Below are 57,671 nucleotides of genomic sequence, written 5' to 3'. Positions count from 1 at the left end.
GTTCCGGCGACCTTGAGCCAGTTTTCCTCGACCATGCCCGCGGCAATGAACACCGCCCCGCAAACCGGCGGCGTAATCGTCGATAAAAGCGCAAACCAGAACACAAACAAATGCGCCTGAAGCGGCTCAAGCCCGAGCTCTATCAAAGCGGGCCCGGCGACCGAAACACAAATCACATAGGCCGCCGTGGTCGGGACTTCCATCCCAAGGATCAGACAGGCAAGTGCCGTCAGCAAAAGAGCCGGCCACAACATGCCGCCCGATCCGGAAATCAGAAGCGAGGTGATCTTCACACCAAGTCCGGTCAGACCGAGAACGCCGATCACGATTGATGCGCACAAGATAATCGAACCGATCATCGCCACCTGACGCCCGGCATTAAGGCAGACATCGGCAAATCGTTGTCTGCTGCGCGGCAAATCAACCGTCAGGTCCGCATCAAGCAACAGCAAAGCTGCCCCGGCCAGAAGCGCCAGACAGGCGGCATATTGTGGTGTGTAACCACCGCCAAACATGCCCCAAAGCAAGATGGTAAATGGTACCAGGAAGAAGGCCGATGTGATCACGACCGACTGCAGGTTCGGGCGATCTTCCTTTGGCACACCGGGAAGGTCATAGCGCATGGCAAAGGCATTGATGCCAACCCAGACGGCCAAGAAATAAAGGACGGCCGGCAAGATGGCGGCGACCATGATATCGACATAAGGCTTGCCGGTAAGTTCTACCATGACAAACGCCCCTGCCCCCATCAGTGGTGGCATGATCTGCCCGCCACTGGATGCCACGGCCTCAACCGCCGCGGCCAAACGTTTGGGGTAACCAAGCTTGGTCATGGCAGGCAGGGTGATTGCACCGGTCGAGGCCACGTTTGCCGATGCAGACCCCGATATCGAGCCAAACAGCGCGGATGACACGACGGAAACCTTCGCCGCCCCGCCCTTAAGCCGACCGGCGGCGGCACCTGCGACATTCATGAAGCCCTGACCGGCTTCGCCGCCATTCAAAACCGCCCCGAAAATAACGAAGATCGCGACGATATTGACCGACACGCCGGTCAGGCTGCCCCAAAGGCCGCCCTCGGCGATGGTCAGGGTGCCCAGCATGCTTTCAACTGGCAACCCGCCATGCCCGAATTCGCCCGGAATATGTTGCCCAAACAGCGCATAAAGCAATGCAATTGCCGCCACCGTCGGCAACGGCCAGCCAATTGCCCGACGCGCCATTTCAAGCACAATCAGCAATAACGCTGCTGCCAGCACGATCTGGCTATTTCCCATCAGGAAGCCGTATTGATCGCCAAGCGTCTGATGATTGGCAACGATCCAACCACACCCAAGCAGACCAATCAGCGTCAGGATGATGCCAGAGATTTTCTGTGCACGGGTTTTGGCAACAAAGATCAGCGCCCAAGGCAGGGCAAGCGCCATGTGGATTGGGCGGCTTACAAGATTGGGAACCAATCCTGAAAAAATCAGCCACAGGTGAAAGGCAATTGAAACGGCGCCAAGGGCGATCCAGAAGGGACGAGTGGTGGCTGACATAATGTAAATGGCTTGTTTGACAAGAAACGGCCCGGCAAAACTGCCGGGCCTTGAACATGTTATCTGATCAGCACTTAGCGCTGATCGTCGCGGATGGAGAACCCGACTTCGTCATAGTAACGCAGTGCACCGGGATGCATTTTGCCCGTGATGTTGGCAAGCATTTCCGGGCTGACGCCGTTCCACCAAGAAGAGCTTTCACCCATTTTCGCTTTCTGCTCCCAGAAGGTTTTGGTCAGCGCATAGGCCGTATCGGCATCCATCTGGGTGGTGGCAAAGGCAACAACCGAAAGCGATGCGGTGGTGATGTCTTCTTCCTGACCGTTATAGGTCCCGGCCGGGATGACGGTTTTGTCACGCTTGGTCTCGGAAAGCTGATCTTCGGACAGCGACAGAACAGTGACGTCGGTTCCTGCCGCGGCCTCGATCACGTTCGGCGCTGGCCAGGAACCGGCCGTCACGAAACCATCAATCTGACCGTTTTTAAGGGCGGCAACCGCATTGGACAGTTCGGCATCCGCCAGATCGACCTTGCCTTCAAGACCAAACAGCTGAAGGTATTTTTCACCTTCGCGCGCACCAAAGGATCCCTTGCCAAGCAGGATGGTCTTGCCTTCGAGATCGGCAAAGCTGGTTGCACCGGAATCAGCACGCATCACGAAATGCATGGTCAGCGACGGGATCGGGAACAGGGCGCGGACTTCGGCAAACTTTTCGGTCGGACGTCCGTCGAACGGGCCTTTGCCGTTCTGTGCCAGGCTTACGAGACCGGGCGGGGAGGTAAAGACATAATTGCCCGGACGCACCATGGCTTCCATAACGTTCTGAACCGAACCCTGGCTTTCCTCGACGGTGACGATGATATCGCCATCGGTACCGGTTTTCATCGCCTCGGCAAACTGGGCGGCCATCTGGTAATAGGATGACGCGGCCTTGGCCGATTTCAGGGTGACGCGGGTTTCAGCCTGCGCGGCATTCGCCACGGACAAAGCCATCATTCCGGCGGCAATCACGCCGAGTGTGCGCAAAATTTTCAAGGTTTCCTCCCCTTGTATGGTCAGTTCATCTGTTGGCTTGAATGCCGATTATCATCAATGAACCTGAAGTCTGGTGGCGAAACGCAAAATCCAACCCCGGATCGCGGGAATTTTGGCAGATTGCGTCTGATTTCGGTCCATAGAAAGCATCAACACCCCCAAGGTCAAGCTGCTTGTGCGATTTTCACCGAACAAAGCCTACTTCGGCGCCAAGTAAAGCCGCTTTACACATATCAGTTGCGCGAAACCGGCACTATGCGCGTGGGCCAAGCGGGATTAAAGAAGGTTCATAATTTTTGCGGAACTTCTTGTGCGCCGTGGTGTTAAACACAAAATGCACTATTCCCCTTGTGTGCCAAGGGCTTGTAAGGATTGACACGGTCGATCCCCTTGCCGCAGGGTGCCTGCCTGATTGAAACTCAAACGAGGATGCCATGCCGCGTTCGCCGGTCGCCCTTATTATTGCACTGTCTGCAACGCTGTTCGCCGCGTTTGCGCTAAATAGTGGGGCATCTCTGCAATCATCGCTGCTTGCACTGCGTGCATCCGCCGAGGGATTTGCGCCGGTCTATACCGGTATCATCATGGCATCCTATTATATCGGGTTCGTTGCCGGCATCATCTGGGGGGCGAGCCTTGTCAACCGGGTCGGCCACATCCGGACATTTGCCGCACTGGCATCGGCCGCATCGGCCATCACACTTTTACATGCCGTTCTGGTTGATCCGATTACCTGGTCGCTGTTTCGCATCATGACCGGCCTGTGTGTTTCGGGCCTGTATCTGGTGATTGAAAGCTGGCTGAACGCACAGGCGGACAATACATCGCGCGGAGGGACGATTGCGATTTACATGACGGTTTCGCTTGGCGGGCTGGCGATTGGTCAGCTGTTGCTGAACGGTGCCCCGGTCAGCAGTTTCGAGCTGTTTACGGTGGCGTCTGTCCTGCTGTCGCTGTCGCTTGTTCCACTTGCCCTGACCCGACAGCCACCGCCGTCTGCGGTCAGCGGTGAACGCATGACATTCCGCCGTCTTTACAAGATTTCGCCGCTGGGCTTTGTTGCCGCATCGGGTGCAGGCGTGCTTTCGGGTGCGGTTTATGGTGTCGGGCCGGTTTTCGCCGCTGACCTCGGACTTGCGACCAATGAGATCGCCTATTTCATGTTCTTCGTCATTCTGGGCGGCATGATCATGCAATTTCCGATCGGCAAGATTTCGGACATGGTGCCGCGCCAATATGTGATGATTTTCGTTCTGACCGGGCTTGCGATCTGTGGATTTTTCCCGCTGGTTGCGCCGGATCTTGTCCGCGACAATCTGACGGTCTGGGGCGGGATCACGGGCGTGTTCATCATGCCGGTTTATGGCCTGGCTGTGGCCTATGTGAATGACTACCTTGAGCCGGAGGACATCGTTCCTGCGTCGGGTGGTCTTCTGATCATTTATGGCGGGTCTGCTGCGTTTGGTCCAATTCTAGGGTCCAGTGCAATCGGTTATTTCGGCCCGTGGGCCTTGCCGGTCCTGTTTTCAATCGTTGGCATTTGCGTTGCGAGCTTTGCAACGTACCGCGCTGGCTTTGGCCGTCGTATCTCGATCGAGGAACAGGGTCAGTTCGTTGCCGTGCCCCGCACGACGCCAATGGCGTTTGAGCTGTCACCGATTACCGACGACATCAGTCTCAATGACGAGGACGACAGCAAAGAGCCAGATAGTGAGACAAAACCAATGGATCCGCATGATCTGCAAGATGTGCTGACCCCGGATGGCACGGCACATCCCGACGACATCGGACAGGTGCCGCCGGCAGACAGCGACGGCACGACGGATCCGAATGCAGACAAGAAGATGTGAATGTCTGTCGATTGGGGCAGAATGATCAGGCTTCCATAATGCGGAAAACATCCCGCAATTTTGAAACCTGCTGTGGACCCGGGCCTGCTTCAACCCATATGTTGTGAACCAACGATAGGCGAGTTGCCTTTGCCGCGCTCTATGTGTTCGTCGGCAAAGCCATATTAATCGCCCGAAACAGTTCCAAGTCTGGTGAGAGAAAACATGACCCAACGCATCCAAGAAGGTGGACTTCAGATTGCAAAAGTGCTGCACGATCTGGTGGCCAACGAAGTCATTCCGGGAACCGGGATCAGTTCCGATCAGTTCTGGGCATCCTTTGAAAAGCTCGTCACTGAACTTGGACCACGCAACAAGGCGCTGCTGGCAAAGCGCGACGAATTGCAGGCCAAAATCGATCAATGGCATCTGTCGCGTCAGGATCAGCCACGCGACCCAGCTGCCTACAAGGAATTCCTGACCGAGATTGGTTATCTGCTGCCAGAAGGCGATGATTTCTATATCACCACCACCCATGTCGATCCGGAGATCGGCCGGGTCGCAGGTCCGCAGCTTGTCGTGCCGGTGATGAATGCGCGCTATGCGCTTAATGCTGCCAATGCGCGCTGGGGCAGCCTTTATGATGCGCTGTATGGCACCGATGTGATCGACGAAGCCGACGGCAAGGAAAAGACCAAGTCATTCAATCCGAAACGCGGTGCTGCGGTTGTGGCTTATGCCGCGAACTTCCTTGATGAAGCCGCCCCGCTTGCAACCGGCAAACATGCCGACGCCACGAAATACGAAGTGCGCGAAGACGCGTCAGGCTGGTGGACGCTGGTTGTCACCCTGTCTGATGGCAGCGAAACCGCACTTGAGCTGCCCTCTCAGTTCATCGGTTACAACGAAAAGGACGGCAAGCTGACCGATGTCTTACTGCGTCGTCACAGCCTGCATATCGAAATCCACATTGATCCGACGCATCCGATTGGCAAGGAACATGCCGCTGGCGTGTGCGATGTCATTTTGGAATCCGCCGTCAGCACCATTCAGGATTGCGAAGATTCGATTGCCGCCGTTGATGCCGAAGACAAGACCGTTGCCTATCGCAACTGGCTTGGCCTGATGAAAGGCACGCTTGAAGAAAAGTTCGAAAAAGGTGGCAAAACGATCACCCGTCGCCTGAACCCGGACCGGACCTATCAGGGCTTTGACGGGACTGAAGTTGTCCTGCCGGGCCGCAGCCTGATGCTGATCCGTAATGTCGGTCACCTGATGACCACGGATGCGGTGCTTGATGCCAATGGCGACGAAGTCCCGGAAGGCTTCCTTGATGCCATGGTCACCAGCCTGATCGCCAAGCATGACGTGATCGGCAATAACGAACTTTCGAACTCCCGCCATGGTAGCGTCTATATCGTGAAGCCGAAAATGCACGGCCCCGAAGAAGTCACGCTGACCAACGATCTGTTTGCCTTTGTCGAAAAGGCGATTGATCTGCCGGAACATACCCTTAAGGTCGGCATCATGGATGAGGAACGCCGCACGACGGTCAACCTCAAGGAATGCATCCGTGCCGCCAAGGACCGTGTGGTCTTTATCAATACCGGCTTCCTTGACCGTACCGGTGATGAAATCCACACCAGCATGGAAGCTGGCCCGATGGTCCGCAAGGAAGCGATGAAAGACCAGTACTGGATCGCGGCCTATGAAAACTGGAACGTTGATATCGGTCTTGAATGCGGCATGAAGGGCGTTGCCCAGATCGGCAAAGGCATGTGGGCCAAACCGGACCGCATGGCCGAAATGATGGAAGCCAAGATCGGCCATCCCAAGGCCGGTGCGAAATGTGCCTGGGTTCCATCACCGACCGCAGCAACCCTGCATGCCATCCACTATCATCAGGTCGATGTCCGTGCGGTTCAGGACGAGATTGGCAAACGCGAACGCGCAAGCCTTGATGATATTCTGGCGATCCCGCGTCTAGGTGACATCAAACCGATGCCAAGCGAAATCCAGGAAGAGCTTGATAACAATGCCCAGGGCATTTTGGGTTATGTTGTGCGCTGGATCGATAGCGGGATCGGCTGTTCGAAGGTGCCAGACATCAATGATGTCGGGCTGATGGAAGACCGTGCGACGCTGCGTATTTCAAGTCAGCATATCGCCAACTGGCTCCATCATGGCCTGTGCAGCGAAGAACAAGTGATGGAAACCATGAAGCGGATGGCAGCGGTCGTCGACAAACAGAATGCCGGGGACCCGACCTATCGCAACATGGCGCCGAACTTTGATGACAGCATCGCCTTTGCGGCCGCCTGTGATCTGGTCTTCAAGGGTCGCGAACAGCCGAACGGTTACACCGAACCGGTTCTGCATGCGCGCCGTCGCGAAGCCAAGGCAAAATACGGTTCGTAACCGCGACACCGCGCATCAAACACGCTTAAAACAAAAGCCGCCCGACGCGTTCGGGCGGCTTTTATGTTGCAAGAAATGCTGCAGCATAAACTGCAACATTCTTAACCGGGATCAATTCCCCAATGTCATGATCTCATAACCCTTTTCGGTGACAACAAGGGTGTGCTCGTATTGCACAGTCGCGTCACCGGTATCGGCATACAGCGTCCAGCCATCTTCGCTATCAAGCGCCCATTTCGCGCCACGCGACAGAAACGGTTCGATGGTAATCACCTGCCCCTTTTTAAGGGCACGGCGTTCCTTGGGATCATCCCAGGTCGGGATGGTGTGGGGATGTTCATGCAGCGATTTGCCAATGCCGTGACTGGCAAGATTGCGGATCAGGGTATAGCCACCCTTGCGGGCAAACATTTCGATCTTAAGACCGATCTCGCGAATAGGCGCCTTGTCACGCACCACCTTGATGCCCGCCCACATGGCTTTCTTGCCATCTTCGCACAGTTTGGCGATTTCGGGTCTTGCTGTCCCGCAAATAAAGCTGGCACCGGTATCGGAAAAATAGCCATCAAGCGATGCCGAAACATCGATATTGACCAGATCGCCATCGGCCAGAACCAGATCACCGGGAATACCGTGCGCAACCGCGTCATTGACACTGATGCAGGTCGCACCGGGGAACTTGTATTCGCTTTCCGGGGCGGACACCGCACCGGCATCCTCAAGAACCTTGCGGCCGATATCATCAAGCTCGGCGGTTGTGATACCCGGCACAATGGCCGCCCCCATGACATCACGCGCACGGGCACAGATCCGCCCGATCTTGCGCAATTGTTCGAGTTCTTTTTCGGATGAAATTGTCATGAAATGCTTATTGCGATGCCCTGAGACAAAGTCAAGAAAACCCGCATCTCATGCCAGCGACGACTTGCTGCCGGACGGCTCACCATCATCAGACGCAAGCACATAACAGTTCTTGCCACGCGCCTTGGCGGCATAAAGGGCATCATCTGCCTGATCAAGAAGCACATCGATGGTCTTGCCATGCACCGGACAAAGGGCGATGCCGATGCTCATATGAATGGAAACGCGATTGCCGCCGGTAATGAAGGGCATCTGGATGTCGTTCAATATCCGTTCGGCCAACATTGTAGCTTCGCCCTCGCCACTCGTTCCGACATGACACACCACCACCATCTCATCACCACCCAGACGCACAACCAGATCGCCACCGCGCACACAACGGCGCAACCGTTTTGCGACCTCGCGCAGGACATCATCGCCGGCTGAATGACCGAACTTGTCATTGATCGGTTTAAAGTCATCAAGATCAAGCATCATGACCGCAAGCTGGGTCTTGTGGCGATCAGCATGGGCAAGGGCATGTTCGAAATAGACATCAAGTGCCAGACGGTTGCCAAGTCCGGTCAGGTTATCGTGATGGGCAATGTGTTCCATCTGGCCAAGGGCCGCGTCCTTTTCCGTCAGTTTGGCCAGCAAGGCATTGAGGCTGTTTGACAAGATTTTGATTTCTCTTGCGCCATCAAAATCCGGAAGACGTTCAATCTCGCCACGTTTCATTGCCTCGATCGAAAGGGCCATCTTGCCGATCGGTCCGACAAAGAAACCAGCCCCCCACCATGCAATCACGCTGGAGATGATACTTAACGCCAACCCCCACGCCATGATGTCGCGGCGCAGGACATAAACCGGCTCAAGCGCCTCTTCGACGGGCTGACGCACCAGGATTGACCAGTTCAGACCGGCATAATCAAGGTGACCATCGGCCGGGGCATAGCCCGTCAGATACTCTGCGCCATCTGGCCAAGTGCTGATCTTCCATCCGATATTGCTGCGCTGTGCCTGCTGCAGAGCATCAAGTTCAAGCGATGATCCGACCATCGCCCCATCCGCACCCAAAAGAACTGTGCCATCGGCTGATACGACAAATATATCGACATCCCGATGGATCCCCTGCCCGGCAAAAAGGGTTTTGCGGACATTATCGGCCCATTCCCAGCTCAGGTGAGTGGCAAGTACACCGGTAAACTGATCGTTGTTGTTAAATAGCGGAACGGCAATATCGACAAACTGGATCGGCTCCCCGTTATAAAGCGGGAATTTTTCCGCCAGTAATTTCGCATCGTGAACATCACCGATGAACTGTCCATTCTTGCCATACTGAAACACCGGTCGCTGCGAAACATTGGCCCCGAGCAACAAGTCATTCGTCGACGCAACCACCGTCCCGTCGCGATCAAGCACACCTATCCAGGTAAAGATCGGAATTTCACGGCTTAGGCGATTGACGATACTCGAAATCTGTTGGGTATCTTCGAGCTCTTGCAGGACAGAGAGCGTGCTTAGGACCGAAACCTCGCCACGGTGGGTCCACATGATACGGTCAAGCTCATCAGCCATCTGACGGGCAATATCAGAAACACCCAGACCAATCTGCTTTTGCAGATCAGCACCGGATCGCTTTCCGATCACAAAGCTCATCAGTACCGTCAGGCCAACCAGCAGCAGCGCTGTTGCCAGAGCTACTTGCACGCGGATTCCGACCTGTAACAACTTGTTCAAGGCTGATCCTCTCACTCTCTATCACCGGGGTCTTCTTTTTGTTTTTGAAACCCTCGGCAGCGGTGGTTTTACCACACCGCTTTTATGAACGTGAATATAAGAATCAGCAGGCGGCTTTTTAAGTAGTTGATTGAACAAAAATACGGCAACCGCAAAAGGCGGTCGCCGCATTACCCCTAAAGTTTTACGCGCTGTTAGATGTCAAAAAACACGGTTTCGCCATCGCCCTGCAAGATGATATCAAACCGGTAGACTGGGATCGGTCCACTGTCATCACGGTCAGCAATCAGTGTCTTGCGACGGGTTTTCTGTTCAATCAGGTTCAGAACAGGATCAGCCGCATTCGCATCTTGTTCGTCGGCGAAATACATCCGGGTATTCAGCCCGATATTGATACCACGTGCCACGATCCAGAAGTTGATATGCGGCGCCATGTCTTTGCCATTGCGACCGGAAACCACGCCTGGCTTGATGGTTTCAAAGCGATAGACGGCGGTATCGAAATCCGTTCCCGTCCGGCCCCAGCCGCGGAAATCCTCATCGATCTTGCCAGAATTCTGACGATCAAGTTCATGGTTGTAGCGCCCGTCCGCATTGGCCTGCCAGATTTCCAGTAGCGCATCACGCAGTGGCGTTCCGGTACCGTCAATCACCCGCCCTTCGATGATGATCCGCTCCCCACGGGTGTTTTCATTGGCCAGAGCGTTGGTGAAGTTGTTTTCAAAAATGTCAAAACCGGCCTGATTGGGAATGAGCCCAATATGAACATACGGGCCCGCCGTCTGGGAGGCAGTTTCTTTGAGATAATCAAGGCTTTGCACCATGGATCAGTTTCCTTCCAGACGGTTTTCAAACAGGGTCGAACGGCGCCCGCGCAGGACGATGTTAAACTTGTAGGCAATGGTATCGAGCGGCACCGAGCCCTTGAGATCAATCGGCGCAATCAGGCGGTTGATCGCATCTTCGTCCGGGATGACATGCACAATCGGACATTCCTTGATCAGTGGATCGCCTTCGAAGTACATCTGGGTGATCAGGCGCTGGGCAAAGCCGGAACCGAATACCGAAAAATGGATATGGGCCGGACGCCAGCTGTTGACGTAGTTGCGCCATGGATACGGACCCGGCTTAATGGTGCGGAAAAAGTAGTAACCGTTTTCATCGGTCAGCGCACGGCCACAGCCGCCAAAGTTCGGATCTATCGGCGCAAGATAGGTATCTTTCTTGTGGCGATACCGTCCGCCGGCATTGGCCTGCCAGAATTCGACCAGCGTATTGGGCACCGGACGGTTGTTTTCATCCAGAACCCGCCCATGCACGATGATACGTTCGCCAATCGGATCGCCATCCTTGGCATAGTTGCGGATCAAATCGTTATCAAGCGGCCCCAGTTCGTTCTGACCGAAGACCGGACCGGTAATTTCCGACAAGGATCCTTGCAGTGACAACAGCGACTGGCGCGGGGAACGCGCAACCGATGTCTTGTAAATCGGGGTGTAGCCTGCTGGCTGCAGCGTTCTGTCACGCTGATAGAATTCCATGATTTTTCCTCCGCAGATGATGCTCCGGACTGTTGAATGTCCGCGTTAAAGGCATCCTGCGCGGCCAATTGCATAAAATAAATGCATCATTTATCATCTTATTCATGAGCAATTTTGATCATTTGGAACTGGACGGCCATGCGCTGCGTCTGTTTCTGGCCGTTCTTGAAGAAGGGTCGGTCACAGCTGCCGCCGAACGGCTTGGCGTGACGCAATCGGCGGTTAGCCATAACCTGACAAAATTACGACGGATCATGCGCGATCCGCTTTTCACCAAATCCGGGCGCGGGATCGTAGCGACCGCGCATGCACAAAACCTGGCCGAGCAAGCTCGGTTTCTTCTTGATCAAATGCAGGCCTTTGCCAGTGGTGCGCATTTCGAACCCGATGGCGCATCCATGAGCCTGACAATTGCCGCCAACGATCTGCAGCGTGATCTGTTGTTGCCAACGCTGTTTCGCAATCTGGAAGGCGCGCTTGCCAATATCCGGATGACGGTGGTGCCGTCCCTTCTGCCCGGACCGGCCTTGCTGCGCGAAAATCATTGCGACCTTCTGATTTCGCCGCGGCCACCCGAAGGTGTGGATATCGTGCAAAAGCGTCTTCTGACCGATCATTACATGGTGTTTTATGATCCGGACATACGCGACGCCCCGCAAAGCGATGACGATTATCTATCCGCGCGCCATATCACGGTGCGTTATGGCAATAATCGCACGCTTGAGTTTGACGACATGCTTGAAAATCAGGGTGTTGAACGCAACATCGTTTTGCGGGTACCGAATTTTACCGCCATTGCCGAATTCCTGCGCGGAAGCAATATGATCGCAACCTTGCCAAGCCTTCTCCAAAAACATGCGCTGCGTGATTTTGCCCGTGCGCCGATGCCGCTCGCAGGTCTAAAAAAGGGTACGCTTGATCTTCCTATTTTCATGTGTTGGCACCAACGCTATCAACATGATCCATCGCATCTCTGGTTACGTGAACAGCTTGAAGATGTTGCCGCAACCAGATTGCGCATGCCGATAGAACACCCCGTTTCGCAACCCACAGATCACGGGCAGGCCCCGCAAAGGACATCATGACGATTACTGAAATCATCTATTGGCTTGAACTGGCAGGGGTCGCCGTTTTTGCGATTACCGGCGCGCTTGAGGCATCCCGTCGTCAGATGGACATGGTCGGATTTGTCCTGATTGCGACCTTTACCGGCATCGGCGGCGGCACTGTGCGCGATGTCATTACCGGGGCAACACCGGTTTTCTGGATACGCGATACCACTTGGCTTGTGACCTGCATCGGGGCTGCCGTCATCACCTACTTCACCGCCCATATGGTTGAACGACGCTATGTTGCCTTGCTGTGGCTGGATGCGCTGGGACTGGCAATGTTCGGGGTCACCGGGGCGGCCATCGGCCTTAATCTGGGCGTGTCCCCGTTGGTGGCAATCGTTCTGGGCATGATCACGGCCACCTTTGGCGGGATGGTACGTGATGTTGTCTGTAACGAAATCCCGCTGATTCTGCGCCCGGAGATTTATATCACCTGTGCGCTGGTCGGTGCGGGGATCTATGTGATTGGTACAGCAATCCTTGATTTGCCACGCGGGCCGATTGCCGTGATTGCATTCTTTGCCGCATTCCTGATGCGGGCATGTGCGATCAAGTTTAAGCTAAGCTTCCCGGTCTACAGGGCCCGTCCGGGTCGGGAGTACTAAGACTGCACACCGGCTTTGCCCGTGCACCTACTCGACGATCAGTTGAACACGGTCGCTTGAAAAGGCGGTCACACCGTATTCAATTGGCGCACCAGCGGAATCGACATCGACACTTTCGGTCGAAATCACCGGTCGATTGCGTGCCTGCTTAAGCAGGTTGGCAACACGTGATGACGGAAGCGTTGCCGAAATGCGCGTGGTCTTTCGTGTGTAATCATCAATCCCGAACCGTTTGAAGGCCTCTGTAAGCGATTTGGTTCCGACAAATATCTCGACAATGCCGTCAAAGCGCGCGGCGGGAAGATAACTTGTCGCAACCGCAAGCGGGACACCGTCGGCCTCGGAGACTGAAAACAACTCGATCACCCGCGTGCCCGGTTTGACATCCAGGAACTGCGCGATGGTCGAATTTGCTTTAAGGACCTCGGACGAAATCAGGCGTTTGTCGGGCAAGCGATGGCGACCCGATACGATCTGCGAAAACCGGGTTTTCGAACCAAGTGGGTAGTCAAGGATCTGTTCCTGAACAAAAGCCCCGCGCCCCTGTTCGACACGGACAACATTGGAATCGACAAGTGCGGCCATGGCGCGGCGCACTGTATGGCGATTCACCCCAAAACGCCGGACCAATTCCATCTCGGTCGGCATCTTTTCGCCGGGCGTAAAAACGCCGTCAGAGATATCAGCCAGAAGCTGCTTTTCGATTTGCTTCCAAATAGATAGGCCCGGTTCCCAATCCATTGCATTCCCCGTTCACAAAACTTTCACCGCAAGACCTTTGCCTTTGGCTCCGGATCCGCTTATAACGTCAATAGGTATAGACGTCTAGACAAATTTTGAAGTTGTCGACATAAGTTGAAAAGGGATCAGTTTGATGACGGCGCACCCCGCCCCGAATGCCGGGACAGATCAAAACCGGAATGCAGACACCCCCAGCGATCCGCACATTGCCGCGCGCCAGAAATGGATGTCGGTTCTGGCCCGCACATCCCGCGCCCGCCTTGAAACCGAATGGTCGGAAAATCACAGCAGCGAAAGCTGGACACACCTGCGCGAACCGCAAATCGGCATGGTGATGGTACGCGGCCGCGCTGGTGGTGCCGGGCAGCGGTTTAACCTTGGTGAAATGACCGTGACGCGTTGTGCCGTCACGCTGTCAGACGGCACGGTCGGACATTCCTACGTCAAGGGACGCGATCGCATTCAGGCGCAATATGCCGCCCTGTTTGATGCGGTGATGCTGCGCGACGGATCGGCAAGCGATTTCATCGACACCCTGGCCGCCGAACAGGCCGCCGCAAAACGCGATCATGCGCGCAAGGTTGCCGCCACCAAAGTTGATTTCTTCACCCTTGTCCGCGGAGAAGACGAATGACGCCCCAACCCCAATCAACCCCCGCCCAGACAAGTGAATTGCTGCCCGGTTTTGACCATGAAGCATTTGATTCAAACGCTGTTTTCCGCGCCCTGTTGGATGCGATGTCGCGTCCGGGTCGCATTTATAATTTGCCGGTCAATATTTCCGCTCCCGATGGCCTGAACAAAGCAGCCACCGCAACGCTTCTTGCGATGGCAGATATGGATACCACAGTCTGGCTGTCACCAAACTGCGCGACCCAGACCGCAGGCGATCATTTGAAATTCCATTGCGGTTGCCCACTCAGCACGGATGTCAAACAGGCCGATTTTGCGATTGCGCGCATTTCCGATGATCTGTCCTTTGTTACCGATCTTGCCGTTGGAAATGCGGAATATCCGGATCAATCGGCAACCCTGATACTGATGGTCGATGAGATTTCAGATCGTCCGTCCATGACCCTTAAGGGCCCGGGCATCAAGGACACGCACAGCCTTGCGATCAAGGGGCTACCCGAAAGCTTCCACGCATGGCGGGCAGAGAACCATCACCTGTTTCCGTGCGGTGTTGATGTGATTTTCGCAAGCGAAACCCAGATCGCCGCCCTGTCACGCACCACCCGGATCGAGGTCAATTAATCATGTATGTTGCAGTAAAAGGTGGCGAACGCGCCATCAACAATGCGCACAAGCTTCTGGCCGAGCAGCGCCGGGGCGATACGGACATTGCCGAAATCGAAACTGATCAGATCGAACAGCAACTCTCGCTATCCGTCACCCGCGTCATGGCCGAAGGATCGCTTTATGATCGCGATCTGGCCGCCCTTGCCATCAAGCAGGCCCGTGGTGATCTGATCGAGGCGATCTTTTTGATGCGGGCCTATCGCACGACGCTGCCACGTTTTGCCTTTTCCAAGCCAATCAAAACCGCCGAAATGGACGTATCGCGCCGCATTTCGGCAACCTTCAAGGACCTGCCCGGCGGACAGATCCTGGGCCCGACCTTTGACTACACGCATCGCCTTCTGGATTTCACCCTGATGGCCAATGGCGAAGCACCGACCGAGGCGCCAAGCGGTGAAAATCCGATTGATGAGAACATGCCGCGCGTTTTGGATGACATCCTGAACTATGAAGGCCTTATTCAGGATGAACCGGTTCCGGTCGATGAAAACGCCCCGGTCGCCGACCTGACCCGAGAGCCGGTCAAGTTCCCGGCCGGAAGGGATCTGCGTTTGCAGAACCTGTCGCGCGGGGATGAGGGATTTGTCCTCGCACTCGGCTATTCCACCCAGCGCGGCTATGCCAATAGCCACGCCTTTGTCGGTGAAATCCGCTATGGCACCGTCTCGGTCGAGATCGAGCCCGAAGAACTCGGCTTTGCGATTGATATCGGTGACATCGAACTCACCGAGTGCGAGACGGTCAACAAGTTCAAGGGATCAAAAACCAAGCTGCCGCAATTCACACGTGGCTATGGGCTTGTGTTTGGTCAGAACGAGCGCAAGGCCATTTCGATGGCCCTGGTGGATCGCGCCATGCGCGCCAATGAAATGGGCGAACAGATCATGGGTCCGGCACAGGACAGCGAGTTTGTTATGGAACATAGCGACAATGTCCAGTCCACAGGCTTTGTCGAACATATCAAGCTGCCACACTATGTCGATTTCCAGGGCGAACTTGAACTGGTCCGCCGCATGCGCGCCGAGGTCGAAGAACGTCTGGCGAAAGCCGAAGCTGAGAATGGCACATCCCAACCCGAGGCCGCGGAGTAATCCCATGGAACAGACTGTCAAGAATCCCGCCGACGGGGCACCGGACTATAACTTTGCCTATCTTGATGAACAGACCAAACGCATGATCCGGCGCGCCCTGCTTAAGGCCGTTGCGATACCGGGGTATCAGGTGCCGTTTGCCGGGCGCGAAATGCCGATGCCTTATGGCTGGGGTACGGGCGGAGTTCAGGTAACAGCCGCCGTAATCGGGCCGAATGATACGCTGAAAGTCATTGACCAGGGGGCGGATGACACCACCAACGCGGTTTCCATCCGGCAATTCTTTGCCAAGACCGCACGGGTCGCCACCACGGAAAAAACCGCCGAGGCGTCGATCATTCAGACCCGCCACCGCATTCCGGAAAAGGAACTGCGCGAAGATCAGGTTCTTGTCTATCAGGTGCCGATCCCGGAACCGCTTCGCTTCCTTGAACCGCGTGAAACCGAAACGCGCAAAATGCATGCGCTTGAAGAATACGGTCTGATGCATGTGAAGCTTTATGAAGATATCTCACGCCATGGCCATATCGCGACCACCTATGCCTATCCAGTGATGGTCGATGATCGCTATGTGATGGATCCGTCGCCGACACCAAAGTTCGACAATCCCAAAATGAACAATATGGCGGCCCTTCAGCTTTTCGGGGCTGGTCGCGAAAAACGCATCTATGCCCTGCCGCCCTACACCAAGGTCAAAAGCCTCGATTTCGAAGATCATCCGTTCGAAGTTCAGACTTGGGAAGATGAATGCGGCATGTGCGGTGCCCGCGACAGTTACCTTGATGAAGTCATCCTCGATGATCAGGGCAACCGGATGTTCGTCTGTTCGGACACCGATTACTGCGCGGAACGACAGGAAGCCGGCCATCGCGGCCCGCAACATCATGACCAACCCCTAGGTAGCGCAGATCGCGGAAAGGCAGCAGAATAATGACCCAGATGAACGAACCGCTTCTGCGCGTGGATAACCTGACCATGATGTATGGCGACCGGGTTGGCTGCAAGGATGTCAGCTTTGACCTCCGCCCCGGTGAAGTCCTTGGCATCGTAGGTGAATCCGGATCTGGAAAGTCCACTTTGCTGCGCAGCATTTCCGCCCAACAGGAACCGACCAAGGGGACGGTTGAATATCAAACCCGGATTGATGGCGTGCGCGATGTCTATCAGATGTCCGAAGCACAGCGTCGCCTTTTGATGCGCACCGACTGGGCGTTTGTGCATCAGAACCCGCGTGATGGTCTGCGCATGAATGTCAGTGCCGGGGCCAATATTGGCGAACGGCTGATGGCGATCGGGGATCGTCATTATGGCAACATCCGCAGCAATGCGGACAACTGGCTTGGCAAGGTTGAAATCGCATCCGAGCGCCTTGATGATCTGCCATCAACGTTTTCGGGCGGCATGCAGCAACGCTTGCAGATTGCCCGCAACCTCGTAACCAGCCCGCGCCTCGTCTTTATGGACGAACCCACGGGTGGGCTTGATGTTTCTGTTCAGGCCAGATTGCTCGATCTGCTGCGCGGGCTGGTTCACGATCTTAATCTTGCGGTGATCATCGTCACCCACGATCTGGCAGTCGCCCGACTTCTTTCGCACCGGCTGATGGTGATGCAACAGGGCAAGGTCATTGAACATGGCCTGACCGATCAGGTTCTTGATGACCCGCAGCATCCCTATACGCAGCTGCTTGTTTCTTCCATTCTGCAAAACTGACCGGGGCGAAGAAAATGTCTGAAATGCTTCATGCTCAAAACGTCGCCAAAAGCTTTACCCTGCATACTCAGGGCAGCGTGACCATCCCGGTTTTCGAAGGCGTTGAATTCATGCTTTCGGCTGGTGAATGCATCGCGCTGACCGGTGAATCCGGATCGGGGAAAAGTACATTCATGCGCATGCTTTATGCCAATTACACATGCTCTCAAGGGTCCATCAAGGTGCTCCATGATGGCGACTGGCTTGATATCACCACCGCCAGCCCGCATTCGATACTGGAAATCCGCAAGCGTACGCTGGGCTATGTTTCGCAGTTCCTACGCGTGATACCGCGTGTGCCAACCCTTGATATCGTTGCCGAACCGCTGGTGGCCCTCGGCACGGACCGGGAAACTGCAACCGAAAAAGCACGCGACCTTTTAACCCGTCTGCGCATCCCTGAACGTCTTTGGCAGCTTTCGCCGCTGACCTTTTCGGGCGGGGAACAGCAACGCGTAAATATTGCGCGTGGCTTTATTGCCGATTATCCGATCATGCTGCTGGATGAACCGACCGCATCGCTTGACGTCCAAAATCGCGCCACAGTTCTGGCGCTGATTGAAGAAGCCAAAAGCCGTGGGGCCGCGATTGCCGGTATTTTCCACGACCATGAAACCCGTGATGCCGTCTGCACCGGGTCGTTTGATGTGACTTCGTTTAAAGTTGGGGCCAATGACTGAACAGATTTTTACCAATGCCAAACTCGTTCTGGCCAACGAAGTCATTGATGGCGCCGTACAGGTCAAAGACGGCAAGATCAGCGATATTTCCGATCGCCCATCGAACCTGCCAGGGGCAGAGGACATGGGCGGCGATTATCTGATGCCGGGCTTGGTTGAGCTGCATACCGACAACCTCGACAAACATCTTACCCCGCGCCCCAAAACGCGTTGGCCGGCAACAGCCGCCGTTGTCGCGCACGACAATCAGGTTGCCAGTGCCGGGATCACCACCGTGTTTGATGCGGTATCCATCGGCGATGTCAATGAAGGGTCGGAACGCATTGTCAGACTGATTGAATCGGTCAATGCCCTTGAACACGCGCTGGAAAATGCATTGCTGCGCGCGGACCATAAACTACATCTGCGCTGCGAGACATCCTTCCCAGGCATGGTCGAGGCCCTTGGTCAATTGATCGACCTGCCACTGGTCAGCATGCTTTCGGTGATGGATCACACACCGGGTCAGCGCCAGTTCGTCAGCCTTGATGCCTATTACACCTACTATCAGGGCAAATACGGCCTGAACGACGAGGAAATGCGCAAATTCATCGCCACCCGCCGTCGCGATGCCGAGCTTTATTCCGAAAAGCACCGTCGTCATGTGGTCGAACAGGCCCATGCGAAGGGCCTTGCACTCGCCAGCCACGATGACGCCACAGCCGAGCACGTCGCCGAGGCGGTTGCAGACAAAATGACAGTCGCCGAATTCCCCACCACGCTTGAGGCTGCCAAGGCATCCCATGAAGGCGGACTTGGTGTGATGATGGGGGGCCCGAACCTTGTGCGCGGCGGATCGCATAGCGGCAATGTTGCCGCAGGCGAGCTGGCAAAGCATGGCTATCTCGACATCATATCAAGCGACTATGTCCCGCACAGCCTTTTGCACGGCGCGATGAAGCTGTTTGACGAGTTAGAAGGTTACGATCTGCCACGTGCCATTCGCACCGTGTCGCTTAATCCGGCGACCCAGGTCGGGCTTGATGATCGCGGCGAGATTGCGGTTGGCAAACGTGGTGATCTGATCCGTGTACATCATTCCCCGCACCATCCGATTGTACGCGGCGTCTGGCGCGAAGGTGTTCGGGTGTCATGACCGGCGCGCCTGCACATAATTGCAGATCAGGATATGGACTTTTGGTCCTTGTCGTCGGCCCAAGTGGTGTTGGCAAGGACACCCTTATCGATGCAGCGCGCGAAAGACTGGCCGATGACAAGCAGTTCTGCTTTCCACGGCGCTGCATCACCCGCCCGGCCGGATCGGTCGGAGAAACACACATCCCCGTCCGGCCCGAAGATTTCGGGCAAATGGCACGTCAGGGGGCGTTCCTGCTGAGCTGGATGGCCCATGATCTGGGATACGGCATCCCACGCCATGTTCTTGGCGAGGTCGCGGCGGGCAAAACCGTCATCGTCAATGTATCGCGCAGCGTCATTGGCGATGCCTGTACCCTTGTCGGGCAAAACAACGTTCGGGTGATCAGTATCCGCGCCAGCAGCGAAGCATTGCGCAAACGTCTTGAGGCCCGCGGGCGCGAAGATGCCCTTGATATCGAACGCCGGCTTGCGCGCGCATCCGCCTATCAGGTTGACGGCGACCATGTTGTTCATGTTGATAATGATGCCGATCTAGAAACCGGCATCGCGCGCTTCATCCACGCAATTGAAATGCCACAACCGATTGCAAACCGCGCCTGAGACAGTTTGAAGCACCCAAAAATGCTGCACTTTAAAAGCGCAGCATTTTTATCCGGCAAGCGGAAAACGTTTCAGCAGTTTGAACGGCTTATGATCCCCCGGATCACCAAACAAGCAGACTTCGTAGACGGTAAATGGTTCCTGACACAGCGGTGCGACCAAGCCGGATAGTGCTGCCTTGAAGGGATCGATCTGCTCGTCTGACAGTTTGTTGGTCAATGTCAGATGGAAGCGAAATTCTTCCATGACATAGGGATAGCCCCAGCGCGTAAGATAGGCTTCCTGCCGATCCGTCAGACCGCCAGCACGGCGTTTGTTCATTGCCGCTTCATCTTCGGGCTGGCGACAGTCATCGAGTTCGCGCACCAGTTTTGCCGCAAGGTCGGCCAATTCTGCGACCGGTTCGGTCGGAACAAGGGCAAGGAAACGACCAATCGCCTTTAAGACCAGATGCCCGCACGTTACCGGTGCAGTCGTTTTGCAAAGTCGCGAAACGGCTGTTTCCAGATCGCCACGATCCATGCCGCTTGGCAGTGCAAATGGCGGTTTCAGGGTGCCATGAAAACCATAGCGGCTTGGCGACGTGGTTGCCGCCACAATCTCGGCCTCTGTCAGGCCCGCAACAGTCGGGCGGGCCAACTGGTTTCCGGTTTCCGGATCACGCCCCAGCCAGGCATTACCAAACTGCCCCAACGCGCTTTGCGGTTCTGGCGCATAATAAAGCGCGTAGCGTTGATATTGGTCGGTCATGAGTGAACTCTGGAAACGGGTGACGTGGCGAGACATGCCGAAGGTCAGTAGCTTAGCCTTCGGCACCCATCAAATCATTGGGAAATATTGATCGGTTAAACCGTATCGTATTTCAGGCAAAAGTCACGCACCGGAAGCGTTCGGAAATCCTGCAGTCTTTCGCGCAGCATTTCGTGCGACCAGTCCCACCAGCGAATGCGCAACAGGGCATCAACAATATCCGCCTCAAACCGCGGACGCAGTGGAGTTGCCGGAATACCGATTACAATCGTGTAGGGCGCGACATCCTTGGTGACCACCGCACCAGATCCAACCACCGAACCGATGCCAATGGTGACACCACCCTGCACAATCGCCCCATGGCCAATCCAGACATCATGTTCCAAACGCACGCGTTTTTCACGACGCCAGTCAAAGAATGCCGGATCATCTTCGCCCAGTTCATAGGCGCTGGAACGATATTGGAAATGATGCATCGATGCCCGGTCCATCGGATGCTGTCCCGGGTTGATCCGGGTATGGGCGGCGATATTTACGAACTTGCCGATGTCGGAATAGATGATCTCGCTGTCATTCACGACATAGGAATAATCATCCATTTTCGTTTCGCGCATCGAGGTCCGTGCGCCGACTTCGGTCCAGATCCCCATTTCGCAATCAACGACGATCGCTGTTTGGTCAATCGTGGGCTGCTCCGACAATGCCTTCATTGCCGGTTTAGCCTGCGTAATCTTAAACGCCATGATCAGGTCACCAGTTTACGCAGACGCTGGGACACCATATCGAGCAGGCTGACCGAAATAATGATGATGATCATGACTGCCGCTGTTTCCGCGTAATAGAAGCCACGGATATATTCCCAAAGCACCATGCCGATACCACCGGCCCCGACAATGCCCAGCACAGTCGCCGACCGCACATTGGATTCAAAGCGATACAGCGAATAGGAAATCCACAACGGCAAGACCTGCGGGATCACGCCAAAGATGACTTCCTGAAGCGCGTTGGCCCCCGTTGCACGAATGCCTTCGACCGGTTCGGGGTCAATTGCTTCGACCGCCTCGGAAAACAGTTTGGCCAGAACACCCGTGGTGTGAATCCAAAGGGCCAGGACACCGGCAAACGGGCCAAGGCCGACCGCAACAACGAACAACATGGCAAAGACCATTTCGTTGATCGCGCGGAAGGAATCCATCAGGCGACGGACCGGCTGATAGACCCAGACAGGGACGATATTTTCAGAAGAAAGAATGCCAAACGGGATCGAGCAAACGATGGAAAGCGCTGTGCCCCAGATCGCAATCTGGATGGTGATCCACATTTCTGCGACATACATCTTCCACATCAGGAAGTCGGGCGGGAAGAAGCCCTCGGCGAAGTCAACCATGTTGCCGCTGTTTTCAAACAGCGCCATCGGGCGCATATCTGCCCCCTCCCACGACATGGCCAGAAGTCCAAGGATGATCGCCCAAAGCAGGAAGCTTGATGCCGACCGCTTAAGGTCACGCGGCGAAAGCTCCGTTGCGACAGATGATGTCGAAGAAATGCTGCTGTTCATCGTTCAAATCCCGGAATTAAAAGCAAACAGGGAGCGCACCTTTGATGCACTCCCTGTCGAAAAGTCGGTTACTGGTAGGCAACCAGGATGTCGAGTTCAGCAAGTTTCTTGTCGATCTCGGCAACACGTTCTGCTTTTTCTTCAGCAGAAAGCTCTTCGGTGTTCTGGATTTTCAGCTTGTCCTTGAACAGGGCCAGCTGACGGATCGGGTAAAGCTGCGCGTTCGAGCTTTCCATGAAAAGCCCCATGCCATCGGAGTTGTTGGCAAGAACTTCCTTGGCGCTTTCAACATCGCCGAAACGACCGTAACCAAGGAAGAATGCCTTGATTTCGGATTTCAGTTCGCGTGACAGGTCTTTACGGTAAACCATCGGGTCAGACGGGATCAGCGGCGAGGTCCAGATGACTTTGACCTTGTCGGTGATTTCCGGCTTGTTCATTTTGGTACGGCCAAGCTGCTCGGAGTTGTTGGCAGCAACATCAACCTGCTTGTTGGCAGTCGCCATCAGGTTGGTTTCGTGGTTGGCGTTACGAACAGTCTTGAAGCATTCCTTCGGATCAACGCCGTTTTTCGCGAAGACATAATAGGACGGAACCAGGAAGCCCGAGGTCGAGTTTGGATCACCGATACCGAAGTTCAGCGAACCATCACATTTCAGCATGTCTTCAAGGGTTTTGACCTTGTCGTTATCAGCCTGGGTGATGATGTGGGAGTAGTAACCGTTCGAACCATCGGATTTGGAGGTCTGAACGAAAACTTCGCCACCGGCGCGGTCAACGGCTTCCATTGCCGACTTGTTACCAAACCAGCCAACATGAACCTTGCCAAAACGCATGCCTTCGATGATACCGGCATAATCCGGTGCAAAGAATGCCTCGACGTCTTTGCCAAGGGCTTCTTCCATGTCATCGATCAGCGGCTGCCACTGAGCTTTGAGGTTAGAGGTGGATTCGGTCGAAATGATACCGAAAACGATGGTTTCCGGATCCTGTTCGAGCGGCTTGAATTCAACATCGGCCTTGGCAACGACGGATGCCAGCATCGTGGCCGCAAATGCTGCGGATGCGATTGTCTTAACGTTCATAAGAAGTCCCCTGTCAGAATAGATTTCGACATGTTTCGAGAAGGTAAGGCAGTCATGACAACTGGCCCGGCTAGCTTGTTGCGACAGCCAGGTCCTTTTCTGCGATGGGCCGTGTAACCGGCTCTGCGGCCTTTGCCGCACCATCGGCAAAAAGTTCGGAAGAATGTTCACCGTAAAGTTCCTGAAGGAATTGCGGCGTCAGTTCGCTTGACGGTCCGTCGAAAACGACTTCACCATCGCGCATGGCGATGGTTCGTTTGCAGTAATCTTTTGCGTAATCAACCTGATGAAGTGATACGATGACGGTGACGTTGTCTTCGCGGTTTACGCGATCAAGAGTGTTCATCACCTTGCGGGACGATGCCGGATCAAGCGATGCAATCGGCTCGTCGGCAAGAATAAGTCGGGCACCCTGGGTAATGGTGCGCGCAATCGCCGCACGCTGCTGCTGACCACCTGAAAGGTTCCGCGCCTTTTTCGACGCATGGGCATCAATGCCAACACGATGAAGCGCGCTCATGGCGCGCATCTTTTCGGTTTTGGTAAACAGACCAAGCGACCCGCGCCATGCCGGAACACGGCCCAAAAGCCCCATCAGGACGTTGGTCAGAACCGAAAGGCGGCTAACCAGATTGAACTGCTGGAAAACAACACCGATCTCTGAGCGCACCTTGCGGGCACCGCGTGAAATCTTGCCATTTTCCTGAATGGTTTCGCCAAACACGACGATCTTGCCGCCATCGCGATCACCGCGCAGCAAACCGGCAATATGACGGATCAGTGTGGATTTACCCGAACCCGATGCGCCAATCAGCGCCACCATCTCGCCTTCCCGCACCTGCAGTTTGACGCCGCTGAGCGCACGCTTGTCACGGGTAAAGCTTTTGTTCAGTCCAGAGATATCTACAACCAGCATCAAAAGAGTCGCCTGAATGTGTTTCGCTGGATGAAGAAGCTACGCACAAACCGCGACTCTACGGTGACACTGATGTTACAGTTCGATGATTACGCAGAGCATATCGCCCCGACAACAATTAAACTTGTCTATACATCAAGAATTCGTCGAAGTACTCACCGGTAATTCCGACATTATTTCTGTAACATTTTTAAAATTTGCAGCAGGTATTTGTCTGATGAATGTCCAATTTTAAAACTACAGAACAGTCAAACATTCGGCATTAACGATTTTGACACCGGCGCAGACGGACCGATCGCGAAATTTATTTAATTTGACTGATGGTCTCCATGACGTCGTCTTCAATCTCAAGGCCCTCCGCTTCGGCAAGTGCGCGTGCCTGCTTGCCGCGACGCCCCGGCAAACGAACGCCTTCTTCTGCGGCAATCTCGTTGGCAATATAGGCAAGGTGATCCATTACACCGTCACCGCCGGTTGCCTTGGGATCAATGGCAATGATCAGTTGTCCAAGCGCAGGTGGTGCGCCTTTGTCATCAAAAAGTGACGAAGACTGGTGACCGAACTGTGCACCGGTAAGACCAGCCGCAAGAAGTTCCACCATCATGGCAAGTGCCGCCCCCTTGACCCCACCGGCCGGGATCATCGTGCCATCAATGGCTTTGACGGCATCGGTAGTCGGATTGCCATCCACATCAAGCGCCCAGTCATCGGGAATAGCGACACCCTTTTGCTTGGCGGCCATGATCTTGCCGCGGGCGACCTTCGAAAGCGCAAGGTCGATGATGATCGGATCACCGGCATCCCCGACCGGCACACCAAAGGCAATCGGGTTTGTGCCAAACATCGGACGTCGGCCACCCCATGCTGCCATCGCCGCCGGGGCATTGGCAAACATCATCGCCGCCAATCCCTTTTCCGCCAGACGTTCGACCGTAAGCCCCATCACCCCTGCATGATGCGATCGGTGGATTGCGGCAATCGCAATACCCTGGGTGCGGGCCATATCGGGCAAGTGATCCATCATCAGATCCAGTGCCGGATAGGCAAATCCATGCTGCGCATCAATGCGCAATACGCCAGGTGTCAGCTTTTCAAAGATCGGGCTGATCATGCCATCAACCTTGCCGACCTTTGCCTGCGCGCTATAGGCCGGCACGCGACGAAAACCGTGTCCCCCTTGTCCGGATGCCTCGGCCGTCACCAGTGCCGTTGCGACCGAGGCCGCATTGTCTGCCCGCACATTGCAGCGCATCAAAGTTTCGCACACGAGTGCGTGGGCATCTTTCACGGAAATCTTCATCGTCAGGTAACCTTGATTTTCAAAGTGGGGCTTTGGAACCGGGAAACGGGCGCAAGGATCATGCGCCTGCAGGATCCGTAACATAGCCACAAGCCATCCCTGCGCGCAAAGCTGTTTTGGGTGCGACCAGAAGCGCCTTTGGCGCCAACGACTTTGAAAATATGATACCATCACCAGAATTTGCGAATGACAAGATCGCGCGGAGGCCGCGCAAGCATTACAGGAATTCAGATATGCGTCAGGTTAAACACAGGATCGTCTTGCCTTTGGCGTTGGTGGCATTGGCATCACTTGCGGCCTGCAGCACCGCATCCACAAGCAACATGACACCGGACTGGGCAAGTGTAACCGGTCAGGAATGGCAACTGGTGCAGGTCATTGATGGCAACAGCACCCTGTCGCCGACACCACCTGTCATGGCGACCGCCACATTTTCCGGCGACGGCATGGTGTCGGGTAATGCTGGTTGCAATCAGTATTCCGGCACTTACGAACAGGCGGGATCGTCACTGGGTGTCGCGCAACTCGCCATGACACGAAAGATGTGCATCGCCGACAATGCCATGCAGATCGAAAATGCCTTTAGCGGCGCATTCGTCTTGGTCAGCAGCTGGGATGTTGTTGATGGGCACCTTGTGCTCAAGGACAATGACGGCAACACGGTTATCGAGCTGACACCCACCGCACAATAAGCACACCGGCATCAATCACGTACCGCCGACGCACCATGCTTGCGCGAAATGAAAAAGGGGCACCAGTTGGCGCCCCTTTTCTTTGACCAGGTATCATAACCGCCAAGCGGCGAGATACGCATATGACGATATTCTAGTCCTTGCTGACCGTCGCCTCGGAATTTGCCCCGACGGCCTTGGGTTCGGTCCGCAGGCCCTGGATAATCGAATAGCAGGCCATCAGAAGGACAATCGCAAACGGGAAGCCGGTCGAAACCGCCATCGCCTGCAAGGATCCAAGGCCACCACCCAGCAGTAATGCAATCGCAACCAGACCTTCGAAGGTGCACCAGAACACGCGCTGCGGGACCGGTGCATCGACCTTGCCGCCTGCGGTGATGGTATCAATCACAAGCGAGCCAGAGTCAGACGAGGTCACGAAGAACACGATCACCAGAACGATCCCGATGAAGGACGTGATGGCTTGCAGCGGAAGCTGATCAAGCATGGTGAACAGTTTGATCGGCAGTCCTGCTTCGGCAATCGCGGTAACGCCTTCGGTTACCATATGCACCGCGGTGCCGCCAAAGGCCGTCATCCACAGAACACACACCAGCGACGGAATAATCAGAACACAGGTGATGAATTCACGCACGGTACGGCCACGCGAAACACGCGCAATGAACATGCCGACAAACGGTGACCAGGAAATCCACCACGCCCAATAGAAGGACGTCCAGCCCTGACTAAAGTTGGCGTCTTCACGACCGACCGGATTGGAAAGTGCCGGAAGATATTGCGCATATGACAGCAGGCTTGAGAAGAAACCGGTGATGATTTCCATCGTCGGACCAACCAGAACCACAAACAGCAACAGAAGTGCTGCAAGGATCATGTTGATTTCCGACAGACGCTTAACCCCGGCATCAAGACCCGCCAGCACCGAAATAAGTGCAACACCGGTAATCCCGACAATCAGGAAAACCTTCGATGTATCGGAAACCGAAATGCCAAACAGGTAATCAAGCCCGGCATTGGCCTGTTCCGCACCGAAACCAAGCGAAGTCGCAAGACCAAACAGGGTTGCGAACACCGCCAGAATATCAATCAGGTGACCGGTCCAGCCCCAAACACGTTCGCCAAAGATCGGATAGAAGATCGAACGAATGGTCAGCGGCAGGCCCTTGTTAAAGGAAAACAGTGCCAGTGCCAGTGCGACAGTGGCATAGATCGCCCACGGATGAAGACCCCAGTGGAAGATGGTTGCAGCCATGCCAAGATCAAATGCAGCATCGGCATCACCGGCGGCCGCACCAAGCGGCGCCCAGTCGGTACGAAGACCATCTTCACCGACAGCAATTCCACCCATCGAAGATGTGAAGTGCGAAATCGGTTCTGACACACCATAGAACATAAGACCGATGCCCATGCCGGCAGCAAACAGCATGGCAAACCAGCCGGCATAGGAATAATCCGGTGTTGCATCCGCACCGCCAAGGCGCACACGGCCGAGCGGCGAGACAATCAGAAACAGACACAACACAACAAATACGTTGGCAGCAGACAGGAAGAACCAGTCAAGCGACGATGTCAGCCAACCACGCAGGTCGTTGAACATCGGCCCGACACTTTCCTGAAAGGCCAGGGTGAGAAAGACGAATGCAACAATCGCAAGACCCGAAATCAGAAAGACCGGGTTATGGACATCCAGTCCAAATGGCCCGATCTCTGCTTGGATATTGTCTTGCCCGATTTCATATTCTGTATCAATCGGGTTCGCTGCACCGTCCGGGCTTTCAATGCCCGTGTCAGCTTCAGACCCCATTTGAAACTCCCTAGGTTAAATGAATATACAGCTACCCCTAGCCGTAAAGGTTCGTCCGCATCCTCTAACGCACGAGGAATACAGAAAGATCCGAGTGTGACGCGACATATCCGCCATGAGACGCAAAAATGTGGTCTGCAATACCGGGCACGTGCGATGCCATGACGATGACGTCGGCACCAAGCTCGTCGGCCTTGGCGACAAGTTCCTTGCTGAGATCCACTGCCGGATCATGCGAAATATGCGCGACCGCCTTGGTGCTTACACCATGCTTGGACGCCAGATCCTCGGCAAAAGCCTGAAGTTTCTGTTCAAATTCCTTTGGCGTATGCGCCACCGATGACGGCGTATTGGTACCAACACCTAGAAGGCTTATCTCGGCCTTGTAATGCTTGGCTAGATCGACCGCCGTTTTAATTGCTTTATCCAATTTTTCAACGTGGGCCAAATCGACAGGCACGAGCATCTTCTGATACATTCATTCCTCCGTTATGTGCACCACCCCTGAAGTCCGTGGTTTCACGAAATATCAGGGCAGCGAAAAGAACCTAACATTGACGGTCCGCAAAATCAAAAACGGGCTTTCGAAAGTGCACACAAGCAATGCTGCAATATTTGCTGTAAAATTCCGGCACACCGTTTGACAGTACTCGTTGCCGAAAATTGACCTGACCACATTGGGAAACTGCGCCTAAAGTCGAATCGCCAAATGATTATTTTTCAGGTTTCCAAACAGAACATCCGGTGCCTTTAAGCGAATTTTCGATGTTCGAACTTGAAAATTTTAAAAAATTTTTCTCGATCTAATTCGGCCTGTCCAACCCATCAGCTTTTCCACCCGTAAACCCCTTAATTGGCAAGGCGTTTCTTGGCAAAATCCATCGAATTTCTATTCTATTTTTCAGAGAGTTTCGAATGGTGAAACTCTATCCCCGGATGCCGAAAAATCGCACGGCCATGCGCACTTGGCTTGATGAAGCCCCCAAACTCGTGTCACGATGTGCGCGATTTGTGCACTGTCTGTCCCACACAACATGTGCCTCCAGATCAGAACACCATAAGTTCTGAATGGACATATTTGCTGGATCCGTCTTGTGAAAGGCAGGCATCCATGGCCGTGCACATACCCGAAAGGGAAAATTATTGTGGCCAACGGGGGAGTTGATCAACTGCGCAATAACGGTGCCATGGCGCAACAGCACATCTTCATGCTGCATGCCCGTTTGTGTCTGAACGACACCCCAACCTGCACAACCAAGCACAACCAAATCGCGGGTAGGATCTGCCACACCATTTAAATAATTCAGCAAAATCAAAAGCATCAGAGAAGGAACAGGGATGACTGACCCTATCAAGTATTTCGCGTCACGCGTCACAGCATCTGAAATGAACCGTCGTGAATTCATCGGCCGTTCGATGGCCGCCGGCCTGACCCTTGCCGCCGCCACAAGCCTTTATGGCAAGGCCGCCATGGCACAGGAACCAAAGCGCGGCGGGCATCTGAAACTTGGCCTTCAGGGCGGGGCTTCGACCGACGTTATTGATCCGGCGAAATCCTCTTCGCAATTCACCTTTGCCATGAACCGTAACTGGGGCGACACCCTGGTTGAATCGCACCCGACCAGCGGCCTTGCCGTCCCGTCGCTTGCAGAATCCTGGGAACCGAATGCCGATGCATCGGTCTGGACCTTCAAAATCCGCAAGGGTGTCGAGTTCCATGACGGCTCCGAACTGACCATCGACGATGTTGTCAAAACCCTGAACCGCCACACCGACGAAAAGTCCGAGTCCGGCGCACTGGGTGTTCTGGGCTCGATCAAGGGCATCGAAAACAAGGGTGGCGATCTTGTTCTGACGCTTTCGGAAGGTAACGCTGATCTTCCGCTTCTGCTGAGCGACTATCACCTCGTGATCCAGCCGGGTGGCGGTTATGACAACCCGAATGCCGGTATCGGTACCGGTCCGTTCAAGATCGACAACTTCGAAGCCGGCGTGCGCGCAACCTTCGTGAAAAACGAAAACGACTGGCGCACCGATCGCGGCTTTGTTGACTCTGTCGAAATGATCGTGATGAACGATGCGACCGCACGTATGGCAGCCCTGTCATCGGGTCAGGTTCACTTCATCAACCGCGTTGATCCGAAGACCGTTGGCCTTCTGAAACGTGCACCGAATGTCGAAATTCAGACCACTTCGGGCCGCGGCCACTATGTCTTCATCATGCATTGCAACACCGCACCGTTTGACAATAACGACCTGCGTCTGGCGCTGAAATATGCGATGGACCGTGAAACCATGGTCGAAAAGATCCTTGGCGGTTACGGCAAGGTCGGCAACGACTTCCCGATCAACGAAACCTATGCCCTGTTCCCGGAAGGCATCGAACAGCGTTCCTATGATCCGGACAAGGCGGCCTTCCACTTCAAGAAGTCCGGCCATGACGGTTCGGTTCTTCTGCGCACGTCTGACGTCGCCTTCCCGGGTGCTGTCGATGCGGCGGTTCTCTATCAGGAAACCGCGAAAAAGGCCGGGATCGATATCGAGATCAAGCGCGAGCCAGGTGACGGTTACTGGTCAAACGTCTGGAACGTTCAGCCGTTCTCGACCTCTTACTGGGGTGGTCGTCCAACCCAGGACCAGATGTATTCGACAGCCTATCTGTCGAGCGCTGACTGGAACGACACCCGCTTCTTCAACACCGAATTCGACAAGATCCTTCTCGAAGCGCGTGCTGAACTTGATCAGGCCAAGCGTAAGGAAATGTATCACGACATGGCACTGATGGTCCGTGACACCGGTGGTCTTATCCTGCCGATGTTCAATGACTTCGTGAACGCAACCACGACCAACGTTTCCGGCTTTGTCGATGACATCGGGAACGACATGTCGAACGGTTATGTTGCGACACGTCTGTGGATCAACAGCTAATCAACCGGGGTGCATCGCATCCTGATGATTGAAGACTTGCGGGATCACGGTTGGTTTGATCGTGGTCCCCGTCTTGTTGTTCGCCTGTTTGTTTGACACATGGTCTGATCGAAATTTCCAGATGGAGGCAAATTATTCTTTGCCGTCCCACCCGTCTTGAATTTCCGTTCAGGCCATTAAGGGGGAGTATGTGTTCATGGCCAATCCCTTGGCCGGCGTACGAGCCACGCGACACAGACTGAAAGAAACCCATCCGCTATCGGTGTTGATTGCCGAACGTCTGGGTTTGAGTTTGTTGTTGCTCTGGGCTGTATCAATTCTGATTTTTGCCGGAGTCGAAGCCCTTCCGGGCGATTTTGCCGAAACCTATCTTGGTCAGTCTGCAACACCGCAGGCGATTGCCAACATCCGCGCCGACCTTGGCCTGGACCGCCCGATTACCACGCGCTATTTCGAATGGCTTGGCGGCGTTGTTCAAGGCGACTTTGGCAACAGCTGGGCCAGTGGCGCGCCTGTGACCGAACAAATTACCAAACGCCTTGGCAACTCGCTGTTTCTTGCGTTCTTCGCGGCGGCGATTTCGGTTCCGCTTGCGGTCGGGCTTGGCATGGTGGCGGTTCATTATCGCAACCGTATTCCTGATCGCGTGATCAACGTTCTGTCGCTTGCCGCAATTTCCCTGCCGGAATTCTTCATCGGCTATATCCTGATTGTGTTCTTTGCCGTTCAGATGGGGGTCGCGACCTTCCCGTCCACGGTCTATGACAATATGAGCTGGTCAGAACGACTGGCTGCCATTGCCCTGCCGACGGCAACACTGGTGATGGTGGTGCTCGCACATATGATGCGCATGACCCGTGCAGCCATCATCAGTGTGATGTCATCGGCCTACATGGAAACGGCCGAGCTTAAAGGCCTTGGTGCTTTCAAGGCGATCGTCAAACACGCGGCCCCGAACGCGATTGCGCCGATTGTCAACGTGGTGGCGCTGAACCTTGCCTATCTGGTGGTTGGTGTTGTCGTGGTCGAGGTTGTCTTCGTCTATCCCGGTATGGGCCAGTACATGGTTGATGCTGTGACAGTGCGTGACATGCCCGTCGTGCAGGCCTGCGGGCTTATCTTTGCGGCGGTGTATATCCTGCTCAATATGGTGGCCGATATCGTCGCCATTGTCGCCAATCCGAGACTGAGGCATCCGCGATGAGATTACGTGAAATCCCGCTGACCGCCTGGATCGGAATTCTGGGCATTCTGTTTGCTTTTGGCTGTGCCGTCTTTGCCCCGCTCATCGCGCCCTATGGGGAACGCGAAATTGTTGCGGGTGTTTGGGAACCGGCCAGTGACCTTTATCTTCTGGGTACCGATAACCTTGGTCGTGATCTTCTGTCACGCCTGATTTACGGTGCGCAGACAACCCTGTTTGTGTCGCTTGCGGCATCGATCCTGTCGTTTTCAATCGGCATTTTCCTGAGCTTCACGGCCGCTGTTTCCGGCGGCCCGATTGATCAGGGACTGTCGCGTCTGAACGATCTGATGATGTCGATCCCGACCCTGATTTTCGCCCTCGTGGTGCTGGCCGTCCTGCCGCAAAACATCTTCATCCTGATTGCCGTGATGGCCATTCTCGACTCAACGCGTGTCTATCGTCTGGGCCGTGCGGTCGCCCTTGATGTTGCAGTGATGGAATTTGTCGAGGCCGCCAAACTGCGTGGTGAAGGCCGGATGTGGATCATCTTCCGTGAAATTCTGCCCAACACGCTTTCGCCGCTTCTGGCGGAATTCGGGCTGCGTTTCGCGTTTTCGATCCTGTTCCTGTCGACGCTTTCCTTCCTCGGCCTTGGCATTCAACCGCCCGCCGCCGACTGGGGTGGCATGGTCAAGGACAACAAGGATGGCATCATCTTTGGCATTCAGGCCGCCCTTATTCCGGGTGGCGCGATTGCGGCCCTGGCCGTCTGTGTCAACATGGTTGTCGACTGGTTGCTGAAACGTACTTCCAGCCTGAAAGGAGGCCGCGGCGATGTCTGATCTTTTATCGGTACGCGATCTGCGCATTGGCGCGACCATCTTCCCGCCGGGCGAAGCCCCGATGGATATCGAAATTGTCCATGGTGTGTCCTTTGATCTGCAAAAGGGCAAGGTCCTTGGCCTGATCGGGGAATCCGGTGCAGGTAAATCCACCATCGGCCTTGCTGCACTGGCCTATGGCCGGGGTGGTGTGCGCATCACGGGCGGTGAAGTCCTGCTTGATGGCCAGGACATCCTGCCGCTTGATAAAAAGGGGATCCGCAAGATCCGCGGGGCGCGTGTCTGTTACGTCGCGCAATCGGCAGCAGCATCGTTTAACCCGGCGCACAAACTGGGCGATCAGGTGATTGAGGCCACGGTCGAACACGGCCTGATGAGCCGTGACGAAGCCCGCAAACGGGCCGACTACCTGTTTGAAATTCTGGGTCTTCCAGACCCCAAGAATTTCGGCAACCGGTTCCCGCATCAGGTATCGGGCGGCCAGTTGCAACGTGCCATGACCGCCATGGCGCTGTGTTCCAAACCGGAACTGATTGTCTTTGACGAACCGACCACCGCCCTTGACGTGACCACCCAGATAGATGTTCTGGCCGCGATCAAGAATGCGATTGAAATGACCGGCACCGCCGCCCTTTACATCACCCATGATCTGGCCGTTGTTGCCCAGATTTCGGATGACATCATGGTGCTGCGCAATGGTGAAACCGTCGAATACGGCCCGGTTCAGCAGATCATTGAAAACCCGCGTCAGGAATATACCAAGGCGCTGGTCAATGTGCGTCAGACCAAACAGACCGAAGCCCGCGATCAATCCGATGCGTTGCTGAAAGTTGAAAACATCTCGGCGGCCTATGGCAACGGGGTGCAGGTTCTTCATGACGTATCGCTGCATGTGCCGCGTGGTCAGACATTGGCCGTGGTGGGGGAATCCGGTTCGGGTAAATCCACGCTGGCCCGCGTCATCACCGGATTGTTGCCGCCCTTCCAGGGCAGCGTCACATTCGGTGACGAGGAACTGTCGAACGCCCAAAAGGACCGGTCACGCGATCACTTGCGCCGTATCCAGCTTATCTATCAAATGGCTGATACCGCGATGAACCCGCGCCAGACCGTCGGCCAGATCATTGGTCGTCCGTTGCAGTTCTATTTCGGCAAGCGTGGTGCGGAACGCAAAAAGGAAGTCATCAAACTTCTTGATGAAATCGAGATGGGTGAAGCCTTCTATGAACGCTATCCGGCCGAACTTTCCGGCGGGCAGAAGCAACGTGTGGCGATCGCGCGTGCCCTGGCCGCACAGCCGGAACTGATCCTGTGTGACGAGCCGACCTCAGCCCTTGATCCGCTGGTGGCCGAAGGCATCCTTGATCTTTTGCTGCGTCTGCAAAAAGAACGTCAGGTGTCCTATCTGTTCATCACCCATGACATCGCAATTGTGCGTGCAATTGCCGATTCTGTTGCGGTGATGCTGCAGGGCAAGCTGGTTGATTTCGGCCCACGCTCAGAGGTCCTGAACCCGCCATTTGACGATTACACCGACCTTCTTTTGAAATCGGTGCCGGAAATGGAACTGGGCTGGCTGGAAAAAGTTCTGGCCACGCGCAAAATGGAAAGTGCCGGTCACTAAAAACCGTGCAAAAACAAAAAAAGGCGGCCCGGATCATGGGCCGCCTTTTTGAGTAAGCCCCACATAACCACTCCAAAGGACCACGCCCCAATATGTCCGACAGAAAATTCACTGTTATTGAAAACACCTTTATCACCATCGCCGACGGCACCCGACTGGCCGCACGCATGTGGATGCCCGAAAATGCCGAAAACGATCCGGTTCCGGCAGTGTTTGAATTTCTGCCCTATCGCAAGGGCGATGGGACCTGTGCGCGCGATGAGTCGACCTATCCCGAATTTGCCAAGGCCGGCATTGCCGGCGTGCGGATTGATATTCGTGGATCAGGTGAATCAGATGGTGTGATTGACGGTGAATATACCGAACTTGAACTGGCCAATGCCTGTGAGCTGATTGCATGGATCGCCGATCAGCCGTGGTGCAACGGTTCGGTCGGCATGATGGGGATTTCCTGGGGCGGATTTAACTGCCTGCAAGTTGCTGCCCTGAACCCGCCTGCGCTCAAGGCGGTGATTTCCATCGCATCAACGGTGGACCGCTATAACGACGACATTCACTATAAAAATGGCTGTCACCTCTCGGCACAACTGTCATGGGCCGGCACGATGCTGGCCTATCAGTCGCGCTCACCAGACCCGGCATTGGTTGGTGATGACTGGCGCGCGATGTGGCTGCACCGCCTGAAGGAAGAGCCGTTCTTCCTTGAAGAATGGCTTCAACACCAGACCCGCGATGATTTCTGGAAGCATGCCTCGATCTGCGAGGATTTTGAAGCCGTCAAAATCCCGTCGATGGTTCTGGCCGGTTGGGCTGATGGCTATCGCAATACGCCAGTACGCGCGATTGAAGGTATGCCAGACAGGTCCAAGGCCCTGATCGGCCCGTGGGTACATAAATACCCGCATTTCGCCTGGCCAAAGCCGCGTGCCGACTTCACAGGTGAAGCCATCAAATGGTGGAACAAGTGGCTGCGGGGTGATGATAACGGCATGGATGACCTGCCGCAGATGCGCGCCTATATCCTTGATGGCCCCAAACCGGCCCCGCGCCGTGAATTTGATCCGGGGTTCTGGATCGCCAAGGACACATGGTCGGAACCCGAAACCCAAACCCTTTATGTCAATGACGGCAAGCTCGCCTTCGAGGCAGGTGACGAAAGCGCCCCTGCCGCTGACATTTACCTGAAATCACCGCTCGATACCGGCACTGCATCGGGTGAATATTTCACGCTGAAACCAGATGCCGAAATGGCCATTGATCAGCGTCCGGATGACGCCGGATCGCTGGTCTTTGAAACCGCACCGCTTGAGGCCGAGATTGACCTTCTGGGACGTCCGGTTTTGCGCGTTGATCTGGAATGCGATGCAGACTGGTCGAACCTGTGTGCACGTCTGGTCGATGTGCACCCTGATGGCACGGCGACCCGCGTGTCGTTCGGGGTTCTGAACCTTGCCCATCGTGATCTTGAAGCCAATTATAACGATCCCAAACCGATGCCGCGCGGCAAGAAGGTGACCATCACACTTGTTCTTGATGCCTGCGGCTATCGTTTCAAGCCGGGTCACCGCATGCGGCTTGCACTGTCGACATCCTATTGGCCAATGATCCTGCCAGCGCCCTTTGACGCGGGACTGATTGTATCACCATCTTCTATTGCTTTTGATCTGCCGTTGCTCGGCGCGCACGAGAAGATTGAGGTCAAAGAACCAGACAATCCCGATCCGCTGCCGAAATATATCGAACACAAGCCGGGCCGAACGGAACGGAGTGTTCAACGCAATCTGACGCAGAACGAAACCCGTTATCGCATCTATGAAGATACCGGGCTGTTTGAACATCCTCACTCGCGCCTGTCGACCCGCCAAGTGCGCAGCGAAACCTGGACAATCAACCCGCTTGATCCGACATCGGTCACGGGCGAGGCCGCCTGGACCTGTGATCTTGAACGCGATGACTGGTCGGTGCGCACCGATTGCCATGTGGAACTCAAATGTGATCGCGACAACTGGTATGTGTCGGCCTGGGTGATCGGCTATGAGGGCAGTGAACAGGTGTTTGAAAAGAAGTGGGAAAAAACCATTCCCCGCAATTTCATGTAGCCATCTGCACGAAAAAAGGGCCGGTCATCCGGCCCTTTTCTTATGACTGGTCGATCATGCCCTGAACAGCATCGCGCAAAACTCAGAACTTCAGATCAAGCGTGATCAGAATATCAGCGCTACGTGTGGCCGGATCGCCTGAGAAATCCAGTTTGCTGGAAAATCTTTCATCAAGGTCGGTCAGCGTTGCGCCAGCCGAAATTTCAGGTGTCCCGCTATCAGACAGGCTGGTGCCGACATAAGGCGATGCAGTTCCGGCAAAGCTTCCATCCCGACTGGTGAACGAAATGCCATAAGCAACCAAGCCGCTCAGCGTATATTCGCGGTAATCATCTCGCCCGACCACGCGCGAGCCTTCGATTGCGCCCGACAGACCTGTCCCGACCGAGGCAAACCGCACACCACCGCCAAGGTCAAAGGCCCCGGCATCGCCGTTGGTCTGGTCGGTGAAATCGTGGATATAACCCGCTTTCACATATGGGGTCAGAGATGTCTCGCTTATCTGGAAAGCATACGCCAGCTCGGCATTCGGTTTTAACTGAACGGTATTAACCGCGGATTCAGCAACCCGGTTGCCGTCACTTTCGGTGTAAGCAGCAAGCGTATTTCGCGACGTCAACGCACCAAGCCCACCTGTCACCCTAAACGGGCTATCTGCGATCGGCTGGAAAGTTTGGCGGACATCGACCTGCAGATACCAGCTCTGGCTTTCAGTATTGCCTGTAACGCTTGTATTGCGGCTCTTGGTCACATCGCCAAACGCATAGCCCGCGATGGCAGAGAAGATTAGATTATCGGATGGCGTGTAGATGACATACGGGGAAAGGCTCCAGGTATCCTCGTCATACGTGCCAGTTTCAAAGGTCGTCGTAATATCTGTCTGGGCATAGCCAACAGACAGACCTGCTACGAGTGCAGGCGACAATCGGTAGTCTGCACCAAGATTATATCCCCAGACGCTGCCATCGAAGCGATTGTCTTCGTTTGTTTTGTTGCGTGTGTTCTCGACATCGGTAAAGGACCCGTGACCCCAAAGCGTAATCGGACTTTCGCCTGATATGAAAGTGCGTTGTCCAATTCCATCCGTCGGTGTATCCGATGTTTCTGCTGCAGACAGTACGCGCGACGTATCAAAGGATGCAAGCATCGCCAGTCCGCGTACGGTTGTTCCGTTAGTGCGCGTTTTCTTTTCCATCGAATCATCGAACAAGCTCGAAGAAGCAAAGCCGAATTGCTGTGTCGACGGGGCATTGGCTGGCACCGTTCCAACGGATGGGCCAGCTGCCACATTGGCCACGCGCGACCCAAAATTCTGTCCGATAATTACAGACTGTGATCGCGTCACTGAACCCTGAACCGCGCGCCGGGCCGCGGCCGAGCTCTCCGATGACGCTGCATCAGCAGTCGTGATCGTTACCGATCCGCTATTGTAGGTGAAATTGTTTCCCAAGCCGCCGGCGAGGGTATAGGAGAGGGTCATTCGGATCGTCGACCCGTTTTCACCGTCAATTAAAACCGTCGCCGTTTCGGTGCCGTCTGCTGACCGGTTGCTAGAGCAGTTGGCACCTGCTGCTGCGGTAAAGCTCCCCATGGAACAGCCTTTATGCGCCGTATCACTATGCGCTGCACCTGTACCGATCCGGAACTGTTCTGGACCGCCGATCTGATTGAAGAAGACGATATCGAATTGGGCGCTGCTGGGTGAAATCGTATTTGCTGTCAGGGTGCAGGTGCCCGCACTGTGATCGTATTGCAGAGTGCTCGGCTGAGAGGGATTAAACCCCGCCACCGAACAGGTGATTGTCGTCGTTGCCGCATATGCGTCACGCCCATCACCGATCACAACGCCGCAAAAGACGGTCATCGCCAAAAGCAGCGATGATTGCAGTTTCGCAAATTTGATCATGCAGGTCCCCCCGAACCATTATGCACCCGCGCGACTTAATCGCAGACAAAACTTGGTTGCATACGAATCTTATAAACTCAAAGTTTTATTGGGATCAACATCTTATCAGCCATAACGAACCACGCGCGGTTCCCGCACGCACAGGATGGGCAGTGTATCCCCGACCATCATCACGCAGAGGATAAAAATAGGCTGTTGTGACAAAGGTCGGCGACAATCCGCGCAGATCATCGGCGGACAAACCTTCCGACCTTTTTCACGTGACGAAAACGTCGCGTGAAACTCAGAACTTCAGATCAAGCGTGATCAGAATATCAGCGCTGCGTGTGGCCGGATCGCCTGAGAAATTCAGTTTGCTGGAAAATCTTTCATCAAGGTCGGTCAGCGTTGCGCCAGCGGATATTTCAGGTGTCCCGCTATCAGACAGGCTGGTACCGACATAAGGCGACGCCGTTCCGGCAAAACTTCCATCCCGACTGGTGAACGAAATGCCATAAGCAACCAAACCGCTCAGCGTATATTCGCGGTAATCATCTCGCCCGACCACGCGCGAGCCTTCGATTGCCCCCGACAGACCTGTCCCGCCCGAAGCAAACCGCACACCACCGCCAAGGTCAAAGGCCCCGGCATCGCCGTTGGTCTGGTCGGTGAAATCGTGGATATAACCCGCTTTCACATATGGGGTCAGGGACGTCTCGCTGAACTGGAAAGAATAAGCCAGCTCGGCATTTGGCTTTAACTGAACGGTATTAACTGCGGATTCCTCGACCCGGTTGCCGTCACTTTCGGTATAGGCAGCAAGCGTGTTCCGCGACGTCAACGCCCCCAGCCCACCTGTCACGCGGAGCGGGCTATCTGCCATAGGCTGGAAAGTTTGGCGGACATCGACCTGCAGATACCAGCTCTGGCTGTCGGTATTGCCTGTCACAGTGCTGTTGCGGCTTCTGGAAACATCCCCGAACGCATAACCCGCAATCGCCGAAAAGGTCAGCATGTCTGAGGGTCTATAGATGACATAGGGGGAAAGGTTCCACGTATCCTCTTCATAGGTGCCAGCTTCAAAAGTCGTCGTAATATCTGTTTGCGCGTAACCGACGGACATACCCGCCACCAGTGCGGGCGAAAAACGATAATCCGCACCGAGGTTGTACCCCCAGACGTTGCCGTCATAACGGCTGTCCTCGCCCGTCCGGTTGCGCGTATTCTCGATATCGGTAAACGCCCCATGCCCCCAGACCGTAATCGGACTTTCACGAGACAGCAGCGTGCGTTGTTCCGCTCCATCCGTCGGACTATCAGCGGTTTGCGCAGCAGCAAGCACACGCGACGTATCAAAAGACGCAAGCACCGCCAACCCGCCCAGGGTTGTGCCCTCTGTGCGCGTTTTCCTGCCCATGGGATCATCAAGCAAGCGCGCCGAAGCAAAACCGAATTGCTGTGTCGAGGTGGCGTTCGCTGGCACCGTTCCGACAGCTGGACCAGCCAACACATTGGCCACCCGCGACCCAAAATTCTGCCCGATGATCACAGATTGCGCCCGCGTGACCGAACCTTGAAGCGCACGCAGGGCAGCGGCCGAGTTCCCCGAGGAGGACGCCGCATCAGCAGTCGTGATTGTGACCGATGCACTGTTGAATACTGGACTACCTCCGAGGGTGCCATTCGTATAATTGACGGTCATTCGGATCGTCGCCCCGTTCTCCCCATCAATCGTGACCGTCGCGGTTTTGGCGCCGCTCGACCCAGCACTGTTAAATGAGCAAGCAACACCAGCGGCGGCGTTAAAAGTGCCAATACGACATCCTCTATGCGCCGTGTTGCTGCCGCCGGTTCCGATCTTGAATTGCTCCGGGGTGGTGGGGCCTTGGTCGTCTACTTCGAAGACGATGTCGCGGGCTGCGCTGCTGGTGCCAGCAGCGTTTACCGCGACGCAGCTGCCAGCACTGTCGTCGTAGGTCACATGACGGACTGTACTACCGGCTGCTGCGGAGGAGACATCGCAGGTGATTGTCGTCGTTGCCGCAAATGCGTCGCGCCCATCACCGAATCATAAGGCCACAAAAAATGGTCATCGCCAAAAGCAACGACGACGGCAATCTAGCAAGATTAATCATACAGGTCCCCGAACCATTCCGCACCCAAACGGCTTAATAGCACACAACAAGGCGTTGCATAGCAGCCTCGCACGCAAAACTGCGTCGCGTAATGACCTGATTAGCTAAAATTTTTATTACGATCAACCTCTTATGATCCAAAAAGAACCACGCGCGGTTCCACCGCGCGCACTTTAGGCCCTGTGTCGCTTCTTTCTGATCGGGAGGATATCTTCAACCCAAGGTGGCGTAACCCGCGTGTTAGGCGGTTTCCAGCATGTCCGAAATGGCTTTGCATAGATGCCCGAACGCAGTTTTCGCCCCCGGGCTCATATGCCGGGCACGCAGCCAGCCATGGATCATTTGGGGTTCTTCACGGTATTGAACGGAAATGCCCGCCCGGGCAAGACGGGCGGTATATTCGCGGCCATCATCGCGCAGCGGATCAAAATAGGCCGCTGTAATAAAAGTCGGCGGAAGCCCACGCAGATCATCGACAGACAGCGCATGGGCAAACGGATCATCCATCGGTGCCTTCAGCACGTCACGGTAATAAATCACGTCATCGGTGCTTAAGCCCGGCGCATTTGCCATCTGGCCATAGCTTGGCCAGTTCAAATCACCGCCAAGGGCCGGATAGATCAATGCCTGCCCCAAGACGCGGTCACCAAAGCCCTCTTCGCGGGCCCGAACCGCGATCCCGGCGGCCAGCATGCCACCCGCACTGTCGCCCACCAGCACAATCTTCTTGCCCGATGCCAGGATGCTTTGGGTCACCCGATGGCAATCTTCGTGCTGGGCGGGCCAGATATGCTCGGGCGCAAGACGGTAATCAATTGCGATCAGTTCGGCTTTTGCCGCCTCGGATATTTCCGCACAAATCGCATCATGGCTGTCGCGCGAACCAACCACAAAGCCACCGCCATGCATATAGACGATCTTGTGGTTTGAGGCGCAATCGACCGGGCGGTAATGGCGCACCGGTACATCAGCAATCACGTCATCTTCGACCTGCATGCCATCCGGATGCGGAAAGGCAAATTCGGCACAAAGCGCATCGTACCAGCTGCGTTGCTGCTCGATTGAGGCCGCCACCGCGTCGGGCGGATAGAACCCGTCGCATTTGGCGATAAAGGCACGAATGCCTTCTTCCTCTGGCATCGGGTCATAGGTCACTTCGGGGGAAACCTGATCGGAATTGGCCATCAACGGATCCTTGGTCAAAGACGTGATAGATCAACCTAACGCGGATACCCCCGCAGTTAAAGACTGCAGGGGCACATCACAACGTTATTGTGAACTGGTTCCACGCAAAACGGGTCGTACGTTTAGACTAACCGATTGCACGGCCAAGCTGATCTGGCTTGGGCAAGCTTGCATGACGTTTTGCCATTTCGGCCAAATTGGTTGCCACCACGCCACCGGGCTCGGATGTGCGACGGGTTTTAAGGTCGACATGCAGCAACATGGTCTCAATCGTTGCCGCAACCGCACCCGCGTCATTGATCAGGCGATGGAAAAGGTGAAGCTTCTTGCCTTCGCCCTTGATCAGTTGGGTGGTCACACGGATATGGTCGCCTGCACTGATTTCCTGCAGGTAGCAAACATGGGTTTCAACCGTGAAATAGCTGCCCCCACTGGCAATATAATTTGCATCCGCACCGACCAATTCCATGAAACGGTCGCTTGCCTGTGAACTGACCTCGACATAATGGGCTTCGTTCATATGCCCGTTATAGTCGGTCCAGCTTTGCGGGATCTGCCGATCACCGGTTACCGGAAGATCGTTGATCGGCATCGGTTCGGGAAGCGACGCTTCGTGATCATTAATCGTGCCGCCGGCACCACTGCCCGATTTCTTAAGCGCGCGCATCATGCCAACAAGATTGTCATCGCGCAGGCGTTCAAGGTCACGGATGCTCATATGACCGGACTGATCATCTGATTGCTGCGCAATACGCGCTGTCAGTTCCGGGGTCAGTTCCGGCACATCCATCAGCTTCGTCCACGGCCATTTAAGGGCCGGTCCGAACTGCCCGATGAAATGTTCCATCCCGGCCTCACCGCCCGCAATGCGATAGGTTTCAAACAACCCCATCTGCGCCCAGCGCAAACCAAAGCCATACCGGATGGCGTCATCAATTTCCTCGGTGGTCGCGACCTCGTCATGAACAAGCCACAGCCCTTCGCGCCAGACAGCCTCAAGCAGCCGGTCGGCAATATGCGCATCAATTTCCTTGCGCACGACAAGTGGCTTAAGCCCGACAGAACGCAACACGTCACAGCCAGCTTCAAGCACCGATGCGTCGGTCGCGGCAGACGGCACCACTTCGATCAAGGGCAGCAAGTAAACCGGGTTGAATGGATGGGCGACAACGATCTGTTCAGGTTTGATTGATCCTTGCTGCAACTCGCTTGGCTTAAAGCCCGATGTCGAAGAACCGATCAGGCAGTCCGACGGGGCGTGGGCCTGAATTTGGGCAAGGATATTGTGCTTAAGCGCAAGTTGTTCGGGAACACTTTCCTGAATCCACTGCGCCCCGGACACCGCCTTTGCCATATCGTCATGGAAGGTCAGTGTGCCTTCTTCTGGCAGGGAGCGGTCATAAAGTGCGGGCAGGCTTCGGCGTGCGTTTGCGAGAACTTCGTTGATCTTGCGTTCTGCCTGCGGATCCGGATCGAAAACCGCCACATCCCAGCCATTCAGCAAAAACCGCGCGGCCCAGCCGCCACCAATGACACCACCGCCAATGATGGCAGCTTTTTTGTTTGAGCTCGTGGACATTAGCGTGGCTCCCGCTTGGTCAGGCCAAGCTTCTTGCGGACCGCATCCGGGCCAATCACGGTGGCCCCCATGCCTTCGATAATGCCAACCGCGCGCTCAACCAGCTGGGCGTTGGTGGCAAGCACGCCTTTCGACAAATAGATATTGTCTTCAAGACCTACCCGAACATTGCCCCCGGCCAAAACCGATGCGGCAACATAGGGCATCTGATCGCGACCAATGGAAAAGGCCGACCAATTCCAGTCGGACGGCACATTATTCACCATCGCCATAAAGGTATTAAGATCATTTGGCGCGCCCCACGGAATGCCTATGCAAAGCTGCACCAGGGCCGGGCTTTCAAGGATGCCCTCGGACACCAGTTGCTTGGCAAACCACAGATGGCCGGTATCAAATGCCTCGATCTCGGGTTTGACGCCAAGGTCGGTCATCATTTGTCCCATGGCGCGCAGCATGCCCGGCGTATTGGTCATGACATAGTCGGCCTCGGCGAAATTCATGGTGCCGCAATCAAGGGTACAAATCTCGGGCAGGCAATCGGTGATATGCGCCATCCGCTCGGACGCGCCGATCATGTCGGTTGCGGCTTCATTGACCGGAAGCGGTGCCTCGGCAGAGCCAAAGACGATATCGCCGCCCATGCCGGCCGTGAGGTTCAGAACAACATCGACATCGGCTGCCCGCACCCGTTCGGTCAGTTCGCGGTAATATTTCAAATCACGTGACGGTGCCCCGGTTTCGGGATCACGCACATGGCAATGCACCACGGCCGCCCCGGCCTTGGCCGCGTCAATCGCACTATTGGCGATCTGTTCCGGGGATCTTGGCACATGCGGGGATTTGTCTTGGGTTCCGCCCGAACCGGTTACGGCGGCGGTAATGAAGACTTCCTTGTTCATCGAAAGCGGCATGATGGCCTCACTGTTTTTTGCAATCATTCTCTGCCATCAGGATATCTCGATTGACGATATTGATTTTACATATTCCGTCATTTACTTTTCCGGTCATGCCAAGCACGCATCATCGATTTGTCTTTGTCCTGTTTGACGGATTTTCCAATCTGGTTCTGGCCAGTGCGCTGGAACCGTTACGCGCGGCCGCAGGTCTGCCAAACGGGCCGGAGATCAGCTGGGACATCTGCACGATCGATGGATCCCCGGCGACAAGTTCAAGTGATCTTGTCATCACGCCGAAGGCCGCCCTTAATGCCATCCCTGACCCGACACATATCGATTATCTGGTGGTGATTTCGGGTTATGACATGCGCCATCATTTGTCTTCGCGCACCCGTGCCCGCCTGCAAAATGCTGCGCAACATGCGCGCACGGTGATTGGTGTCGATACTGCCGCCTGGTTGCTGGCGTCGTGCAATATGTTGGTGGGCAAAACGGCAACCATCCATTGGCAGGAACTTGATCAGTTCCGTGAACAGTTCCCCGATGTCACCGTATTGACTGATCGCTTTGTCGAAGACGGCAAAATGATCACATCCGGGGGGGCCGCAACCGTCATGGAAATGATGCTGCACATTCTTGCGCGGCAATATGGGCCGGCGGTTGCCTTTGATGTCAGCAATCTGTTTGTCTATGACGCCCGCCATCAGCGGCACGGCGACCCCAATATATCTGGACGCGGCGCAGACCGATTGCATGGGCCGGGCGCGGATCATGTCAGGCGGGCGGTTGCCGAAATGATCGCCCATATCGAAACGCCGGTTGCGCTGAAATCCATTGCGATCCATGCGGGATGTTCGCTACGCAGTCTGGATCGCGCCTTTCAGGACAATTTGCAGATGGCACCGGGTAAATATTATCAAATGCTGCGTCTTGGCCGGGCCCGTGATCTGGCCCGCTCAACCAACATGAAGCTTGCCGACATCGCCCTTCAGACCGGGTTCAAAAGCCACGCGGCACTCAGCCGGGCCTATGCGCAGGCCTTTGGCGCAACCTTGCGCGCGATGCGGAGCAAACGTCGACCTGCCGCCGCCATTGGCACATAACAGACCACGTTACAGCCGGATTGACTCAACACTGTCCTTCAAAAGCCGCGCACTTTTTTCAAGGCCGTCACGCTCCGTGCTGACAAGCTCAGGCATCAGATCCGTCTCGATCCCTTGCGCGCCGACCACGCGGGGAATGGACAGGGCAACATCCTTGACCCCGACAATCTCGGGTGTGACGCACGATACGGTCAGAACGTCATGCTGATCCTGAGCAATCGCCTTGATGATCCGCGCCAACCCGGCCCCGATCCCGTAATAGGTCGCCCCTTTGCCCTTGATGATTTTATAGGCTGCATTGCGCACACCATCATCAATGGTGGCACGCACATGCTCTGTAATCGGGGATCCGACCTGGGCGGCAATATCGGCCAGTGAAAGCGATCCCACCTTGGCGTTCGACCACGCCAAGACTTCGCTGTCGCCATGTTCGCCAAGGACATAGGCATGAACCGATTGCGGCGAAATGCCCAGATGCCGCCCCAAAAGGCTTCGGAAACGGGCCGTATCAAGGATCGTCCCCGAACCGATCACGCGGTTGGCAGGCAGCCCGGATATCCGTTGCGTGATCTGCGTCATGATATCGACCGGGTTCGATGCAATCAGGAGAATTGCGTCAGGCGCCACCGCAAGAACATTACCAACGACGTCCTTGAAAACGGCGGCGTTTCTTTCCAGCAAAGCCAGCCTGCTTTCGCCGGGTTTCTGACTGACCCCGGCGGCAAGGATGATCACCGATGCCCCGGCAAGCCCGACATAGTCAGCTGCCTCGACAATTGTCGAGGATAGGAACGGCACTGCGTGCGCAATGTCTTCGGCTTGGGCGACGGCCAGATCATGGTTCTGATCGACCAGAACCACCGAACTTGCGAGTCCCATGACGGCAAGCGCATAGCCCGCCGAACTTCCGACCATTCCGGCCCCGACAATGCCGACTTTCATCACCCGAATCCCCAATTTTCAAGGTCTGTTGTCATGATGATGCCATTGCGGCCGATTGACGTCAAAAAAAGCGAGGAAAACTGCTGTTGCACATTGAAATTTCTCCAGACAAAGGCCACCTAGCCGGTATCGTGTGCCCGACAATGATAACTGCGTCGCAAAACTACTGCCCAATTGACTTATGCTTTCTCCCTTAGCGACCTCATTTAGAAATAGATTTTCTGATCGCTCACTCTTTACCGTGGGCGTGCCAAAGAGCAGGTTACCTGCCGGCGGAGTAGAGGGAGACTTTGGGTGCAACTGACGGCCCGCAAACCGGCACGTACATTGTACGTGATACCATGTTCGTATTCGCTTTTGGGTGCGAATACCAATCGTGCCAACCACCATGGTGTTGCGGCAAACGGTTTCCTGCGTTCGGCACCATCACATTTTGTGCGGACGCAAAACTGTCAGTTACCTCGGCTATACCAACTTTCTCGCGCGCAGATAGCCACTGAAGACGTCCAGGAAATAAGCCCGAGGCCGGAAACAACCGGTTTCAATTGTCTGTACACCGACGAATGTGATCGGTGATATGCTTACGCCCTGATGCAAACGGCTAGCCATGCACAGGATTCCATCCAGATACCATTGAGAGAAGCCGAGGTATCCGACCATGCATTCTTCTGACATTCAAAAACTCGTCGCCCGCCGCCAGACATTCAAAAGCCTTGAAGCGCCGTTCTACAGCGATCAGGACATTCTGGATCTGGATATGGAAGTGATCTTTGGCCAGCACTGGATCTTTGTTGGCGTAGAGCCGGAACTGCCGGAGCCGGGCGATTGCATCACGGTTGAGATCGGCGGGGCGTCGATCCTGATCCTGCGTGGCGACGATATGGGCATTCGTGCCTTCCATAACGTTTGCCGTCACCGCGGCGCCAAACTGATCGACGAACGCCAGACCACAATTGGCAATATCGTCTGCCGCTATCATGGTTGGACCTACAACGAGGACGGCGACCTCATCCTTGCGGAACACATGGGCTCCGACTTTGACAAAAGCTGCCATGGTCTTAAAACCGTCCATGTTCGCTCCATCGCTGGCCTGATCTTTATCTGCCTTGCCAAGGATGCACCGGCCGATATCGAAGAAATGGCCAAGGTCATGGAGCCGTATATCGCGCCGCATGACCTTGCAAACTGTAAAGTCGCCCACGTTTCCGAACTGATCGAGGAAGGAAACTGGAAGCTGACCATGGAAAACAACCGCGAGTGCTATCACTGCGAAGGCAACCATCCGCAGTTGACCGTACCACTGTCAGAATTCGGTTTCGGTTTCTCGCCTGATGAACTTGATCAGCGCCGCTCCGAAGACGTTGCGAAATACACTCAGACCATCGCCAATGATCATGCGCGCTGGGAAGCCTGCGGTCTGCCGTCTGCCGAACAGGATCAGTTGTCGAGCGTGACCGGTTTCCGCACCATGCGCCTGCCGCTGATGCGTGAAGGGGAATCACACACCCTTGATACAAAATCGGCATCCAAGAAACTGCTTGGCGATTTCACCGATGCCAAACTTGGCGGGCTCAGCTTCTGGACACATCCGAACTCCTGGCACCACTTCATGGCTGACCATGTCGTGACCTTCTCTGTCCTGCCGCTGGCCCCGAACAAAACGCTGGTCCGGACCACCTGGCTGGTTCACAAGGACGCGCATGAGAATGAGGATTACACGCTTGATAACCTCACCCATGTGTGGAACATGACCAACCAGCAGGATGCAGACCTTGTGCGCCTTGCCCAGATTGGCAGCGAACAGCCTGCATACGAACCGGGCCCCTATTCCAAGTTTACCGAACCGCATGTCGAAGCATTCTGTGACTGGTATATCAAGCGTCTGGAAGATCACTTCGCAACGACCAAAGCCGGGATTGCCGCAGAATGACCGACAAGAATACCACCGACAGCAACAAGGGCGACCAAGCCCCGGTCGAAGAAATTCTGACCGAAGTTACCCGGGTCCCGCTTTGGGACCCGGAAAACGACGACGTCCTTGTTTGCCGTCAGGTGCGTCAGGAAACGCACGACGTTAAGACCTTTGTCTTTTCCGCACGTGAACCGCGCGCGTTTCGTTTCTACCCTGGCCAGTTCATGACGTTCGAACTGCCGGTCGATGGCATGATTACCCGTTGTTACACGATCTCGGCTTCGGCAGCGCGTCCATACCGTCTTGAAATTACGGTCAAACGGGTTCCGGGTGGTCCGGGGTCGAACTGGCTGCATGACAACATGCTTCCGGGTAAGGAAATCAACGTTTCCGGTCCGGGCGGCGAATTCACCGCAGACGCCACGGGCGAAGAAAAGCTGTTGTTCATTTCGGCTGGTAGCGGCATCACCCCGATGATGTCGATGACACGTACCGCCTGTGACCTGTCCGAACCGACCGATCTTCATTTCGTTCATGCGGCACGTACGCCGTCTGATCTGATTTTCCGTGATGAACTTGCCCTGCTGGCTGCACAGAACCCGACCCTGAAGGTGGCACTGACGTGCGACAGCGCGTCTGCCAGCCATCAATGGACCGGTTATACCGGCCGCCTGAGCTTGCCGATGCTTTCGCTGATGTCGCCCGACTTCAAGGACCGCAAGGTATTTTGCTGTGGCCCTGCCCGCTTCATGGAGGGTGTGCGTCACATGCTCGAAGAAGCTGGCTTCGACATGGGCAAATACTACGAAGAAAGCTTTGACTTCGGTGCTGAAACCGCGGGCACGTTCGAAGAACACGCCTCCGTCGCACCGGAGATCAGCGAACAAACCTTCCGCGTCAGTTTCAGCAAGACCGGCCACGTGGTTGAGTGCAGCCCGGGCATGACCATTCTGTCGGCCGCCAAGGAAGCCGGCCTGATGCCGATGTCATCCTGTCAGCGTGGCATTTGCGGCACCTGCAAATCCAAACTGGTGTCCGGTGAGGTCGACATGAACCATGGTGGCGGTATCCGTCAGCGCGAAATTGATCAGGGCAAGATCCTGATTTGCTGCTCGACCCCGCTTTCCGATGTCGAGGTTGAGATGTAATATCTCTGCGATCTTAAGCGCATCCCTTAAAACGCCCTGCTTACCATCACAGTAAGCAGGGCGTTTTCGTTTCTTATGCGCCAGCCTCAAGCTGCGGTGCGTCTTCCACCATCGCACTTGTGGCCAGTGAATCCGGGATCGGGCGGCGCAGGGCCTGTGGCGTACAGCCATAACGACGGCGGAACATCCGGCTAAGATGCGAAGAATCACAAAAGCCGCAATCAACCGCAATCTGGGCGACAGACTTGTCGCTTTTTTCGATCAGGTGCTGGGCCAGATCAAGCCGGATATTAAGGAACGCCACCTGGGGCGATGTATCCAAGGCCATCCTGAAATGCCGTTCGATCTGGCGTTTGCTGTTGCCCATGCGACGCGCAATTTCCTGCACGGAAATCGGCATATCGATATTTTGCTGCATGATCAAAAGCGCGCGCTGCACGATCTGGTCCTGCGTCTTCAAATCAAGTGGAATGCCCGGCTGTGGCTTTTCCGCCTGAAGCGCATCATCAATGATCATGATGTGCAGGCTTTTGTTCGCCTGTGCGCGCCCGACATGCTTATCGACCAGATAGGCCGCCAGATGTGCTGAGCTAACCCCGCCCGAACAGGTCAACCGGTCACGGTCGACCACAAAAATCTGCTCGGTAACCGGATCAAGTCCTTCGAACTGCTCGACCACCTCGGAATGATGGAACCAACTGACGCAGCAACGATACCCGTCAAGAAGCCCGGCCTCATGTAGCATAAAGACCCCGGTGCAAACACCGACAAGCGGCACCCCGGCCTCGGCCGCCTCATGCAGGAATTTCTGATAGGCGGGGCTCAGCTTTTCGGCGTCATCCATCAGCCCGCCAACAACCACGATATAATTGAAGCGCCGTGGATCGCCCAAGCGTTCCTTGGGCTGCACCGCGATCCCGCTACTTGATGTGATCGGGTCCATCGTGTCGGACAGAACCGTCCATTTACACAGGATCGGACGACTGCGATCACCTTCGTCTGCGGCAAGGCGCAAGACATCGACAAAGTTGGCAAAGGCGCACAACGTAAAGCGTTTTGCGAGGATAAAACCGACGGTTAAACGCGGTGCAGTCTGGGCACGTGCTTCAGGCTTCTTGAGCATCGGTTCCTCCGATACAGACAAGGTTACCGGCTTTGTCGTAGCGGTAATCTCACTTTGACGCAAACATTCTATTTTTTGGCGCAAAAAGTCGCCAGATTACTTTTCATGATACCGAAGGGTATGTCGGCTAAGCAAGAGAAACACAGGGTCACGGCAGAATCAACAATCGGATTGCGATCAAGATGCCAAAATCGGCAAACAGTACATTCGCGCCCCGAAACGATCGCCAGAAACCTGTCCAGATTGCCCCGACCCCGGAAACTCGGCATCCAGAATTGCACCACGCTCAATATCGCCTCCGGTAGTGTCGCATCGCGTAACGCTTCCAGTCTTTGAAACTTACATCGGGTTGCTGCAATAGGCACCCACACCGGACCAAAAACTTGTTTGATCCGGATTTCGTCAGAGAGGGAAATGATGAAGGTTCTCGTACCGGTCAAACGGGTCGTAGACTACAACGTGAAGATCCGCGTCAAGGCGGATGGCTCCGGTGTCGACCTTGCCAATGTCAAAATGTCGATGAACCCCTTCGACGAGATCGCGGTCGAAGAAGCCATTCGCCTCAAGGAATCCGGTCAGGCTGACGAAATCGTCGCCGTTTCGATTGGTCCGGCACAGGCACAGGAAACCCTGCGCACCGCCCTTGCCATGGGTGCTGATCGCGCCATCCTGGTCACGGTTGATGGTCCGGTTGAGCCGCTTGACGTCGCGAAAATCCTCAAAGGTGTTGTGAACGCCGAGGAACCCGGCCTTGTCATTCTGGGCAAACAGGCGATTGACGACGATGCCAACCAGACCGGCCAGATGCTTTCGGCCCTGCTTGGCTGGTCACAGGCAACTTTCGCCTCCAAGCTGGAGCTCTCCGCTGATCATGCAAAAGTCACGCGCGAGGTGGATGGTGGCCTTCAGGCCATCAGTGTGCGCCTGCCGGCAGTTGTCACCGCCGACCTTCGCCTGAACGAGCCGCGCTATGCGTCGCTTCCCAATATCATGAAGGCAAAGAAAAAGCCGCTCGATAGCAAAACCGCCGCTGACTTTGGCGTTACCGTTGCCCCGCGTCTGCGCCTGATCCGGGTTGAAGAACCCGCAACGCGCAAGGCGGGCATCAAGGTTGCCGATGTTGCCGAACTCACCGACAAACTCAAGAATGAAGCTGGCGTCATCTGACCCAGGCGGAGATTGAAATCATGGCTATTCTTCTTTTTGCCGAACACGATAACGCCACCCTGTCCGAACAGACCGCAAAGACCCTGAGTGCCGCAACCCAGATCGGCGGCGACATTGACATTCTCGTCGCGGGCTCGGGCATTGGTGCGGTTGCCGACCAGGCATCCAAACTTGCCGGTATTCGAAGCGTATTGGTCGCTGACAACAATGCACTGGCAAACCATCTTGCCGAAAACGCCGCTGATCTGATCGTTTCACTTGCTGGCGATTACGACACCATCGTCGCCGCCGCAACCGCCAATGGCAAAAACATCCTGCCGCGTGTTGCGGCCCTGCTCGATGTCATGCAGGTGTCCGAGGTGATGGAAGTTGTCGATGCCGATACCTTCAAACGCCCGATCTATGCGGGCAATGCCATCGAAGTGGTGCAAAGCACAGACGCCAAGAAAGTGCTGACCATCCGCACCTCAAGCTTTGGCGCAGCCGCGGCTGGCGAAAGCACTGCCGAAATCAAGCCGGTTGATGCTGGAAGTGCGAATAGCGGAAAATCTTCCTTCCTTGAAAACATTCTATCGGAAAATGATCGGCCGGAACTGGGATCTGCCAAGATTATTGTTTCCGGTGGCCGTGCCCTTGGTTCGGAAGACAAGTTCAAATCTGTCATCACACCATTGGCCGACAAACTTGGCGCTGCCGTTGGCGCGTCGCGTGCAGCTGTCGATGCGGGCTATGCCCCAAATGACCTTCAGGTTGGTCAGACGGGTAAAGTCGTCGCCCCCGACCTATATATCGCATGTGGTATTTCCGGCGCGATCCAGCATCTGGCGGGTATGAAGGATTCCAAGATCATCGTTGCCATCAATACCGATGAAGAAGCCCCGATTTTTCAGGTCGCAGATTACGGCATTGTCGGTGATCTGTTTGAAATCCTGCCGCAGCTGGAAAACCAGCTTTAACATTCAACACGAGACATCAAGACGGAACCAAACCAGTGAATGATACCTCTTATATCCTTCGTGTTGCCTGTGATGATCAGCCGGGCATCGTTGCGACCGTTACCTCTGCTCTGGCCACGCGCGGTGCCAATATTGCCGAGTCCAACCAGTTCTGGGACCGCCACACCAATAAGTTCTTCCTGCGTGTTGCGATCATCACACCGGCAGATATCGACAAGGAAGCTGTTGCGCTGTCGCTGAACCCGGCGGTGGATCGCTTTAACCTCAAGCTCAAGATTGATGAAGTTGCACGCCGTCCGAGAATCATCATCATGGTTTCGAAATTCGACCATGCGATGCTGCACCTTCTTTACCAAATCAAGGTGGGCTGGCTCGACGCCGAAGTTGCGGCCATCGTTTCGAACCATGAAGATGCCCGCAAGGTTGCCGATCAGGAAGGCATTCCCTTCTACCAATGGCCGGTGAACAAGGAAAACAAGGCTGAACAGGAAGCCAAGCTTGCAGACCTGATCAAGGAAACCAAGTCTGAACTGGTGGTCCTTGCGCGCTACATGCAGGTCCTGACCAACGAGCTTTCCAGCCAGTTCTATGGCATGATCATCAACATTCACCACTCGTTCCTACCAAGCTTCAAGGGGGCAAAGCCCTATCATCAGGCTTACGAGCGCGGGGTGAAACTGATCGGGGCGACGGCACACTATGTCACGCCGGATCTCGATGAAGGCCCGATCATTGAACAGGAAACCGAACGCGTGAACCACGCGATGTCCGCAGACGATTTCGTCGCGGCTGGTCGCGATATTGAATCCCGGGTTCTCGCCCGCGCCGTAAAATACCATCTTGAAGGCAGGGTGATGCTTAACGATCACCGAACGGTTGTCTTCACTTTGTAGTAAACTTCGCAAAGGGGCCGGCTTTGACCGGTCCCTGACGCGTTTTCGCCATGCCGAGCACTGACAAACATCTCGGAAAGAAGGATTGAGAGAAATGAGCGCATTTCCAAGCAAGGCCAAAGTCGTCATCGTCGGTCTCGGGGGTATTGTTGGTTCCTCGGTGGCGCATCACCTGATCGAAAACGGCTGGGATGATATTGTCGGCATCGACAAATCGGGCATTCCGACCGATATCGGCTCGACGGCCCACGCATCCGACTTCTGCTATGCCACCAGCCATGATCAGCTGACCACCTGGACCACCATGTATTCCATGAACTTCTATGAAAAGATGGGCCATTACGCGCGCATCGGCGGTCTGGAAGTCGCACGTGTCGGTGACCATGAACGCATGGGCGAACTCAAACGCCGCGTTGACTCCGGCAAGGCATTTGGCACCAACGTCAAAATCATCTCTGCCGCTGAAGCCAAGGAAAAATTCCCGCTTCTCGAAGAAGACCAGATCATGGGTGCGATGTGGGACCCGGATGCCGGTCTTGTTATTCCGCGCTCCCAAACCGTTGCTGGCAAACTGATCGATCAGGGCGTTGCATCCGGCAAGCTCAAGATCTTTTCCAACACCTCGGCCCTTGAACTGATTACCGAAGATGGCCGCATCAAGGGTGTGGTTACAGAACGCGGTACGATCCATGCCGATTATGTTGTTGTCTGTGCCGGTCTCTGGGGCCGTCTGATTGCGGAAATGGCCGGCGAAGACCTTCCCGTCATGCCGGTTGACCATCCGCTTACCTTCTTCGGGCCGTACAACCAGTTCGAAGGCACCGGTGTTGAAATCGGTTATCCGCTTCTGCGTGACCAGGGCAACTCGGCCTATATGCGCGACACCGGCGATCCCAAAAGCACTGAGGGTGGCCAGATCGAATGGGGTTACTATTACGAAGAAAACCCGCGTCTGGTCCATCCGCGCGACATCCTTGAAAAGGATCAGGCTCGCCTGTCCCCGTCGCAGCGCGACCTTGAGCTTGAAGACGTCATGGAACCGCTTGAACGCGCCATGGAACTGACCCCGATCCTGACCGAGCTTGGCTTTAACGAAAGCCACTCGTTCAACGGCCTGTTGCAGTCCTCGGCCGACGGCGGCCCATCGATGGGTGAAAGCCAGAACCTGCGTGGCCTTTGGTATGCCGTTGGCATCTGGATTAAAGACGGGCCCGGCATGGGCAAACTGATTGCCGACTGGATGACCCATGGTCGCACGCACATTGACCACGCCTCGGTCGATTTCTCGCGCTTTAACAAGTTCCAGCTGAACGAACAGTATATCTTTGATCGTTGCTACGAAACGGCGAAAAAGATCTATAACCCGCCGGTCCACCCGCGCGAGCCATTCGCCAATGCCCGTGGTATTCGTCGTTCGCCGTTCTACGAACGCGAAGTCGAACTGGGCGGTTATTTCATGGAACTGGGCGGCTGGGAACGTGCACATGGCTATGCCGCCAACGAGCACCTTCTTGAAAAGTACGCCGACCGCGTTCCGGTCCGTGAACATGAATGGGACAACCGCCATTTCTGGCGCGTATCGAACGCAGAACAACTGGCCATGAGTGACGATTGCGGCATCATCAACCTGTCGCACTTCCACATGACCGACATTTCCGGCCCCGATCACGTCGAACTGATGGAATGGCTTTGTGCTGCAAAGATCGGTGGGGATGCCAATATCGGCAAGGGTATCTATACCCACATGCTTGATGACGAAGGCATGGTGCGCGCCGACTTCACCGTCTTCCGCATGGAAGACCGCTGCCGTCTGGTAAACGGTGCTGATGCCGGCCCCCGTGACCTGACCTATATGCGCCGTACCGCTCAGGACAAGGGTTGGGATGTCACGATCACCGATGTGACCGAAGATTACACGACGATCGGCATCTGGGGCCCGAACGCGCGAGAAAACCTTAAAAAGGTTGTCGAAGATCCCGAGGCGCTCAATGTGGAAAACTTCCCGTTTGCTGCCATCCGTCAGATCAAGATTGCCGGCAAGACCGTTTCGGCCTTCCGCATTTCCTATGTCGGTGAACAGGGCTGGGAACTTCACATGCGTTATGAAGACGGCCTGGCTGTCTGGGATGCGTTGCGCGGCATTGGCGTTCTGGCCGTCGGTGTTGAAACCTATGCCAACTCACGCCGCCTGGAAAAGTCACTGCGTTTGCAGAACGCAGACCTGCACACCCAGTACAACCTGCTGGAAGCCGACCTTGCCCGCCCGAAGGTCAAGGAAGCCGATTTCCGCGGCAAGGCAAAGCATGTTGAGTATCGCGAACGCGATCATCAACCAGCCATGCTCTGCACGCTGATCATGACCGATAATGTCGATGCCAATGGTGTTGCCCGTTATCCGGTCGGACGTCTGCCGGTGATGGATCCGGAGTCTGGCAAAACCCTGATTGATGAGTTGGGCCGTCGTTCCTACACCACCTCGATCGCCTTTGGCCCAAGCATCGGCAAAAACATCGCCCTTGCCTACCTGCCATGGGACTATTGCCAGGAAGGTCGCAAACTGACCGTGTCCTACATGGACGAGATCTATCCGGTCGAAGTTTACGGCATCGGCTACAAACCGATCTATGATCCGGAAAACCTCAAACCGCGCAGCTAAATCGCGTACGCGCGAACGAACATAAAAGGGCGGGGTAAATCCCGCCCTTTTTTCATATTCGAACCGATCAAGCCCTAACAACCGGCTGAACAGACCCCGGCGCTGTCGAATTCCATGGTCTTGCCACTCAGCGGAACATGGGCCGGAACACTCACTGCGTTGATAAAGGCCTCAGTCCGGGTACCGGAACGCACATTACCGCCATCGGTTGCCCATTCATTGGCGTGCGATGGAATAACCGATGCCGGCATGATCAGGTCATTGATGACATAGGCGGCTTCCGTCGGGCCGGTAGTGTAGGTATCACCGATATTCATCACCACAAGCTTCGCACCGTAATGGCCGCGCACCACAGCATCCTGTTCGGCCGTGATGCCGGTATCACCAGACAGATACACCGACAACCCGTTCGAGAATGTCAGGACATAACCGGTCGGCGGCCCTGCATACGCCGTTACCCCGGAAGATTTAAGCATCTCGCCCAACGGCCCACCAAGGAAGTCACCTGAAACGCCGTTGCTGTGCACAGCAGGAACCGTGGTGATACTCACGCCACCGACCATGCGCGAAGCTCCGAAACGCACCAGAACGGACTTGTCCGGATCACCCCCGATACTTTCAAGCTTGCGCCCCAGAATACCGGGCATTTCACTACCGGTTACGATCAGCGCATCCTTGGCATGTGCAATCTGAACCGTATTCGACACGGACCGGACATCAACCGGGAAGGATGGCTTGCCGCACTCGGTTGCATTCACCGCCTCGATATGACGATCACCAAGATGGTCGCCGTGCATATGGCTAAGCAATACCGCATCGATCTCGCCCAATCGCGCGTCCTCTGGACCCGCCACCGTTCGACCGGTGTCATACAGAATACGGGTACCATCCGGATCTTCGAAAATCATCGCCCGATCAAGCGGGCAGAACTCGCCATCAACCGCGCCAAGCGGCGTCACTTTAACAGTCTGGGCCTGCGCCGATGCACCGATGGCCAATGCTGCGGTAATCAGCCCCGCAGCAAATCCACCCCATTTTCCACGCGTCTTCATGATCTGTCCTCCACTGTTTCATCACATTGAGTTTTGATCCGCTGACTTTAATACGTGCAAATAGGGCATCGGATTTACTGCCCTGCACCCGACCGACACGATCCTAACATAATCCGCCTTGCAACCTGGAATTATTCAGGGACGACGGTGGTGGTGTAAGACTGTCTCTACGGGCAACAAAAAACCCTGCCACCGGAGGTGACAGGGTCTTTTTATTGGTTGCGGGGGCAGGATTAGTCTACGCCCTATGGGCTCCGCCAGCTCCGGCCAGAGGCCTACGCAAAGAACCTGC

General features: G+C 55.3%; 48 protein-coding genes (1 of these 48 running past the window's edge). 25 read left to right on the top strand and 23 right to left on the bottom strand.

From position 1 onward, the window contains the following. Both AC5Q5A_RS19220 and AC5Q5A_RS19215 read right to left on the bottom strand, forming a co-directional pair. On the bottom strand, positions 1-1,541 hold the 5' portion of the coding sequence (locus tag AC5Q5A_RS19220; RefSeq protein ID WP_493896290.1) for a TRAP transporter permease. The gene continues 226 nt to the left of window position 1, outside the view; the window shows 1,541 of its 1,767 coding nt (coding positions 1-1,541); the start codon lies at positions 1,539-1,541; the stop codon falls past the left edge of the window. Positions 1,542-1,615: 74 nt separating this feature from the next. After that, positions 1,616-2,578 (bottom strand): TAXI family TRAP transporter solute-binding subunit, encoded by a 963-nt coding sequence (locus tag AC5Q5A_RS19215; protein ID WP_493896289.1) that lies wholly within the window; start codon positions 2,576-2,578, stop codon positions 1,616-1,618. Positions 2,579-3,012: 434 nt separating this feature from the next. Between AC5Q5A_RS19215 and AC5Q5A_RS19210 the strand changes: the two genes are divergently transcribed. Both AC5Q5A_RS19210 and AC5Q5A_RS19205 read left to right on the top strand, forming a co-directional pair. Continuing rightward, the gene (locus AC5Q5A_RS19210; RefSeq protein ID WP_493896288.1) at positions 3,013-4,428 is read left to right on the top strand and encodes an MFS transporter; all 1,416 of its coding nucleotides are present in this window, start codon (positions 3,013-3,015) and stop codon (positions 4,426-4,428) included. A 204-nt stretch (positions 4,429-4,632) separates the two neighbouring features. Further along, a complete protein-coding gene (locus AC5Q5A_RS19205; RefSeq protein WP_296988315.1) occupies positions 4,633-6,825 on the top strand; it encodes a malate synthase G in 2,193 nt (730 codons plus the stop codon). Between the two features lie 111 nt (positions 6,826-6,936). On the opposite strand, the gene map is transcribed toward AC5Q5A_RS19205, so the two are convergent. The 4 genes from map to pcaH form a co-directional block, all read right to left on the bottom strand. After that, on the bottom strand, positions 6,937-7,686 hold the full coding sequence (map, locus tag AC5Q5A_RS19200) for a type I methionyl aminopeptidase (RefSeq protein WP_493896287.1): 750 nt from the start codon (positions 7,684-7,686) through the stop codon (positions 6,937-6,939). Between the two features lie 48 nt (positions 7,687-7,734). After that, positions 7,735-9,405 (bottom strand): diguanylate cyclase domain-containing protein, encoded by a 1,671-nt coding sequence (locus tag AC5Q5A_RS19195; RefSeq protein ID WP_493896286.1) that lies wholly within the window; start codon positions 9,403-9,405, stop codon positions 7,735-7,737. Positions 9,406-9,599: 194 nt separating this feature from the next. Beyond that, positions 9,600-10,229, bottom strand: a complete 630-nt coding sequence (gene pcaG / locus AC5Q5A_RS19190; RefSeq protein WP_493896285.1) for a protocatechuate 3,4-dioxygenase subunit alpha — start codon at positions 10,227-10,229, stop codon at positions 9,600-9,602. Positions 10,230-10,232: 3 nt separating this feature from the next. Continuing rightward, positions 10,233-10,946 (bottom strand): protocatechuate 3,4-dioxygenase subunit beta, encoded by a 714-nt coding sequence (pcaH, locus tag AC5Q5A_RS19185; protein ID WP_493896284.1) that lies wholly within the window; start codon positions 10,944-10,946, stop codon positions 10,233-10,235. 104 nt (positions 10,947-11,050) lie between these two features. Here pcaH and AC5Q5A_RS19180 point away from each other — a divergent pair, with 104 nt between their 5' ends. Then, on the top strand, positions 11,051-12,031 hold the full coding sequence (locus tag AC5Q5A_RS19180) for a LysR family transcriptional regulator (RefSeq protein WP_493896283.1): 981 nt from the start codon (positions 11,051-11,053) through the stop codon (positions 12,029-12,031). Beyond that, complete coding sequence (locus AC5Q5A_RS19175) at positions 12,028-12,663, top strand: trimeric intracellular cation channel family protein (RefSeq protein WP_493896282.1); 636 nt, start codon at positions 12,028-12,030, stop codon at positions 12,661-12,663. Before AC5Q5A_RS19180 ends, AC5Q5A_RS19175 begins: the two co-directional genes overlap by 4 nt. A 27-nt stretch (positions 12,664-12,690) precedes the next feature. Here the strand turns inward: AC5Q5A_RS19175 and phnF are convergent, their stop codons facing one another. After that, entirely contained in the window at positions 12,691-13,404 is a 714-nt protein-coding gene (gene phnF, locus AC5Q5A_RS19170) for a phosphonate metabolism transcriptional regulator PhnF (RefSeq protein ID WP_493896281.1), read from the bottom strand. A gap of 133 nt (positions 13,405-13,537) precedes the next feature. On the opposite strand from phnF, the gene phnG reads away from it, so the two are divergent. Genes phnG through phnN form a run of 8 tightly spaced genes read left to right on the top strand, consistent with a single transcriptional unit; the run spans position 13,538 to position 19,963 of the window. Beyond that, on the top strand, positions 13,538-14,038 hold the full coding sequence (gene phnG / locus AC5Q5A_RS19165; RefSeq protein WP_493896280.1) for a phosphonate C-P lyase system protein PhnG: 501 nt from the start codon (positions 13,538-13,540) through the stop codon (positions 14,036-14,038). Then, positions 14,035-14,658 carry a phosphonate C-P lyase system protein PhnH gene (gene phnH, locus AC5Q5A_RS19160; protein WP_493896279.1) on the top strand — a complete coding sequence of 208 codons (624 nt, stop codon included), beginning with the start codon at positions 14,035-14,037 and terminating at the stop codon, positions 14,656-14,658. Before phnG ends, phnH begins: the two co-directional genes overlap by 4 nt. 2 nt (positions 14,659-14,660) lie before the next feature. Next, positions 14,661-15,794, top strand: a complete 1,134-nt coding sequence (locus AC5Q5A_RS19155) for a carbon-phosphorus lyase complex subunit (protein WP_475352995.1) — start codon at positions 14,661-14,663, stop codon at positions 15,792-15,794. 4 nt (positions 15,795-15,798) lie between these two features. After that, positions 15,799-16,725 (top strand): alpha-D-ribose 1-methylphosphonate 5-phosphate C-P-lyase PhnJ, encoded by a 927-nt coding sequence (locus tag AC5Q5A_RS19150; RefSeq protein WP_493896278.1) that lies wholly within the window; start codon positions 15,799-15,801, stop codon positions 16,723-16,725. After that, complete coding sequence (gene phnK / locus AC5Q5A_RS19145; protein ID WP_493896277.1) at positions 16,725-17,507, top strand: phosphonate C-P lyase system protein PhnK; 783 nt, start codon at positions 16,725-16,727, stop codon at positions 17,505-17,507. The genes AC5Q5A_RS19150 and phnK overlap by 1 nt, the downstream gene beginning before the upstream one ends. Before the next feature lie 14 nt (positions 17,508-17,521). Then, complete coding sequence (gene phnL, locus AC5Q5A_RS19140) at positions 17,522-18,226, top strand: phosphonate C-P lyase system protein PhnL (RefSeq protein ID WP_493896276.1); 705 nt, start codon at positions 17,522-17,524, stop codon at positions 18,224-18,226. Next, positions 18,219-19,361 carry an alpha-D-ribose 1-methylphosphonate 5-triphosphate diphosphatase gene (locus AC5Q5A_RS19135; RefSeq protein WP_493896275.1) on the top strand — a complete coding sequence of 381 codons (1,143 nt, stop codon included), beginning with the start codon at positions 18,219-18,221 and terminating at the stop codon, positions 19,359-19,361. The genes phnL and AC5Q5A_RS19135 overlap by 8 nt, the downstream gene beginning before the upstream one ends. Before the next feature lie 41 nt (positions 19,362-19,402). Continuing rightward, complete coding sequence (gene phnN, locus AC5Q5A_RS19130) at positions 19,403-19,963, top strand: phosphonate metabolism protein/1,5-bisphosphokinase (PRPP-forming) PhnN (protein WP_493896274.1); 561 nt, start codon at positions 19,403-19,405, stop codon at positions 19,961-19,963. Positions 19,964-20,011: 48 nt separating this feature from the next. Here phnN and AC5Q5A_RS19125 read toward each other — a convergent pair whose 3' ends face one another. The 6 genes from AC5Q5A_RS19125 to AC5Q5A_RS19100 form a co-directional block, all read right to left on the bottom strand. Next, positions 20,012-20,713: a DUF1045 domain-containing protein gene (locus AC5Q5A_RS19125; protein WP_493896273.1), complete on the bottom strand. Its 702-nt coding sequence runs from the start codon at positions 20,711-20,713 to the stop codon at positions 20,012-20,014. Between the two features lie 95 nt (positions 20,714-20,808). Next, positions 20,809-21,456, bottom strand: coding sequence for an LbetaH domain-containing protein (locus tag AC5Q5A_RS19120; RefSeq protein WP_493896272.1), 648 nt, complete (start codon positions 21,454-21,456; stop codon positions 20,809-20,811). Between the two features lie 2 nt (positions 21,457-21,458). Continuing rightward, positions 21,459-22,271 carry a phosphonate ABC transporter, permease protein PhnE gene (gene phnE, locus AC5Q5A_RS19115; protein ID WP_493896271.1) on the bottom strand — a complete coding sequence of 271 codons (813 nt, stop codon included), beginning with the start codon at positions 22,269-22,271 and terminating at the stop codon, positions 21,459-21,461. Positions 22,272-22,339: 68 nt separating this feature from the next. Beyond that, complete coding sequence (gene phnD / locus AC5Q5A_RS19110) at positions 22,340-23,356, bottom strand: phosphonate ABC transporter substrate-binding protein (protein WP_008889691.1); 1,017 nt, start codon at positions 23,354-23,356, stop codon at positions 22,340-22,342. A 70-nt stretch (positions 23,357-23,426) separates the two neighbouring features. Further along, a complete protein-coding gene (phnC, locus tag AC5Q5A_RS19105; protein ID WP_008889690.1) occupies positions 23,427-24,272 on the bottom strand; it encodes a phosphonate ABC transporter ATP-binding protein in 846 nt (281 codons plus the stop codon). A 304-nt stretch (positions 24,273-24,576) separates the two neighbouring features. Further along, the gene (locus AC5Q5A_RS19100) at positions 24,577-25,572 is read right to left on the bottom strand and encodes an Ldh family oxidoreductase (RefSeq protein ID WP_493896270.1); all 996 of its coding nucleotides are present in this window, start codon (positions 25,570-25,572) and stop codon (positions 24,577-24,579) included. 233 nt (positions 25,573-25,805) lie between these two features. Between AC5Q5A_RS19100 and AC5Q5A_RS19095 the strand changes: the two genes are divergently transcribed. After that, the gene (locus AC5Q5A_RS19095; RefSeq protein ID WP_493896269.1) at positions 25,806-26,264 is read left to right on the top strand and encodes an META domain-containing protein; all 459 of its coding nucleotides are present in this window, start codon (positions 25,806-25,808) and stop codon (positions 26,262-26,264) included. Positions 26,265-26,397: 133 nt separating this feature from the next. On the opposite strand, the gene AC5Q5A_RS19090 is transcribed toward AC5Q5A_RS19095, so the two are convergent. Beyond that, positions 26,398-28,068, bottom strand: coding sequence for a BCCT family transporter (locus tag AC5Q5A_RS19090; RefSeq protein ID WP_008889687.1), 1,671 nt, complete (start codon positions 28,066-28,068; stop codon positions 26,398-26,400). A gap of 64 nt (positions 28,069-28,132) precedes the next feature. Then, on the bottom strand, positions 28,133-28,546 hold the full coding sequence (locus AC5Q5A_RS19085; RefSeq protein ID WP_063089282.1) for a universal stress protein: 414 nt from the start codon (positions 28,544-28,546) through the stop codon (positions 28,133-28,135). Between the two features lie 860 nt (positions 28,547-29,406). Between AC5Q5A_RS19085 and AC5Q5A_RS19080 the strand changes: the two genes are divergently transcribed. From AC5Q5A_RS19080 to AC5Q5A_RS19060, 5 genes are all read left to right on the top strand, one after another. Then, positions 29,407-30,996, top strand: coding sequence for an ABC transporter substrate-binding protein (locus tag AC5Q5A_RS19080; RefSeq protein WP_475352986.1), 1,590 nt, complete (start codon positions 29,407-29,409; stop codon positions 30,994-30,996). Positions 30,997-31,192: 196 nt separating this feature from the next. After that, the gene (locus AC5Q5A_RS19075) at positions 31,193-32,200 is read left to right on the top strand and encodes an ABC transporter permease (RefSeq protein WP_008889683.1); all 1,008 of its coding nucleotides are present in this window, start codon (positions 31,193-31,195) and stop codon (positions 32,198-32,200) included. Next, on the top strand, positions 32,197-33,024 hold the full coding sequence (locus AC5Q5A_RS19070) for an ABC transporter permease (protein ID WP_008889682.1): 828 nt from the start codon (positions 32,197-32,199) through the stop codon (positions 33,022-33,024). Before AC5Q5A_RS19075 ends, AC5Q5A_RS19070 begins: the two co-directional genes overlap by 4 nt. Continuing rightward, on the top strand, positions 33,017-34,648 hold the full coding sequence (locus tag AC5Q5A_RS19065) for an ABC transporter ATP-binding protein (protein WP_493896268.1): 1,632 nt from the start codon (positions 33,017-33,019) through the stop codon (positions 34,646-34,648). Before AC5Q5A_RS19070 ends, AC5Q5A_RS19065 begins: the two co-directional genes overlap by 8 nt. A 92-nt stretch (positions 34,649-34,740) precedes the next feature. Continuing rightward, positions 34,741-36,747 (top strand): CocE/NonD family hydrolase, encoded by a 2,007-nt coding sequence (locus tag AC5Q5A_RS19060; protein WP_493896267.1) that lies wholly within the window; start codon positions 34,741-34,743, stop codon positions 36,745-36,747. Positions 36,748-36,829: 82 nt separating this feature from the next. On the opposite strand, the gene AC5Q5A_RS19055 is transcribed toward AC5Q5A_RS19060, so the two are convergent. The 5 genes from AC5Q5A_RS19055 to bcoG form a co-directional block, all read right to left on the bottom strand. After that, positions 36,830-38,653: an autotransporter outer membrane beta-barrel domain-containing protein gene (locus AC5Q5A_RS19055; protein WP_493896266.1), complete on the bottom strand. Its 1,824-nt coding sequence runs from the start codon at positions 38,651-38,653 to the stop codon at positions 36,830-36,832. A gap of 283 nt (positions 38,654-38,936) precedes the next feature. Continuing rightward, complete coding sequence (locus AC5Q5A_RS19050; protein ID WP_493896265.1) at positions 38,937-40,613, bottom strand: autotransporter domain-containing protein; 1,677 nt, start codon at positions 40,611-40,613, stop codon at positions 38,937-38,939. Between the two features lie 394 nt (positions 40,614-41,007). After that, on the bottom strand, positions 41,008-41,952 hold the full coding sequence (locus AC5Q5A_RS19045) for an alpha/beta hydrolase (RefSeq protein ID WP_493896264.1): 945 nt from the start codon (positions 41,950-41,952) through the stop codon (positions 41,008-41,010). 127 nt (positions 41,953-42,079) lie between these two features. Next, positions 42,080-43,531: a carnitine 3-dehydrogenase gene (locus AC5Q5A_RS19040; protein WP_493896263.1), complete on the bottom strand. Its 1,452-nt coding sequence runs from the start codon at positions 43,529-43,531 to the stop codon at positions 42,080-42,082. Beyond that, positions 43,531-44,469: a 3-dehydrocarnitine:acetyl-CoA trimethylamine transferase BcoG gene (bcoG, locus tag AC5Q5A_RS19035; RefSeq protein WP_493896262.1), complete on the bottom strand. Its 939-nt coding sequence runs from the start codon at positions 44,467-44,469 to the stop codon at positions 43,531-43,533. The genes AC5Q5A_RS19040 and bcoG overlap by 1 nt, the downstream gene beginning before the upstream one ends. A gap of 23 nt (positions 44,470-44,492) precedes the next feature. Between bcoG and AC5Q5A_RS19030 the strand changes: the two genes are divergently transcribed. Next, entirely contained in the window at positions 44,493-45,530 is a 1,038-nt protein-coding gene (locus AC5Q5A_RS19030) for a GlxA family transcriptional regulator (protein ID WP_493896261.1), read from the top strand. Between the two features lie 9 nt (positions 45,531-45,539). Here AC5Q5A_RS19030 and AC5Q5A_RS19025 read toward each other — a convergent pair whose 3' ends face one another. Then, positions 45,540-46,472 (bottom strand): L-lactate dehydrogenase, encoded by a 933-nt coding sequence (locus tag AC5Q5A_RS19025; RefSeq protein ID WP_493896260.1) that lies wholly within the window; start codon positions 46,470-46,472, stop codon positions 45,540-45,542. 658 nt (positions 46,473-47,130) lie between these two features. Between AC5Q5A_RS19025 and AC5Q5A_RS19020 the strand changes: the two genes are divergently transcribed. Together AC5Q5A_RS19020 and AC5Q5A_RS19015 are read left to right on the top strand one after the other, a co-directional pair. Beyond that, positions 47,131-48,402, top strand: a complete 1,272-nt coding sequence (locus AC5Q5A_RS19020; protein ID WP_493896259.1) for an aromatic ring-hydroxylating oxygenase subunit alpha — start codon at positions 47,131-47,133, stop codon at positions 48,400-48,402. Beyond that, a complete protein-coding gene (locus AC5Q5A_RS19015) occupies positions 48,399-49,532 on the top strand; it encodes an FAD-binding oxidoreductase (protein WP_008889672.1) in 1,134 nt (377 codons plus the stop codon). The genes AC5Q5A_RS19020 and AC5Q5A_RS19015 overlap by 4 nt, the downstream gene beginning before the upstream one ends. A gap of 73 nt (positions 49,533-49,605) precedes the next feature. Here AC5Q5A_RS19015 and AC5Q5A_RS19010 read toward each other — a convergent pair whose 3' ends face one another. Then, positions 49,606-50,655 carry a GlxA family transcriptional regulator gene (locus AC5Q5A_RS19010; protein ID WP_063089291.1) on the bottom strand — a complete coding sequence of 350 codons (1,050 nt, stop codon included), beginning with the start codon at positions 50,653-50,655 and terminating at the stop codon, positions 49,606-49,608. A 417-nt stretch (positions 50,656-51,072) separates the two neighbouring features. Here AC5Q5A_RS19010 and AC5Q5A_RS19005 point away from each other — a divergent pair, with 417 nt between their 5' ends. From AC5Q5A_RS19005 to AC5Q5A_RS18990, 4 genes are all read left to right on the top strand, one after another. Then, positions 51,073-51,822: an electron transfer flavoprotein subunit beta/FixA family protein gene (locus tag AC5Q5A_RS19005; RefSeq protein ID WP_493896310.1), complete on the top strand. Its 750-nt coding sequence runs from the start codon at positions 51,073-51,075 to the stop codon at positions 51,820-51,822. 20 nt (positions 51,823-51,842) lie between these two features. After that, entirely contained in the window at positions 51,843-52,778 is a 936-nt protein-coding gene (locus AC5Q5A_RS19000) for an electron transfer flavoprotein subunit alpha/FixB family protein (protein ID WP_493896258.1), read from the top strand. 35 nt (positions 52,779-52,813) lie between these two features. Continuing rightward, on the top strand, positions 52,814-53,671 hold the full coding sequence (purU, locus tag AC5Q5A_RS18995; protein ID WP_493896257.1) for a formyltetrahydrofolate deformylase: 858 nt from the start codon (positions 52,814-52,816) through the stop codon (positions 53,669-53,671). Between the two features lie 94 nt (positions 53,672-53,765). Next, positions 53,766-56,327: a GcvT family protein gene (locus tag AC5Q5A_RS18990; protein WP_493896256.1), complete on the top strand. Its 2,562-nt coding sequence runs from the start codon at positions 53,766-53,768 to the stop codon at positions 56,325-56,327. 74 nt (positions 56,328-56,401) lie between these two features. On the opposite strand, the gene AC5Q5A_RS18985 is transcribed toward AC5Q5A_RS18990, so the two are convergent. Next, positions 56,402-57,379 (bottom strand): MBL fold metallo-hydrolase, encoded by a 978-nt coding sequence (locus AC5Q5A_RS18985; protein WP_493896255.1) that lies wholly within the window; start codon positions 57,377-57,379, stop codon positions 56,402-56,404. Positions 57,380-57,671: the final 292 nt, after the last annotated feature.

The sequence above is a fragment of the Thalassospira sp. CA1 genome, from assembly GCF_059052855.1.
This window is presented reverse-complemented; position numbering and strand designations above follow the sequence as displayed.

Bases quoted from the DNA above. Each gene is read 5' to 3' on its own strand.
- AC5Q5A_RS19210 (WP_493896288.1), top strand. From the start codon at position 3,013: ATGCCGCGTTCGCCGGTCGCCCTTATTATTGCACTGTCTGCAACGCTG.
- AC5Q5A_RS19205 (WP_296988315.1), top strand. From the start codon at position 4,633: ATGACCCAACGCATCCAAGAAGGTGGACTTCAGATTGCAAAAGTGCTG.
- map (WP_493896287.1), bottom strand. From the start codon at position 7,686: ATGACAATTTCATCCGAAAAAGAACTCGAACAATTGCGCAAGATCGGG.
- pcaG (WP_493896285.1), bottom strand. From the start codon at position 10,229: ATGGTGCAAAGCCTTGATTATCTCAAAGAAACTGCCTCCCAGACGGCG.
- pcaH (WP_493896284.1), bottom strand. From the start codon at position 10,946: ATGGAATTCTATCAGCGTGACAGAACGCTGCAGCCAGCAGGCTACACC.
- AC5Q5A_RS19180 (WP_493896283.1), top strand. From the start codon at position 11,051: ATGAGCAATTTTGATCATTTGGAACTGGACGGCCATGCGCTGCGTCTG.
- AC5Q5A_RS19175 (WP_493896282.1), top strand. From the start codon at position 12,028: ATGACGATTACTGAAATCATCTATTGGCTTGAACTGGCAGGGGTCGCC.
- phnF (WP_493896281.1), bottom strand. From the start codon at position 13,404: ATGGATTGGGAACCGGGCCTATCTATTTGGAAGCAAATCGAAAAGCAG.
- phnG (WP_493896280.1), top strand. From the start codon at position 13,538: ATGACGGCGCACCCCGCCCCGAATGCCGGGACAGATCAAAACCGGAAT.
- phnH (WP_493896279.1), top strand. From the start codon at position 14,035: ATGACGCCCCAACCCCAATCAACCCCCGCCCAGACAAGTGAATTGCTG.
- AC5Q5A_RS19155 (WP_475352995.1), top strand. From the start codon at position 14,661: ATGTATGTTGCAGTAAAAGGTGGCGAACGCGCCATCAACAATGCGCAC.
- AC5Q5A_RS19150 (WP_493896278.1), top strand. From the start codon at position 15,799: ATGGAACAGACTGTCAAGAATCCCGCCGACGGGGCACCGGACTATAAC.
- phnK (WP_493896277.1), top strand. From the start codon at position 16,725: ATGACCCAGATGAACGAACCGCTTCTGCGCGTGGATAACCTGACCATG.
- phnL (WP_493896276.1), top strand. From the start codon at position 17,522: ATGTCTGAAATGCTTCATGCTCAAAACGTCGCCAAAAGCTTTACCCTG.
- AC5Q5A_RS19135 (WP_493896275.1), top strand. From the start codon at position 18,219: ATGACTGAACAGATTTTTACCAATGCCAAACTCGTTCTGGCCAACGAA.
- AC5Q5A_RS19125 (WP_493896273.1), bottom strand. From the start codon at position 20,713: ATGACCGACCAATATCAACGCTACGCGCTTTATTATGCGCCAGAACCG.
- AC5Q5A_RS19120 (WP_493896272.1), bottom strand. From the start codon at position 21,456: ATGGCGTTTAAGATTACGCAGGCTAAACCGGCAATGAAGGCATTGTCG.
- phnE (WP_493896271.1), bottom strand. From the start codon at position 22,271: ATGAACAGCAGCATTTCTTCGACATCATCTGTCGCAACGGAGCTTTCG.
- phnD (WP_008889691.1), bottom strand. From the start codon at position 23,356: ATGAACGTTAAGACAATCGCATCCGCAGCATTTGCGGCCACGATGCTG.
- phnC (WP_008889690.1), bottom strand. From the start codon at position 24,272: ATGCTGGTTGTAGATATCTCTGGACTGAACAAAAGCTTTACCCGTGAC.
- AC5Q5A_RS19100 (WP_493896270.1), bottom strand. From the start codon at position 25,572: ATGAAGATTTCCGTGAAAGATGCCCACGCACTCGTGTGCGAAACTTTG.
- AC5Q5A_RS19095 (WP_493896269.1), top strand. From the start codon at position 25,806: ATGCGTCAGGTTAAACACAGGATCGTCTTGCCTTTGGCGTTGGTGGCA.
- AC5Q5A_RS19090 (WP_008889687.1), bottom strand. From the start codon at position 28,068: ATGGGGTCTGAAGCTGACACGGGCATTGAAAGCCCGGACGGTGCAGCG.
- AC5Q5A_RS19085 (WP_063089282.1), bottom strand. From the start codon at position 28,546: ATGTATCAGAAGATGCTCGTGCCTGTCGATTTGGCCCACGTTGAAAAA.
- AC5Q5A_RS19080 (WP_475352986.1), top strand. From the start codon at position 29,407: ATGACTGACCCTATCAAGTATTTCGCGTCACGCGTCACAGCATCTGAA.
- AC5Q5A_RS19075 (WP_008889683.1), top strand. From the start codon at position 31,193: ATGGCCAATCCCTTGGCCGGCGTACGAGCCACGCGACACAGACTGAAA.
- AC5Q5A_RS19070 (WP_008889682.1), top strand. From the start codon at position 32,197: ATGAGATTACGTGAAATCCCGCTGACCGCCTGGATCGGAATTCTGGGC.
- AC5Q5A_RS19065 (WP_493896268.1), top strand. From the start codon at position 33,017: ATGTCTGATCTTTTATCGGTACGCGATCTGCGCATTGGCGCGACCATC.
- AC5Q5A_RS19060 (WP_493896267.1), top strand. From the start codon at position 34,741: ATGTCCGACAGAAAATTCACTGTTATTGAAAACACCTTTATCACCATC.
- AC5Q5A_RS19055 (WP_493896266.1), bottom strand. From the start codon at position 38,653: ATGATCAAATTTGCGAAACTGCAATCATCGCTGCTTTTGGCGATGACC.
- AC5Q5A_RS19045 (WP_493896264.1), bottom strand. From the start codon at position 41,952: ATGGCCAATTCCGATCAGGTTTCCCCCGAAGTGACCTATGACCCGATG.
- AC5Q5A_RS19040 (WP_493896263.1), bottom strand. From the start codon at position 43,531: ATGTCCACGAGCTCAAACAAAAAAGCTGCCATCATTGGCGGTGGTGTC.
- bcoG (WP_493896262.1), bottom strand. From the start codon at position 44,469: ATGATTGCAAAAAACAGTGAGGCCATCATGCCGCTTTCGATGAACAAG.
- AC5Q5A_RS19025 (WP_493896260.1), bottom strand. From the start codon at position 46,472: ATGAAAGTCGGCATTGTCGGGGCCGGAATGGTCGGAAGTTCGGCGGGC.
- AC5Q5A_RS19020 (WP_493896259.1), top strand. From the start codon at position 47,131: ATGCATTCTTCTGACATTCAAAAACTCGTCGCCCGCCGCCAGACATTC.
- AC5Q5A_RS19015 (WP_008889672.1), top strand. From the start codon at position 48,399: ATGACCGACAAGAATACCACCGACAGCAACAAGGGCGACCAAGCCCCG.
- AC5Q5A_RS19010 (WP_063089291.1), bottom strand. From the start codon at position 50,655: ATGCTCAAGAAGCCTGAAGCACGTGCCCAGACTGCACCGCGTTTAACC.
- AC5Q5A_RS19005 (WP_493896310.1), top strand. From the start codon at position 51,073: ATGAAGGTTCTCGTACCGGTCAAACGGGTCGTAGACTACAACGTGAAG.
- AC5Q5A_RS19000 (WP_493896258.1), top strand. From the start codon at position 51,843: ATGGCTATTCTTCTTTTTGCCGAACACGATAACGCCACCCTGTCCGAA.
- AC5Q5A_RS18990 (WP_493896256.1), top strand. From the start codon at position 53,766: ATGAGCGCATTTCCAAGCAAGGCCAAAGTCGTCATCGTCGGTCTCGGG.
- AC5Q5A_RS18985 (WP_493896255.1), bottom strand. From the start codon at position 57,379: ATGAAGACGCGTGGAAAATGGGGTGGATTTGCTGCGGGGCTGATTACC.